This window comes from Kitasatospora sp. NPDC003701, assembly GCF_053587085.1.
On the sequence record NZ_JBSFNM010000031.1, the window covers coordinates 1 to 57,671 of the forward strand.

A 57,671-nucleotide genomic window follows, 5' to 3' on the forward strand; every position below is an offset into this window, starting at 1 on the left:
TGCCGACCGGCCGCGAGGAGGACGGGCTGGCGCTCTCCTCCCGCAACCGCTTCCTCTCCGCCGAGGACCGCGAGCACGCGCTCGCCCGGGACAGGCCGGATCGCCCGGCAGCGTGGTTCCACGACCCCGACTGCCAGGTGGGTCGGGGGCCGGCTCAGCCGGTGCCGCCGGACTCGGCGACACGACCGTCCTGGGCCCGCGGCCGGCGGGGGCGAGCGAACGGGATCGCGGACCAGCCCTGCTCCAGGACAGCGTTGTGCTCCAGGAACTCGTACCGGGGGAACAGCTGGCTCAGGTACACGGCATCGGCGTCGTAGGCCGCGCGGAGCAGGTCGGCCAGGCTGGTCCCGGTGATGGTGACCGCGTCCTCCAGTTCGGCGATGGACGTGACCATCACGGGGATCTCCGGGTGGGGCAGGGCCACCCGGTGCGCGGGGGTGTTGATCTGGTGGAACGGCTCCATCGTCACCACCATCCCGAGCATCGGGCGGTCGGTGGGGATGCCGGCGAGCTCCTGGTGGCCGCCGTCGCGCAGGAGGCGGACCGACTTGTTGATCTGCGTGAACGGCGTCTTGAACTGGTTGGCGAGGAGGGTGGTGAAGTCCGGCCCGCCGAGCCGCAGCCGCTCGCTCGGGCGGTACGACTTCACCTCCACCAGCAGGACCAGGTCGGGGAAGACGACGAAGAAGTCGATCGTCTTCCTGCTCTCCTTCTTTGAGATCTTGACCAGGATCTCGGGGTGGATCTCGGCGTCGGGCAGCAGGTCGAGCTGGCGGCCGACGTAGCGCTCGAAGAGCTTGCCGAGGTCGTTGGTGAACGCCTTACCCCACTCCGAGTTGTTGTCGCCCCCGGTGTAGTAGAGGCCGAGCGGGGTGGCCTTGCCCACTACGGCGGCCGGTACCGGGACGAGGTAGCCGCCCGGGACGCCGTTGACCAGCGGGCGGGAGCGCAGCGGGTTGTGGGTGTAGCGGCGCACGAGCGGGTCGCTGTCCGCGGGGAAGGCCGCGCGGAGCTTGTTCTTGGTCGTGACGAAGTGCCGGTTCAGCACCGCCTTGATCTGGGAGGGAGAGCGCAGGCCGTCGAACTGGTCGTAGTCCTCGGCGGGGTACCAGTCCAGAGCGAACCGGCCGCGCCGGCGCGGATTCGGGTGGTCGGTGGCGCAGGCCCAGACAAGCTGGGCGATACCGAGATAGTCCGCCAGGGAACAGCCGAGCAGCTCCTGGTCCCAGCCCGGGAGGATGACCTTCAGCGGGTCGTCCGCGTCGTCGGGGTAGGGGGTCTGTTCCAGCATGGCGATGGAGCGGCTCAGCTGCGCGTAGGGGTCCTCCTGCCACGGGCCCTGGTGGTGGGTGGTTCGCTGCAGGTACCCGGTCCAGCGCTCCATGCCTTCGAGGTCCCGGGTGACCGGGTCGTCCAGGGCCAGGTACAGGTCGAGGACCTCCAGGAGGTCGTCGCTGGTTGCGGGGGGCCGGCCGTCCCGGCCGCGGGCCAGAGAAACCCACGCCGCGTCGAGCAGAGCCCCCGGCGTGTACAGGCCGAGGCCCTTGGAACCCAGGTCACGGACGGGCGGAAGGTCGGCGCTGGTGGCCGCGATCAACTGCGTCAGCGAGTTCGGGTCGTGGCGCAGGATCCGCTCGAAGTACTGGTTCTCCGGAACGGGGTAGGGGGAGAGGGTTTGCCGCATGGCCGATGATTCTGCACCCCGCCGCCTTCGTCGCGCACCGGGTTTCGCTTCGCCGGCACGCCCGCCCGGCCGGGCTGCTACGGGCAAGCCGGCCTGGCGCTGCTGGTTCGAGGGGGCAAGCGCCGTCGGCGCTCTCGCGTCATCGCCGCTGCGGCGGCCGGGGGCCTAGGATCGGCGCGGGAGTCCGCCGGCGACGGCCGTGACGGTCTCGCTCACGGGGTCGGGGTTGGTGTCGCTGAAGCTGTGCACGGTCATGTCGTGTTCGGACGGCCCGGCCGTCGGTCCCAGGCGCCGGCCCTCCTGGCAGCTACCCCCGGCCAGGCCGTTACCAGGGGCGCGGCGCGCGCCACTGATGCCCGGCCGACCCGTGGTGGTACTCGGCCACCGCCCGCAGTAGCACCACCCGCGCCCACTCCAGCCGCTCGTCGAGGCCCTTCCCGGCATCGACCGCGTCCGGGTGGAGCCCAGCCAGGCCAGCCCGCGCGCTCCGCTCGACCAGCGCGGCCGCCAGGCCCGCCAGCTCCTCCTCCCACCGCCCGAGGTCCTCCAGAGCGTTCCGGACCACGGCATCCACGGCGTCGACGGGGCTGCGCCCCTGTCTCCGGGCCTCCGAGGCGATCTCCCGCAGCTCGTCGCAGTCCGCCGACAGGACCTTCTCCTCAAGGGCGGCGACCCGCTGCGTGCAGGCCTCGACCAGGGAGCGGGAGGCCTCGACGACGCCCTGGAGTGCGGAGTTGGGCAGCCACTCCGGCTGCCTGGCCGTAGGGACGGGCGGGGCGGTGAGCTGGTCCAGGGCGCCGCGCAGGGCAGTACCGGGACCGAGGGGGCGGCGACGGGTCATGCCCCCTCCAACGAACCGGCGGCCGCGGTCGATGCGGCCACACGCGGCGGTTGATCTGCGCATTCCTGCCCGGGCGGCGCACCGCGGCGTGGCGGTGTGGTGCGCGGCGTTCCGCCTACCGGCTGGATCTCGTCCCGGGCTGTCCGACGGGCCGGGCGCCGGGGACCGGGCGGGTGTCTGGCTGGGGGCCGGCCTGCGTCTCCCTGGCGCAGACGCTGAACTGTCCGCTGGTGACGACCGGCTCCAAGACCATCCACTGGCCCTCGCACGGCGGCCCCGTCACCACGAGGCGGTTGACCTGCCAGACTGGCGAACATGAGTTCCTCTGATCGGCGCCCGCTGTGGCAGCCATTCTCCGAGCAGGCCACCGACACCGCTGTCCGGCCGTCCAGCGGTGCGAGGCTCCTCGCGGTCGAGCGGGCACCCTTCCTGGAGCCCGCCGCCGCGGCCGCCGTGCCCCAGGTTCCCGCCTCTCGCCGTCCACTGGGCCACGGCGGCCTGGCAGCGGCGGTCGTGCTGGACGACCAGCGCTGACCTCGCCGGTTGTGGATCGGAGCCGCATCCGGCCTGGTCTGCGCGGGCTCGCGGCCGGATCACCAGAGCGTGCCCTGGTGGACTTCGGCAGGGACAGCGAACTGGTGCGCTCGGGGTGCGGGAAGTTCCGGCCGCGGCCCAGCCTGCCGTTCGGCCGTCAGCCGGTCAGCGAGTCGCTGCCCGCGCCGACCCCCGCCCCTGGTGTAGGCCCTGGCGCGGCCCCTGGTCTCCTCTGGCCACTGCAGAAGCGTCATCAGGTGGTCCACGACCAGGCTCGCCGTAGTGAACGGATCGGCCAGCAGAGGCACGGCGACATCGCTGGCGCGGGTGAGCCGCAGCGGATCCTCGCGGACCCGCACCACCGTCCAGCCGGGCCGGAGCTGCTCGATCTCCAAGGCCTTGCGCAGGTCCCGCTCGTGGGAGTTCCGGTGCCAGTAGGACCCGTCGAACTCGACGACCACCCGGCTGTCCCCCACGGTGGGGAACACCATGTCCAGCCGCCACACCCCCGTGGCCGTCCGCAGCCGGTGCTGCTGCACCCCACCGCCCAGGACGTGCTGAAGCTCGGCGAAGAGGTCGGTCTCCTGCCGTGAGATCCCGGTGCGCCGGCAGCCGGGGCAGGCCTGGTGACCGAGGAAGACCATGGCCACCATCGCCTGCCAGGGCTCGTGCTCACGGGGGCAGGTCCACCACACGATCTGGTTGGAGCCCGCCGTCACGTCGGCGGGGGTGAGCGCCTGGTTCAGGGCCGGATGCCAGTGGGCGGCGAGCTCGGGGTTCTCGGTGGCCAGGTCCCGGTAGCGGATCCGGCGCGAGCAGTGCGGACAATGAGTGGTGGCCCGCACCCGAAAGAACACCCGGGCGCGGAACTCCCCCGTGCAGTCGCCGCACTGCCACCAGACGACCCGATGGGACCCGGCGGTGATCGTCGACAGGGGCAGGCCGTCGTTGCGGGTGGGGTGCCACTCAGCGGCCAGCGCGGGGTGCGCCTGCTCCAGCAGGGGCGCCTTCGTCCGCCCTGCGCAGTGCGGGCAGCCGGTGGCGGAGATGGCCCGGTTACGGACCCTGGTCGTCCATCGGTGGCCCCGATCGCACTTCCAGGTGATCTTCAGGGCGGAGTTGGTGAAGACCTCCGCGGGGTCGATGTCCGGGTGGGCGTCCACATCGATCTGCGCGACCAGGTCGGCCAGTTCGCTCAGAGGACGAACCTCGGCCCCATCGCGGCCGCAGCGCCGACATCCGGTGCCCCGAACACGGTTGGCTATTCGCGCCTCGAATTCGTGGCCGCGAGGGCAACGCCACCACACCCTCCGGTTGGAGCCAGGGCCCACGCTGTCGGCGGTGACCGTGTTGCGGGGATGCCACTGCGTTGCCAGCTCAGGCATGTGTTCGGCCAGGGTGACTTTCCCCCGTGTCACGTATCCCGCGCAGCGGGGGCAGCCGGTGCCGGCCACCCGGCTGTGTACGGCGGCCTGCCACACGTGGCCGGCCGGGCACTGCCAGAACACCCGACGATGCGACCCCGGCCCAATGGTCGCCCTGTCGAGGTCGCCGTTCAGGGTGGGGTGCCACTGCGCAGCGATGGCAGGGTGCTCGTTGACGATGAAGCGCGTACGTCGGGTCATGATCACGAACCGTAGGCGAGCGCACTGACAGCTCGACTGGCCCTGACCTGGCCGAACGCCACGGCACCGCCGGACGTCGCCACGTCGCCGAGGTCGTCGGCCAGGACCTCGCGCTCGGCCGCTTAGTGGCCGTCGCGCTCGGCCCGGTCCGGGTGCCCGCATCCCAAGAGGTTCACCACGTCATCGTCGGGCCGCCCCGGGCAGTCGCACGACGACGCGCCCGGGCACCGCGTGTCGGTGGTGGCTCGTAGGGTCCCCGGTATGAACGTTGACGATCTTGCTTGGCAGGCCCACACCCTCCTCGGCGTTCCCCCGCACCTCGCCCGCACCCTCATCGCCCACGGACACCTGGAGGTCGTGATCCAGGCAGCCCGGGAACGGGAGGACTGGCACTGCGCCGAGGCCGCGGCCGAAGCCCTGAGCACGGACGGGCGCTTCGAACGGGCACTGGAGGTCCTGGCCCCCTTCACCGCCACCGGCTGGAACCACTCCCGCTGGGTCACCGCCGACGTCATGACCCGCCAGGGCCACGGCGACGAGGCACTCACGCTGATGCGCCCCGACACCGAGCAACGGACCGATGAGCACTACTGTGCCCGCTACGCCGAGCTGGCCGCCAACGTCGGCCGGGCCGACGACGCCGTCACGGTCCTCACCCCACACCTGGACAAGGCGTGGCTGCTGGACAAGCTCGTCGAGGCGACCAAGAGCGGGGACCGCGACGAGCAGGTGCTCCAACTGCTCTACCGCGCGCTCGAAAGCGCGACCGACTGGCCCGGACCGGCCCGCTGGGAGGTGCTGCTCCACATCGCCGCCGTACTGGAGCGGACCGGGCGCGCGAGCGAGGCCGTCGCGCTGCTGCGCGAGGAGACGGCCGCCAGCCACCACCACCCCCTCAACTTCCCCGAGTACTACGCCGCACTGCTCGCCCGCCAGGGCCTGACCGAGGAACTCGCGGCGCTCGCCGCCGACAACTACCACCTCGTCGGCGCCTACACCGCCGCGCTCACCAGGGCCGGACGGGAGCCGGAGACCGAGGCCCTGCTGCGTGAGCGCATCACTGTCCACGACCATGACCACGACCGTGTGCGGCTGATGACGCTGCTCGGTGCCCAGGGCCGGATCGACGAAGCCGTCGAGGTCGGCCTGCCCGCCTGCGAGGACCACGACCACGGCGGCGTCGTCCACCAGCTGATCGGCCTTCTGGTCGACGACGGCAGGCCCGGCCGGGCACTGGAGGTGCTGGACAACCTCACCGGCTGGTGGGTCAAGGGCCACCCCGAGGACGTCCAGCACATGCGCCTGTGGCTGCTCGGCCAGGCCGGCCGCCACACCGAGGCCATCGCACTCGCCGCCACCCTGCCCCAGGACGAACCCGGACAGTGGGACGAATCCATCGCCGCCCTCCTCCAAGACGACGGCCGCACCGAGGAAGCCGTCACCCTGCTGCGCTCGTCCCCGCACCGGTCGGCCGCCAACCGTCTGGCCGACCTGCTGGCCCGCACCGGCCGCCCCGCCGAGGCGATCGCGGCCATCCCCACCACCGCCGACCAACGCGCGGCCCACGAACAGCAGCAACGCGAGTGGAAGGAGGCGGACCCCTGGGGCATCGCCGCCGCCCTCGCCCAGATGGAACAGGACGAGCAAGGTCCGGAGAAGTCACAGTAGAGCCGGACGGTGGGCTCTCGTCGGTCCCCCAGCTCTGCCCGGGGCCAGTACGACTGGTACCGCCGCGTGATCCGGTACCGACGACCTGCCCCCGCCGGGCCCGACCGGCCTCCCACCGGCCGGGCCCGCTGAGCGTCCCCCGCCGTTCTTGAGCCCGGCCGCGAGCCCCGGTTGTAGACGTGGCGGCCGGGCTGCCGCGAGTCCCGGGGAGGGTGTGCGAGCCGATCCGTGCACGGCAAGCCGGCGGCGCCCGGAGCCGACCAGCAGAACCTGCTCTCTCTCGGGTAACGGCCCGTACCGACAAGTGGGGGACCGAACCAGCCGAGTGGAGCGCCCGGGGCATTGCCTCAGCCCTTCCCCGAGGGCAGGAAGGCGGGCTGCGACCAGTGGGAGGTGGCCCACTTCGGTCCGGCTTAGGCGGCGGCCGTTGCGATGTGCGACGTCCACCAGCAGGAGGTGCCTGAGTACGGATACTCAGGCACCGGCCCATCCTGCCCACCTACGGTGGCTGTACTGAGCGGGACGGGGAGGGGTCGGCGTGTTCGACAAGGGGTTGGCGAAGGGCTGTCTCGGGGCTGTGGTGGGTCTCATCGCCGCGGTTCTCGCCGTGTTCGTGTTCCAAACGGGCGTGTGGTGGTACATCGGGCTTGAAGATCCGGATGCGCCGAAGCCCGGGCCCGAACGCGTCCGCCTCACCGCAGCGGAGTTCCGTGAACGCAGCGAGCAGGCGCTTCGCGACACCGTCGCTGGCCTCAGCCCAGGCTTGGTGCTGAGCGACACCGGCTACACCGTCGAACAGGACCAACGGCACCCGAGCGGGGAGCCGAGCAAGCTCTCCTACGTCGACCGACAGTTCACCGCCCGCACCAGGATCCTCGACACCCACCGCAGGGAGCTGGCGAGCGGAATCGCGACCCAATGGCAGCTGCACGGCTACAAGCAACAGGGCTGGATCTGGACCCCCACCGAGCCGGAGAAGGGCCCGGACTACCACTTCAGTGCCGAATCCCCCGAGGGAATCAGGGTCTACGTCGCCCTCATGCCGAACCCCGACCAGACGCTCATCCTGACCATGTCCATCCGCAGCGACGGCGTTGAGTACGCCCCGGAGTCCGCCAGGCCCACCGCCACTCTCCAGCCGGACGTTGAGGACGCCCACTGGTCGCACTGACCCCTCACAAACCTCCCAGCCAGCTGCTGGCAGTGGTGAGGACCCCGTTCCTGGAGCCAGCCACCATCGGCGCGGTCGCGGTGCCCGTGAGCGACCGACACTTCCGGGCCCGGTTCTCCTCCGAGACCGCCGCCCTGATCCGCACCCTCCCGGAGCAGGACCGCAAGGCCCTCCACGGCGCCGTCGACGAACCTAGCCGGGCCCCCTGGTCACGGCCGCAGGCGGACTGCTACGACCTGGACGACTCCGTCCGTGAGATCACCTGCCGGGGATCATCGCGCACTACGTCATCCTGCCGGATCCGCCGGTTCCCCACCTGTGGATCCTTGTCGTAATCGTTCCCTGACCACCGGTTCGCCCACTTTGCGCCACCGGCCACACGGCCGCAGGCGGGGAGTGGCTGCGGCCCCGCACCCGCGCCCGGCCGCATTTCGCCCAGGCCCTGCGCCGCGAGCGCGCCAAGCGCCGTGGGTTGCCGGAGACGCGGCCGGTTCACCCTGCCGACGACCCGGGCGCGCTGTACTGGATCGGCCCGCAGGACGCGGCGGACGACGGGGAGGGCGAAGCCCGCAACGGCTAGCCCCGCGTCTGGTACGACCCCCGCAAGACGCTGCCCTGGCGGTACGGCCGCCCGGGTCACGGCCCCGGCCGCGGGAACAAGAGCCAGTAGAAACCACAGCATCCGCGGACCAGTCCGGCCGCGTCCCGCCGGGGATGCGGCCGGACGGACAAGGTCGGACCCTGAGCCCAAAGTTCGCCGTGCGGGGGTGCGCGTTGGGCCGGCTGATTCCTCGGGGTACACAGGCCTGCACTGGCCGTGCCCCAGTCCAACTTGACGGCAGCATCCCCACTCCGACGTGCCCGCGAAATCGAGGCATCAACCAGGCCCTCACACGGCGGCCCCGTCATCGCGAGACGGTAGACCTGGCAAACTGGCGATGAGTTCTGACCGGCGCCCGTTGTGGCAGCCCTTCTCCGACCCGGCCACCGACACCACTGTCCGGCCGTCCAGCGCTGCCCGGCTCCTCGCGGTTGAGTGGGCACCCTTCCTGCAGCCCGCCGCCGACGCGGCCGAGGCGCCCGCCTCCCGCCGCTTGCTGGGCCACGGCGGCCTGGCAGAAACGGCCGTGCTGGACGACCAGCACTGACCCCGCCGGCTCCGATCACCCCGCCGCACATGGCGGGAGCCGCTTGGGCTGCCGTCGATGGACTGCGGGCCGCCCTCCAGTCAGGCCATGGCTTCGTCGGCGACGCCGAGCACCTGAACAGCGAGCTCGCCGGCGACGAACTCCCGGCCCCTGGCGCTCCCCTTCTCCGGGCTGGGCCGCTACCAGGGCTGCGGCGTGCGCCGCTGATGCCCGGCCAGCCCCTGGTGGTACTCGGCAACCGCCCGCAGTAGCTCCACCCGCGCCCACTCCAGCCGCTCGTCGAGGCCCTTCCCGGCATCGACCACGTCCGGGTGGAGCCCAGCCAGGCCCGCCAGCTCCTCCTCCCACCGCCCGAGGTCCCCCAGAGCGTTCCGGACCACGGCCTCCACGGCGTCGACGGCGTCAGCGGGGCTGCGCCCCTGTCTCCGGGCCTCCGAGGCGATCTCCCGCAGCTCGTCGCAGTCCGCCGACAGGACCTTCTCCTCCAGGGCGGCGACCCGCTCCGTGCAGGCCTCGACCAGGGAGCGGGAGGCCTCGACGACGCCCTGGAGTGCGGAGTTGGGCAGCCACTCCGGCTGCCTGGCCGTAGGGACGGGCGGGGCGGTGAGCTGGCCCGGTCCAGGGCGCCGCGCAGGGCAGTACCGGGACCGAGGGGGCGTCGGCGGGACATGCCCCCTCCAACGAACCGGCGGCCGCGGTCGATGCGGCCGCACGCGGCGGTTGATCTGCGGATTGCTGCCCGGCCGGTACACCGCGGCCGCTTCCGCCTCCGGTGCGCCGCCGGCCGCCCCGTGCCGGACGGGCGTTCACGTCGCCACCCGCAGGATCGGCGGCCTGCGCCGGCGCTCGGGGGTGCGCCCCCCACCCGGACGCCGACGACGGCGCCGTTGCCCGGCGGTCACGGCTGACCGGGCAACGGCGCGTGGTGGTGTGGTGAGCGGTGTTCCGCCTACCGGCCGAGTCCCGTCCCGGGCTGTCCGAAGGGCCGGGCGCCGGGCACCGAGCGGGCGTCCGGCTGGGGGCCGGCCAGCGGCCGGGCACCGGGGGCCGCCGCGGCGGTGAACCGGCCCCGGACGCCGGCGGTTCGCCGGATCCCGGTGCAGCCCCCGCGGCCGGGCGCCCGGCGGGGCCCGCGGACGCGGTCGCCGTGCCGGACCGTCCCCGCCGGGACGGGCGGGCCGTCCGCCCCCGGGCGACGGCCTCCGGGCGCACCGGTGCCCGCCTGGGCGCGCCGCCCGCCGTCGACGGGCTCCCCCGGCGCCGGAGCCCCGGTGCGGGCCGCCCGCTGCGCCGGGACACCGGCCGCGTTGGCGTCGGAAGCGGTGTGGCCGGCGGCGGCCTCCAGGACCGGCTCGGCGGCGGCGCTCTGAGGCCGGCCCGCGGGCTCGTCGGCCTGGACGGTCTGCTCGACGGTCCCGTCCGCCTCCGGCGCGGCGACGGGGACGGCCGCGGCGGCGGTGCCGGCGGGGCGGCCGTGGCCCTTGATGCCGTGGGCGGGCTTGCGAGCCCCGTTCCAGGCCTCGATGGTGGCGCGGAACCAGAACGAGACACCGTAGAAGACGGCGTCCGCCGGCGGCAGGGCCGTCTTGCTGCCGTTGCAGTACGACTCCATCGTCGACTTCGTCGGCCGGCGTTCCTGAGGCACCGACATCCGGGCCTCCTCCAGCGTCAGGAGCTCGTGTCCGCGGACCCAGTCCCGCAGCTCCCGCTCGGTCAGGGCGTCCAGGGCCTCGACCGTCAGGCCGGCCACGGCGCCGTCCTCGCACTTCTGCAGGAGGACCTCGCGGACCAGGGCCCGCAGCTCCTGCGCGCCGAGCGCGTCGTAGTCCGCCGGCGCCGGGACCGGCACCGGGTCCTCGCCCTTGCCGAGGCGCGCGTTGGCGGCCGCGACGCAGGCCTGCTCCAGGTCGTAGAGCTCCTTGGCGCCGCGGCCGCCGCCGGCCACCGCGTCCAGCTCCCGGAAGACACCGGCGTTGCGCAGCGTCCCGACGGCCCTGCCGGCCTTGACGGCCAGGTCCTCGCGGTCGATGACCTTGCGTCCGAAGCTGATCACGATGGCCTCCTCTGGTAGACGATAGACACCCGTTGTGACAAGACAATGGATACCATGAAGAAGACATCGAAGGCAACCCTGGGCCCGAACCCGCCCCCGAAGCTGGGAGGCCCGGCCATCCGGGCCCCGGGCCGTTCACGCTGGTCAGGCCCCGTACGGCAGTTCGCCACGTACGGCACGCCACCCGGGCGATCCCGGACGTGTTGACTGGAGTCGTGACCTACAGCGCCAGCCCGTAAGCGCCCGCGGCGGGCGAAGGCGCAGACGGAGGCCCTGCGGGCCGGGCTGTACACCCTCGTCCGCGACGCGCAGCCCGGTCGGGGTGTGGCTGAACTACCTCGTGCCGTCGCAGGTCAACTGGTGGGACCCAAGACCCGCGAGGGCGAGCCCTGGCCGGACCCCTGGATCGTGATCGAGATCGTGGCCCGAGGCGTCTCCGGCCACAGCGGGGAGAACGCCAAGGTCCGCGTCATCCCCGCAGGCCCAGCCATATGCCATGACGCACGGGAGTGGAACCTCCATGACGCGGCGTGGTCACCGTCCGACAGCGTCACCTCGTGGCGAAGCTGGAGGCGTGAGCATCAGCAGCGCGTACCCGGTGAGCGCGGATCAGGTCTACCGGGCCCTGGTGGCGATGGGCGCCGAGCCGCTCTTCGACCCGGAGGTTCGGCCCGAGGGCCCCGAGGAGGAGGACCGTCTGCGGCTGCTCGGAGCTCTACTGGCCAAGGCGGAGCTTGAGCTGACTGCCTCGACCCGCATGGCGGACGAACAGATGCAGGACGTCGCCGAGTCCGTGCTCGGCTGGGCGGAGGCGGTGGGGCCAGACTCCGCTCTCTCCGCCAACGTGCTGTCCAACCGGTTGGAGCGAACCGGACTGCAGCTGATGGGCGTGGAGGAGGAGACGCCCCCGGGGCGGCAGGCATCCTTCAGGGCGGTAGTGGCTGCGGCCGACTTGTTCGGCGCCCACCTTCGCCACGAGCGGGGCGACCACGAAGGCGTGCGGCAAGCCCTCGGCCGGGCGGAGGAATCCATCATCGGGATCCTGCAGGGCATCCATGCCCTGCGCATCGCCATCGGCGACGCGCAGGAGGAGCCGGAGGAGTGAGTAGCTGCTTGTAATCCCGGCGGACAGCCATCTCACCCGTGTGTGGAATGACGGCGGTCGCCTCTCCTGCCACACCAGCACCGCTTGATCCGGTTGCCCGAGACGGCGCAGCGGGCTGGGGCGTGGGCCTCCACTCCCACCGAGGCCAGTCGAGCCGACTGCCGCCCCTACCACGGGACGGCCGCACAGCCGGCACGGCAACGCAAACCGACCCGAGCTGTCACACCCCGTGCATACCGTGGGCCCCGACCACCTCCGGGACAAGGAGCGCCATGACCACCGAGCACCCGCCGATCACCCTGCCGGCCCTCGACGGTACCCACCCCCTCGGCTTCCTCGCCGCACTGGGCACCCTCGCCGCCCTCGACCTCTACACCCCCCTCGACCACACCCGGCTGTCCTTCAACGGCGCAGGCCAGGCCGTGCTGAGCGGCCCCGGCCTGACCGGCGTCGAGGACGTCGTGCGCCACCTGGCCGCCGTCGTCGACGGCATCGGACCCCACCAGGTGATCCCCGGCGTCAGCGGCTACCCCATCCGACGCAACGGCCTTGCGGGCGACGACCCGAGCCGGCTCACCCGGGCCGAAGCCGTCGCCCTCCAGCGCACACTGATCACCGAGCAAGGCCACCAGGCCGCCGCCTGGGTGGACAGCATCCTCAGCATCCACTGCGACAGCCTCAAGACGCCCCGCGGCAACCCGGCCGGGGCCAAGCCAGTGAAGCGGGCCCGCCTCACCCCCTTCATCGCCCGCCAGGGCCAGCAGACCGTCCGCTCCTTCTTCGCCGCCCCTCTGGACGCCGTCCGCGCGGACCCGACCCGCCTCCTCACCGAGGCCCTCACCGGCTGGAAGCGCTACGAAGGCATCACCGGCGAAGGCCTCGACCACCAGGCCCCGGTCCCCGCCCACCTCTCCCCCGACGGCAAGCCCAACAACTGGGGCGTGCCCGGCGCCACCTGGCTCGCGACGCTCTCCATCGCCCTGACCCGCCTCGGCGCCCGGGCCGGCATCCAGGGCCCCGAGCTGACCGCCACCCTGTGGCACCGCACCGCCGCCAGCTCCACACCGGTGATGGCCTGGCCGCTGTGGTCACCCCCGCTCGACCGCCACGCCGTCGACGTCATGCTCTCCCTGCCCTACATCGGCCTGCTCGACGAACCGGCCGCCGACGGCTCCCTCCAGACACCCGCCACCGTGCTGGTCCACCTCGACACCGAGCCCCACGAGCAGGACTACGACGACGACCGCCCCCACCCGCTGCACCTCGCCAACTACGGCATCACCAGCCTCCACGCCGCCGCCCGCGAACGCGGCAAGCACAACGACGGCCCGCTGCGCCCGGTGCGCCTGACCGTCACGGACACCCCCGCACCGGCGGCGGCCCTGCTGGCCTGATCCGGGCGCACCACCCGCGTGAAGGCGGCAGCCCGGCGGACCACAGCGCGGCTGTCCCGTCCGCCGGGTCCGGCCGGCCCGACGGCCCGCGGACCCGGCGGCGAGCAGGTAACGGGCTCAAGGCTGGCGGCCTGCCTGCCGATACCGGCGAGCGTGACCTGGTACGACCCCCGCAAGGACCCGGCCTGCCTGGCCTGGCGCGACGAACAGAACGCCGCAGACCTCGCCTGCGGCCCCGCCCTGCCCATCGGCGACGTCCCCGAACTCCTGGAAGGCCGGCGGCAGCTCGAACTCGCCCTCCGGCTGCTGCAGACACCCGAGGAAGCCGGCGCCCTCGCCGGGGCCAGGGCGGCGATCCGCGCAGCACTCGGCCTCGTTCCGCAGCCCCGGCCGGACTCCGAGTGCGCCGTCGAACGCTGGAAGCGGCGCCTGTGGCCGAAGGAGCAACCCGCCGCGCTGTGCACGCGCAGGACCTGCGGACGGTGCGTGCCGCTACGCGCGGCCGAGCGGGTGGCCGACGTCCTGGGTGAACGCGACGTCCGTTCAGTCCCGCGAACTGGTGCCGGATCCGAGCCTTCGCCATGATCCGGCCGGCCCGAAACGTCGGCACGGCCCGGGCCGCGCCCTGACCCGTGCGGCACCGGGCCCGCACCCACCGCTACAGCGCCCGATCCGCGCCCGGTAGCCGCAGGCGAAGCCCGGCTGGTCGCCTCCGCCAGCAGGGAACGTCACCTCTGCGCAGACGCGCCGGCCGGACCGCTACACCAGCCCAAGGCGTCATTGCGCAAGCATTGCGCACGTCTGACCAGCAGAAACGCGACTCTTCCGCCCTGCTGCGCAACGCCCGTGAAGCCCTGCGCAAGAAGCCCTTGCGCATGATCATCTCTGCGCAAGGACGCCGTTGCGCGGACCGTCGATGCTGCGCAATCCTTCCGTCCTTCACCTGCGTCCACGCCGCCGCCGGCGAACGCGGCAAGCACAACGACGGCCCGCTGCGCCCGACCATCCCGGACATCCCCGCCCGGGCGGGGACATCGGGACGCCAGGCGGCGCGGGAGCACCCGCTCCCTCCCTTTCCGGTAGGCCGCCGGGCCCGCGCCGGGACTACTCCAGGCCGGGCCACGCCTCCAGTGCCTCACGCAGGTATCCACTGAGCCAGCGGCACTCGAACTCGTCGTCGCCCGCCCCCTCGGGGCCCCGGCGCAGCCCGGACAAGCGGTCGCCGGCGGCCGCGAGCAGGCCAGTGAGGGACGGTGACGTCCATACCTGGGGGTCGGGGATCTCCTCCTGGCCGTCCTCGGGATCCGGGGAGTCGATCGCGATCCAGCCGCAGCCGGAGGCGTGGAGCACGCCCTGGAAGGACTCCAGCCCGAAGTCCTCGTCGAAGCCGGTCTGCTGGAAGAAGTGCACCGTCACCACCGCGGCGCGCAGCTGCTCCAGGTCGACGTCGCGGGCGGGAGCGGCGAGCAGATGCTGCTGGAGGGCCGAGGCCGCGAACTGGCCGAGGTCGTCGTCGCCCTCGCCGGGCACCGCCAGGCGCCACCGCTCCATGTTCCAGCCTCCCTCTTCCGGGTGGAGGGAGTGGAAGCCCTCCTCGACCACTGCACGCCCCGCGCCCGGGTCGCCGGAAGGGGTGAGGTCGAGGCAGGGCGGCGCGTAGACGCCCTTGTCGTACAGCTCGCGGCGCAACGCGTCCTCATGCTCGGGGGACACCCGGCGCACGGCGCCCAGGACGATGCCGAGGAAGCGGTCCCGGACCGGGCCGGTGAGCTTCACCCCCTCGGGAAGGCGCAGCGGGCCGCCGTTGACGACGGAGGTCATGGTCTCGGCGAGCAGCAGCGCCACCTGCCGGTCGGTCCCGGCCGGCTCGGCCTGCGCGGTGGTCTCCATCAGCGGGTCTCCTCTGCTGCGCCGCCCGCGCCGGTCCGGGTGCGGGCGGGCTGTCACTTTCCGGAATTGGTGACGAACTGTCAGTGCTCATAGATACCGTCTGGGGCGGGGCGGCAGGTGCCGTTTCGGGAGACGGAGGGGCACGGTGGACGGGATTTCCGCACGGTTCGCACAGCTGCAGAGGGACGTCGGTCGGCACCATGCCGCCGCGGCCGCGCTGGAACCCGGCGCCGACGGCCGCCAGAGCGCGTTCGACGCCCTGCTGGCCGCCGCCGACAGCCTCCTCGCCTACGACGCGCAGGTGCCCGGCCTGCGGCAGGAGCCAGCCCGCCGCGCCACGCAGGCGTTCGTGCTGTGGACCTCCCGGGGCGCGGCTGTGGTCGCCGGCCTGACGGCCGCCGCCGTGATCCCCGGCTGGGTGTCCTGGGGCTGGCTGCTCCTCCTGATCCCCTTCTTCTGCGGGACCCTGGCCGGCGGCTGGCAGGCCGTTTCGCTGCCGAAGGGCCGCCCGCACGGGCGCTACCGGGTCAGCGCGGTGGTGCGCGCCGCCGGCGTGCTGCTGCTGAGCGCCGTAGCCACCGGCGTGCTCAGCGCCTGGTGGGTCATCGCCGTCGCCGCCTGCGAGGGCGGCGCCTACCTCACCGGCCTTCCGGACGGCCCGGGCACGAACAGGAGCAGCAAGTGACCAGCCCCTACGACCCCGGCCTGGAGCGCAAGGTCCGCGAGCTCGGCCACTCGGTGGGCAGCGTGGAGTCGGACCTGCGGAGCCTGCGCGAGGAGTTCGACGAGGACAGCTCCCGCGGCAGCGGGCGCCTGGACTCCGTGGAGCGTGACCTGCGGGAGCGGCAGGAGGAGATCGAGGGTCTGGTCGAACGGGCCGACGACCACGACGAGGACGTCGTGTTCCTGCGCCGCGCGGTCGACGACCTCGGCCAGCGGGTCGCCTGGCTGGAGCGCCGGGTGCGCACCGCGGCCGGCGGGAGCGCCGTCGACCTCGACGCCACCGACCACGAGACCGAGCAGCTGGTGAAGAGGATCGCCGCCGGCCGGGCCGCCGAAGCCCAGCTGCTGCCCGCCGCCGACCGCGCCCGCCACGTCCGCAGCCTGACCGCGCACCAGGAAGCAGGCGCCCGCCTGGAGAAGGCCCGCACCGCCGTCCTGGAGGCCGCGTCCACCCTGGCCACCGCCACCCATGGCAGCGACGCCTTCAAACGTGCCGCCGCCGCCTACGGACAGGCCGCCACGAACGCGCGTACCGCGGACACCCACGTCCGCAGCAGCCAGGTGGCCGCCGACGCCGCCCGCAGCGCCCTCGACCGCGACGACTCCCTCGACCGGACCCTCGCGGAGGCCGCGGCCGCCGGTCAGGCCGCCCACGAACACCTCGTCCGCATCGCCCGGGACCGCATCAGCACCGCCCTCGCCGGCACCGACCTCCTCCCGGTGTGGTTCGCCTCCGCCCTGGGCCCGATGCCGCCGCGCGAGGACACCGAGGCCTGGCTCGACACCGCGACCCGGGCCCTGACCTACCGGCTCGCCTACGGAGTGCGGGACGAGGTCCTGGCCCTCGGTTCCATCCCCGCCCAGGCCACCGACCGCCGCCGCTCCGACCACCAGGCCGCCGAGCGGGCTCTGCGCCGGTGACCACTCCCCCGCCGGAACCGGGCTCCGCCCGGCTCCGGCTCGACCCCGTCCTCGCCGACCGGGTGATGGACGCCCTGAATCTGGCCGGCCTGCCCCTCGCACACGGCGGCCACGGCCCCGGCGTCCACCTGCGCCCGGCCCGACCCCTCGACGACGGCGACCACTGCCGCGGCCTGATCGCCCTGCACTGGCTGCCCTCCCGGCGCCTCGCCCACGCGGCTGCCACCGAAGAGCACCAGCAGCCCGCCCACACCGCGCAGCAGCTCGTCGTCAACGCCGTCGAGCACGCCCTGACCGAACTCCTCCCCCTCCTCGGCACCGCCGCGAGCCAGGCCTTCCACCTCTGGGAGATCCGCGTCAGCGACGCAGACCCCCTCCCCCGCGACCTCGCCGACCCGCCCGGCCCCCGCCCCCACCGGCCCGCGCCCATCGCCCCCGGCATCCGGCCCGACGTCATCACCGCCGTCCACCGCAGCGCCCACCTCGCCGGCCTGCCCGTCGCGCTCCGCCCCGGCGACCCCGGCATCACCCTGCGCCCGTGCCCGCCCCTCGGCCCCGACGACGGCACCACCGGGATCGCGGACCTCGGCTGGAACCCCTCACGCCGCCTCACCTCCGCCACCGGCCCCGCTGCCCGGAACCTTCGCGCCGCCGTCGAAGAGGCCATCCGCCGCTCCCTGGCCGTCGCCCTCGGCGCCTGCGGCCTCGACGTGTGGTGGCGTCGGCCCGAAGGCCTCCCCCCGCAGCTGCGCGCCTACGGTCCCAGCGGCTACCCGCCGATCCGCCGCTGAACCCTGCTGCGTACCGCGAGCCGGGCCCGGCGCCCCCGGCCCCGGTCCCCGCGAATCCGCCCCGGCCTGAACCCCGGCCTGGAAGACTGTGCGTCACCGAACAGCCACGTTGAGACACCTTCAGGGGGCGACCACAGGTGACCGAGAGCCAGCACGACCTGACGCTGACGTACGACCCGAACAAGACCTGGGCGCACTTCGTCCTCTACACCGAACCCGAGCGCGGGATCATCGGCGCGAGCATGAACGCCACCGTCGTCATCGAGCGCAGCAGCCCCTACGTCCAGGAATGGGAGCGGCGCCTGCAGCGCTGCGTCCCCAACCCGTTGCACACCACGATGGTCGACAACGACAAGATCCCCGCGCTGTGGCACGCCTGCGTGGACGAGGACACGGCGAGCCCGGCTGCCATCGCGGGATCCGGATGCACCTGCTACCGCACGTTCACCGACCCGGAGACGGGGATGCCCGTCGTCTCCGAGCACTACCGGACCTGCTCGGGCCCCGGCCTGGCGGACATCATGGGCTGGAAGACCCAGGACGGCCCGACCGACCGCTGGACCCACCGCACCTACGCCCCGCTCGGTCTGCGCGAAGGGCAGTCCTGCGCCTCGCTGATCATCGACCGGCGCAGCGGGCTCTTCTGGCTGCGGTCCGACCGCGGCACCCTTTACCCGCTGCCCGAGCTCAACGGGCGCGGCCACAGCCTTGAAGGCGCGAGCGGGCGCGGCGCGCTGGCCGACTACATCCAGCAGCTCGCGGACTCCGACGGCCACGACACCTTCATCGCGGTGCCGCGCCGGCGCACCCCGACAGCTCCGGGGATCGAGGCGTTCCTGGGGAGCCAGGAGGCCAGGCGCACCCAAGAGCTCACCCTCGCCGACCTGAAGGATCTGGCGGCCTGAGTGCGCGGGCCGGAAATGGACGAAGGCGACCTCCGGTGAGGAGGCCGCCTTCGTCCATTTCCGGGGCCGGTACCGGTGCTCGGAGAGCGACCGGGGCCGGTCCCCGGCTACTCGCGGGGCAGGACGTTGGCCACGTTGGCCAGGTGGTCCCGGAGCTGGGAGATCAACCGGCCGGTGGCATCGGGGTCGTGCGCTGCCGCCGTGTGGAGAGCGTCGGGGAACCCTGCCATCTGCTGTGCGAATTTGTGCGCCGCCGCGACGTACTTCGAGAGCTCCCGCACCGGGTCGCTCCGGGAGTCGTCCTGCTCGGCGACGATCACCTCGACGCGCTCGCGCAGCTGCTCTGGCGTGAGCTCCTCGTCCTTCTTGCGCGGGAGCTGCTGCATCACCGCAGTGATGACCTTCCCGCTCAGGACCTGCTTGCCGGTCGCCCGGCTGATCGCCCGGTAGACGCCCGCCGCGGCGGGAGCGCCGTAGTCCTCCCGGACCGGGTTCAGGGCCTCTGCCGCGCGCTGGCTGATGACCAGCGGCTCCTCCTGGCGGTCGGTCTCCACCGTCGCTGTCGGCGCGGTGTGCGGGGCTTGGTGCGGGATGTCGTTGTCCCGCGTGCGGGACAAGTCGTTCGATTCCTGTTCGAATACTGAAGGTACCGAGACTGCTCCGTTGGCTGCGGTGGCCGGAGTCCCGGAAGTTCCGCCGCCATCCGGCGCGGTGTGCGGGGCTTGGTGCGGGATGTCGTTGTCCCGCGTGCGGGACAAGTCGTTCGATTCTTGTTCGACTCCGGTGGGATCGTCCCCGCTCCCGTCCGGAGCAGCCGGCAGCGCGGCCCCGGCCCCCAGCTCGCGTCGTGCGGGGGAGGCCAGGATGGCGGCGACCTCGGAGCCGGCCATCTGCCGGTAGGCGTTCGAGGTGGACATCCCCGTCTCGGCCTGGATGAACTCGGCGGCGGTGTCGTGGTCCGCGCGCCACAGCCGCCCGCGCAGGGCGATGTCCAACGCCCGGGCCGCGACGTACCAGGCCTGCTTGAACTGCCGGAAGCCCTGCCGGCACAGGTCCCAGCGCTCCTGCTCATCGGCGCTCAGCGGCCCCTCGGCATCCGGCGCGTCGACCGGGTCGGGCAAGTCCTCCAGCCGGAGCATCGGCTGGGGACGCCCCTGCGCGAACACCGGCTCCGCCGGCGCTCCCGCCGGAACCAGCCCCTGCTCCTGCTGCCCCTCGCCCTCACCGGCGGCCGCCGGTGCGCCTGAAGCTGCCGCCGCTGCGGCCGCTTCGGCCTGGCGGCGCGCCTCCCGCATGGCCCTGAGCTCCGCCTTGGTGGGCGCCTTGGTCCTGGTGCTCACTTGCTGATCAGCCCCCTGCGCTCCATCTCCGTCACAAGATCGTCGAACGCCGAACCGGTCGGGTCGACCGGCACGCCCTCCGCCGTGCCGGCGTACAGCTGGGTGCCGGGGATCATCGTGTCGAACACATTGAAGCCAAGAGCCTCCAGGTCGGCCCGCACCCCGGCGGGGGCGGTGGTGGTGCCCGGCTGGACCCGCACGATCAGGGCCCAGGTGGCCGGCCGCTTCTTGTCCGCCCGCTTCGGAATGACCTGGTCGATGAAGTGACCCATCGGCAGCTCCTCGATCCGCTCCACATCCCCGGAGGTGGCGGCGCACACCACGATGGCCAGGTCGGCCACGCGCAGGATGCTCCAGCCGATGCCGGCGTGGTTCTCCAGGTGGCCGCAGTCCACAGCGCCGATGCCGCCCTCGGGAATCCGGCCGGGGGCCTCCTCGTGGAATCGCTTGGAGGCCAGCTTCTCCACGGCGAAGTCGAGCCCATCCACCGGCAGGCCGTCCTCGTCCTGCAGCCGGGCCTTCCACCAGCGGTACAGCTGCTCGGACTCGTCGGCGTCGAATCCCTTCACCGGGAAGCCGCGCTTCGCGAGGGCGTGCAACAGCCACCAGATGACGGTGGTTTTGCCGGTCGACCGGGGGGAGACGGCGGCGACGATCATCGGAAACCTACTCTGTTCTGCGGGATGGAGGACTGCCGGGCGTCGGCCCGGCACAGGGCGGCTAGGTCGGCGGGAGCTCGGGTTGCGGGGCCGGATCGGACAGGGTCTCCGGGGCCTGGAGGGCCGCCTGGTTCCTGACCCACTCCTCAACGGCCTGACGGGTGCCTTCGCGCAACTGGATACCCCTGAGCGAGCAGGCGGCCCTGAACGACCGGGCGAGCGGCTCGGGCAGATACGTGCCGAACGGCTCCCAGTCGGACGGCGGAGCCGGCGGCCGTCCGCGGCCACGCCGGGGGGCGGCCGAGGCTTCGGGCGGAGGGGCGGCGTTCATGGGGGGCATTGTTGCCCATCGCACCATCAGCAAGCTAATAAGCCGAAATTCCTCTCGGCGTGTCGTGCAGATGATGGTCCACCTGTCCTACGGGCCCCGCGTACGTCTGACACCCGGTCGGCCAGCCGTCGGGGATCTCGGCCGAATCCCTTCGCCGGCTCATCCGAGGCGAGTAGCGTCGTCCGCGAGACGAAGGAGAGCACCGTGAGCATCGCAGTCCATCACTCCCCACCCCAGCCACCGCCGATGAGCACGCTGTCGGAACTCCGGGCCGCACTGTCCGGACTGGCGGCGCTCCAGGTGCCGATCGAACTGGGCACCTACGAGGCCGAGCTCGCGACCACCCCGCTCGACCAGGTCCCGGCCCTCGCCGAGCGCTACCGCAAGTACGTGCGGCGCAACACGACCGAGCAGGCCGTCGCCGCGCTGCGGATGCCCGTCTCCGACTCCTTCGCCGAACTACGCGAGAAGCAGGCGGCCGCCCGGTGAGCACTCGCATCCGATGCGAGATCTCACGTCGGGTGCGACTAGGTGGTGTGGCGGTGCCTTCCTGCCGCATGGGTTCTTCTACCGCGTCTTCCTGGACTTCCCCACCTTCTTGATCGCCTTGCGCCGTACCTTCTCCGGTACTGGCTTCACAAGCTTCACAACCTCCGCGAGGTCACCCTCCTGCATGGTCACGAAGCGAAGCCCCTTCGCCGGCTCCGCCTTCACGAGCCCGAGGTAGGTGCTGGACTGCTTGACGCGCAACTTCACCGCAAACCCACCCTGCCGACGTACCCGCTCAGCAGGCTCCTTGTTCACGCTCACAGCGCCTCTCCCCAGCACCACCAAGTGGGCCCCCGGGGCCAGCTCGTGCCCGGTGAGCGCAGGGCACCACGTCTGGTGCCCCGGAAGTGCTGTCCCGCACTGCTCACAGGCCTTCACGGGCTTACCTGACGGCGGGGCTCCGGCCGTTCGCGGGCCGTACTGGTTGAGCTTGGCAAGCGCACGTAATCTTCTGGCCATCAGGCTGCCCCACACGACCACTAGGCAGATGATTCAGGGGAGACTGTTCATATGATTTCACTCATGTGAGGACGGCGCCCGTGGACCCACACTGGCGGAGGAAGATCATCAATGCTGTGCGGCCTCCTTCGGAGACCGTGCAGCTTCTCCGGGAGGCTGTGCAACTCCTTCGCGAGAACGCCCAGCTGGAGAGGCACCCCCAAGACGCCCCGCAACCGCCAGTGAAGCTCAACGCCCGCGACCCCAAGCCGCCAGCCGAGCGAGGCCACTGGTGGGGCAACATCACCCCCCTTGGCACCTGGGGGTTCACTGACTCGATCGCGAGCATGGGCAGCGTCGCGGCCCCGTTCCTGGCTGGCTTCTCGCTGACCATCTCCGTGATCATCCTGACCTCGCTGAAGCCAGACACTGCTCGATGGCCTGACCAGGCCCTCTTGCTCTTCGTGCTGGCCGCGTTCATGCTCATCAGCGCCGTGCAAGTCACGTTCCTGGCCCGCTACTACTCCGTCACCCCCAAGGACCTGATGGACTGGTATCCCGACTGGGAACAGGAGTACCGGCGCACGCAGCTCAGTGACATCCTCAAGACTCAAGGCGAGAAGTTTCGCCATCGAGCGAACATTGCCCGCTGGCTTTACAGCGCAGGACTGCTCCTCCTGACCTCCGGCCTAACCATCCTGGCAGTGCCCCCGCACGTCGACTGTGCCTCTAATTGGCGATGGGGCGCCGTCGCGGCAGGATGCGTCATGACGGGCGTGGAATTCGGTTGGGCCGTGTGGGCACTACGCCCCAGGCGCTGAGACATCCCCAGAGCAACCGAGCCACCACGAGGCCAGAGCCCAATCTGCGCCGTCAGAAGCGACCTATGGAGCCGAACAGAAGAAAGGGAACTTGACGCCGACCTGATCTACTGGCTGGTCATCGGGCCCTGACCGACAGCCCGCCAGCCGGCCACCGCCCTGGCGGACGCCCCCTCGCCCTCAGCGACCGCGAGGTGGCGTTGAGTATCCGAATGCTCCAAGCGACGGGCCCGGAAGCCGCCTAGCCGCAATGTCCTGTGACTACCTGGTGGCTCACGTGAAACAGTGACCCCTTGAACATGAGTACGTGAGCAAGCAAGGGGGAGCCAGTGACCCGGCCGGTCCTGAAGCCAATCCACAAATGGTTGATCGGCGGCGTGGCCGTCGGGGCACTGATCATCGCGGCGATCGGCCTCGGAGGTTCCTACCTCGCCGTCCGAGACATCGCCGTCCGCAAGGGCATGGGCGACTTCGCCCGGATCTTCCCGATCGGGGTCGACGCCGGAATCCTCGTCCTCCTGACCCTCGACCTCGTCCTCGCCTGGCTGCGCATCCCGTTCCCGCTGCTGCGCCCGACCGCCTGGCTGCTCACGATCGCCACGATCGCGTTCAACGCGTCGGCGTCGTGGCCGGACCCGCTCGGCGTGGGAATGCACGCCGTCATCCCGATCCTCTTCATCATCGTTTCCGAGGCCGGCCGTCATTCTGTTGCGCGCCTGGCCCGGCTCAGCTCCGACCGGTCGATCGACCGGATCCGCTTGATTCGGTGGGTGCTGGCACCCGGTCAGACCTGGCGCCTCTGGCGCCGGATGCAGCTCTGGGAGATCCGCAGCCTCGGCGACGCGATCCACGGGGAACAGGCCCGGCTCACCTACAGGGTCCTCATCGCGACGACACACCCATCGAGGTTCAGGCGTCTTGTCGCGCGCAGGAAGCCGCAGCTCCCCCCGGCGGCGCGGCTCCCGCTGCAGCTCGCCGACCTCGGCGTGCCGGTGGAGGTCACCTACGAGGCGGGCTTGGCCGCCGTCGGCGTCGACGCCGAACCGTTGAGCCGCCTCCTCGCCCACCAGGAGCGCGCCCGCCAGCTCGGCGCCGCCGCGCGCCAGGACGACCAGGCCATTGCGCATGCGCAGCCGCTGCCGGGCGAGATTGCGCTGCGCAAGGCCCTTGCGCAGCCGAAACCCGAGCCGATTGCGCAGGATGATCATGCGCAGGAGAGTCCCGCGCAGGCGCCGGAACCGGAGGTTGAGCAGCCTGCGCCCGCGCAACCGAATCCGGTGTTTATGCAGGTCAATGGCCATGGCCCAGTGATTGCGCACGGAGAAGCCGAGCAGGCCGAGGCGCCGTTCGGCATTGCGCAGCTCTTTGTGGCGCCGGACGGGGCGATTCCGGAAGACGATCTTCTGCGCATCGGCCATGCGCACGGCGCCCCGGCGGCACCGGCTGCGCAGAGCGGCATTGCGCAGCCGGCCGAGGAGGCCGTCGACGAGGGATGGCAGCAGGCCTCCGCGCAGTCCGTGCCCGCCGCTCGGGTCTCGGCGCTCGGCTCGGCAGCCGGCCCGGTGGTCACCCAGCAGACCGATGACGCCCAGCGGATCCCGTCCGGCTGGGCTGAGGGTTTCTTCACCTTCGTCACCGAGCACCAGCGGCACCCGGAGCAGACGGAGCTCGCCGACTTCCTCCACACGAGGGGCTTCAAGAGCAACAAGGCCGGGGACGGGCCGGTGAGCGCGGACAGCGTCCGGCGCTACTACAACCAGCTGTGCGAGCGGTTCCCGACCCCGGAGGACCCGATCCAGCCCAGTCTCGACCTGCAGGACATGCGGGTGTGAGCCAGTTGCCCGGCCGAACCGGCCGGGCAGCGGCCAGGCCGGGGAGAAGCTGGCTGCGCCTGGACAGCCGGAGGGCGGCCAGTGCCCCGGTCGTGAGCGGCGCCTCGACGCGGCGGGCGGCGAGCCTCAGAGAGCGGTGCGGTAGCGCCAGGCCGGGGCCAGCCACCCGGGGCCGGCCATCCGCGGCAGTTCCGTGGCGGCGGCGACCATCACGTGCCCGGCCAGGGTGCGGAACCCGGCGCGGTTCAGCACCGAGAGGACCTGCCGGGAGCCCTGGGACGCGCGCAGGCAGGATGGGGCGGTGGCCGCGAAGCACGCGCCGGTGACGGCCGCCGCCCGCGCGAGGGCCTCGCCGAGCAGCAGGAGGTCGAGGTCCTGGACGGCCCAGTCCGTGCTGACCGAGAAGTTGTCGACCAGCAGCAGGTCCCCGAGATCCGCTCGCGGCCCCCTGCCCAGGACCTCGCGGACCCCGGGTACGAGGCGGTGCTCTCCACCTCGTCGGGTGAAGACCTGTTCGGCCACGGCTGTGAGTACCGCCTGGTCGAGCGCCGGCTCGCCGACCACGCCCACCAGGTCCTCGAAGACGTCCGGGGCGATCACCCCCCGTAGGAGCGGCACCCGGCGCATGCTCACGATCCCGACGTGAGCCAGGTCGGCGCCGAACGCCGTCCGGCTCGACAGTTGCCCCGGCCTGGGCCGTTCGTAACGTGCCAGCAGCGTCCATTCCTCGGCCGCCCGCCCGGCGAGGCGCGCCGGCCAGGTCTCGACGCTGAGGGACAGTCGCAGTCCGGCCGGGTCGGCAGGCAGCAGTCCGTTGCCGACGTGCTGCTGCTCCGTGGTTTCGGTCATGGACCGATCCTCGCGCTGCCCGGGGCAGGACGGCGGGACTTCGGCGACTTTGGCTGGTTCGCAGGGGCCGGAGCTCGTGTCATCGGCCGTCGGTAGAGTCCCGATCATGACCACCACGGGGGGAGTCCGGGTCGACCACGGGTCGATCGAGCGGGACTTGGAAGAGCGTGGCCACGACGGATGCCACATTGAGTACGTGCCCGAGCAACCGGGGCCCGGGGGAGAGACCGGGCTGCTGGCTGCGGCCCAGGAGGCGGCGAGCGCGGCCAACGGCGACGGCAGCGAGCGAGCCATGTGGGGCCAGGCCCCTGCCCTCACCCTGGCCGGCGTCGACGTCTCGCTGAAGGACTACTGGGGGCCCGACTCCCTGACCGCATGGCTCGCGGCCTTCGCCCGGTCCCTCGAACAGCAGGGCTTCGCCGGCCGGGTCGGCGCCACTCCCGCGGTGATGCCGCCCCACTGGTTCCGCTTCGGCCTGGAACCCAGGGCGACTGCCTTCATCGCCCTGGAGCACCCCCTCACCGAGCAGGCCGCTGTCGACCGCTGGTGCCGGGAAGCGGACGCCTGGGCCGGGCACAGCGGGGGAGAGGCCCACCTCGCCGCCGGAGCCGTCCTTCAACGCGACTCCGCCAGCGACGTCGCACAGCGCTTCGCGAGGTCGCTGGCCAACAGCCGTACCGCGACCCTCGTCTACCTTGACCCCGCAAATCCCCGGGCCGCCCGGGTATGGGTGCAGCAGGACGGCCTAGCCGTGTACCAGGCCTACGACCTGGACGCCCGCCGGGAGACCTTGGTCGAGCGGGCGCGGGACGCCGTCCTAGCCAACGCCGCCCGGACCCGGCTCGCCTTCGTCGACCTGACCCCGAAGTGGTCCTACGGCTGGCAGGACCGCGGCCGGCCGCTGCCGACCCTCCCCGTCCACGCCGTGTACGGCAACGATCCGCTATGGGCCCGGCGCCTACCCGACGTTCACGCCCTCCAGCTTCTCAACAGCGCCCACCTCGACCGGGTACGAGACTTGTCCAGCTGGACCGTCACCGAAGTCCACCCCGGCCGCTACCTCGTCCAGGCCCGCGACCTCGCCGCCTGGTGCGCCCTGGGCGGCCCGTCCGACGCCGTCCTTGCCCGGGCCCGCGCCGACTTCGGCCCCGCACTCGCCACATCGGACGATCTGCCCTAGCTCACCGCCCTCGCCGATGTCCTGCCCCGCCGCAGACGGGGCCCGGGCGCCTGCGGCGAGCCAGTGCCGCCAGATTGCCTCTGCGTCGCCCTGCGGGTCGGGAGCATGCTGGGAGTATGGGCAGGCGGGCCGCCAGGCGCTGGGATCAGTGTGCCGTCGAGCTGCCGGCGGGATGCCGGACGTCGCGGCGCTACTGTTCGGCGGCGTGCCGTACGCGGGCCTGGCGGGCGAAGCGAGAGCGTGAGCTGTGGTGGCGCACGAACGTCGAGTTCGCTCTGGCCGTCCGGGAGGGCCGCGGCTACCGGCGACCGAAAGTCTGGTGCCCGGTGTGCCACGGTTGGTGGGTGACCGGCGAGGCCCCGAAGCCCGTGCTGAAGAGGAAGGACGCCGTGTACTGCTCGCCCAGCGGTCGACGTGGTCTGAGCCCTGACTCGTCCTACTCGCCGACTCGCTGCCCTTCTGGCTGGTCTGATGCCACGGTCTGGGATCGACGGCCCAGGCAACCGAAGGTGAGGCAGCCCCGTCGATCTGCGTCTCAGCGGCAACGAGAAAAGAGACGAGCCCAGCGGCAACGTCTCAACTCCGATTCTAACTACCCAGCTCAGCGCCCACGCCACTGGCAAAGATCGAATGAGACAGGACACCGGCTCGGCGGCGATCGCCCGCACGGCGGCCCGATCCCGCCGCCGATCGGCGATGTGGATCGGCTCGTCCTGCACGTCGTGCGCGCGCTTCATACGATCGCCGAGGGGGTCTCCGTGCCCGTTGAGCGAACGGATTCCCTGACTGCTCATTGGGGCAGTCGTGTCCTGAGCTACCGGGGGTGCGTCACGATCTCCAGCCCGCTCTCTTCCGCCCACCGGTAGAGGCGGCCGCTCGGGAAGAAGGAGTTTCGCTGGTCGCGCACCAGGGCGCCCTCGGCAGTGGTGAACGGAGACTCCGCCTGCCCGAAGCAGTGAGCGATCTTGGTCAGCAGCTTGTGGGCGGTCTGTACAAGGTGGGTTCCCGGGACAGTGAGGCTCTCCACAACAGCGCCGGCGGAAGCGAAGGCGTGGGTCTGAGACCCGTCGAACCCGAGCGCCACAGGCTCGTCCGCAGGCGTCGGGGCGGCCGCCATCGGGGTGCCCGGCATCTCCCCCAGTGACACGACCACCCTCATCTGGATGTCGCATGCGCCGAGTGTCGCAGCGCGGTCGGCGGCGTGCCGGGCCAGCACACCAAGGGCGGTCAGCACCATGCCGCAGAGCTCGCCGGGCGACACCGTGGTCGTCGGGGGAAGCCGACCCGGGAAGGTGACGGTGCTGTTCGGGGAGGTGCGGAGCTGGTAGGCGAGCGCCCCGGTGCCGTCGGTGCCGAGAATCGCGTTGATCTCCCGTTCAGCCTCGGAGTACATCTCCGCGGAGAGGCCGGAGCTGCACGGGGTGACGTCGTCGAAGGTGTGTCCGTCCTCGGCCAACCACAGAGGCTCGGCAAGCAGCTCCCGGGTGAACGTCGCCAGCGACCGGGTATTCAAGTCCATCTCGCCCGGTACTGCCGGCATCAAGGAGAGCAGCAGTCGGGGTGACGGCTCGGGGGTGGTGGCGAAGGCTTCCCGGGCGACTTGGAGCTCAAGGGCGTCGCGGTCCGCCTTCCTGCGGTCGAGCGTGGAAATCCTCTGCATGGCGGCCTCAAGGTTCTGCGATTGGGAGAGGAAGGTCGTTCCGGAATCGGTCCGGACCGGGCACCGGATGTAGCCGTCCTTCCGCTTCCCCTTGATGCCGTGAGCGGCGTGGGGACCCTGGAGACTGCGCGGAACGACCAGTAGGAGGAACCCCTCCGACGTCTTGTCCGGGTTCGGGACGGGGTGCGTCGCGAAGTGCACGCGCGGCTCGGTGCGGGCGGCGACGACGTCCTGGTAGTCGCGTCGGTCCTTGTCCTTCAGCGGGAACGGGTTGATGCACGAGGGCACGCCGTTGACCTCGTGCATGCCCAGGACGATTACTCCGCCTCGTCCGTTGGCGAAGCTCGACACGTCCTTCGCCAGCTCGTCGCCCCAGTCCTTCCTCTCCGCCTCAGGCTTGTTCCTCTCGGCTGGAGAGACGTACTTGTAGTCGAACCCCTTGAAGTCGAGGTCGATGCCCTCGGCCGCGTTCGGGTTGTCGACGAGAGCGGCGATCTGGTGGTACCCGACGTGGTCCAGACGACCACCGAGGAGTTGCTCGATCCGGGGAAACTGTGACATGGCCGGACCCTAGAGCGTCGCCGTGGACCGTTCCACCGATTTGACCTGATCGAGTCCGGCGAGGTTCACCGCCGAACAGCGGCCAGGGGGGCAGTCGCACCCGCGTTCGCGGGGAGAGGGGGCCCTGCGGCCAGGCCAGCGGGCCAGGGCCAGGGCCAGGCCGAGTCGATCCGCGGTGGTGGAGCGGGTGCGGTCGTACACCCGGCTCCGGGCCTTCGGCCGGCCCCCGCCCCCGGCGGACAGGCTTCTCCCCGGCAGGTGCCCCAGGGAGGGGCCGACCGCGAACTCGGTCTTCCTGGTCGCACCGAACGCCACCTTCAGCACGCCCCACTGGACGAAGTCGTGCCGGGTCCCCCGGCAGTACCAGCTCTACGGCCCGCCGAGTTGAGATTTCGGTCATGAAGTCATCCGTCCCCGCAGGGCACGGTCGGCGATCCGATTCGGGGTTCCGCCCAGCGCCTGCATGTGGGCGTCCGGGCCCGATACTCCGGTTGGTATGACCCGACGTGGGCCTACAGCTGAGAGGGCAGCGCCTGGCCACAGACGACGGTCCCCGCCCGTCCCGTCCCGCTATGCACCGGGAGTCGCACCACCAGCGGAGCCCAGACCGGTACGGCGGATCAACCGAGCAGCGAGGATACCGCCAGCGTTCCGACCAGTAGTGCCGGCCCGAGTGCCACCTGCGCTTTGCGTCCTGCGCCGGAGCCGACCGCCACCACCAGCGCGTGCACGGCACCCAGTACCAGTCCCGCGCCGATCCCCCAGAACACAGCTGACCAACTGTGCCAGCCCAGAACAGCGGCCAGGGACGGGGATAGCTTTGCGTCCCCCAGCCCCATGCCCAGCAGAGCCAAGACGACGAACACCACCCCCACGACGACCGCGGACAGCACCATTCTCCCGAAGGCATCCCACAGGCCACCCGTCGCAGCACTGAGAAATAGCAGCACAGCCACGCCCAGCCCCGCCGCCGCTGTGAGGTGGTCCGGGAGCCGCTTCACCGCGATGTCCACTAGCAACAGCGCCGCGCCCACCACCACCAGCCACATCTGCGCGGCCAGCAGCCATCCCGAAGCGCCCGCGCCCGCGACTGCGGCGGCCCCGGCCCCTGTGACCGCTTCCGGAAGTCCGACGGGCGGGCCGATCCGCAGGGCCTCCTCCCGGTTGTCACCTCCGGCCTCGGAGACGGCCGGGCCGTGCGGGCAACGTGGCTGGACAAGAACCCTCCGAACAGTGCCGGCCAGTCCCTGGATCACCAGATGCCCGCAGTGCGGGCACGAGGTTCGCCAGCCCTCGGGGACGGAGTAGACGAAGACAACTGGCCGGACCGCCAGGGCGCCGACGGCGCATCCTGCAGCGGCAACCAGACCGACGGTGACGGGAGCCAGGGACACAGGAACTCCTCAGTGCAGTGCTGCTCTGGGGGAACGCGACAGGAAGAAGGGGGCTCAGCCGGTGATCCGGCCGGCCCCCAGGGTTGGTGCACCGGAGTGCTGCATGCCCGTGGGGTCCGTGAATCCGTGGGTACTAGATCCTGCGGAATCGCCGGAGCCCAGGCCCGAGGAGCACTGCTGGGACGATCACGACCATCTCCGGCTACGGGCCTGGGCTTGCCACAAGCCCTGCGAAGGAAGTGCAGGCTGCGGGGCTCGGTGCTCATCAGAACCCGGATTGGTCCGGACAGTGCTCGTGATCAAGCGGAGCTGCTCACGGATTCGCGGATGGTACAGCGCCGTTGGTGGTCTCCCGGACAGCGGTGAGACGTCGGATCAGAGTGTGGGTCTCGGCCTGAAGACCAGCGAGCCGCCAGTCGGCTTCCATCTTGTGGACCCGGGCGATCACGTCCCGAACCGCCGAAGGGTTCCCAGCCCGATGCTCGGTCCGCATCCACGCCCGGTACAGCTTCTCCGCCGTCGGCTCGACACTGAGACCGGCACTGATCGCCGCGCGGGCGGCGTCGACATCCAGGACCTCGTCACCGGTACGCAGCTCCGCGATCCGCTCGGCTGTGTCGACGATCCGGCTGATCATTGTTTGGCCCAGCGGAGCCGCCCAGGAGTGGTCGGCTGCGCCGGCGAACGGTTTGCCCCGCACCAGGCTCATCGCGGCTTCCAAATCGAGGACACCGGCAGCCCCCTTCGGGATCCCGCGCTCGGCGAGGTGCATGAAGTTGGCCCAGTCGGAGGTGATCTCCGGGCTGAGCGAGAACATCGCCACGCCACGAGGCTTCAGCCGCACGTGAGGCTCGCCCTTGGCGTCCAGTCCTAGCCGGGACCGCAGCCGGGACACCTCCTCATTCACCATCTTCGGGGCCCAGGGCGTCACTGCGTTCATGGCGGTTCCGATGCTGCTCTGGTCCCGTTCGTTGCGGAACATGAGGTAAGCGGCCAGCAGGACCAGCTTTGGCGGGACAACGGAGTTACCGATGCCGACGATCTGTAGCGGCCCGAGGACCTGGACCTCGGGGGAGCTCATCTGCTCGTCATCGGGTACCGGTTCGCGGACGACGTGGATCCGTGCCTGGGCGGGCGCCGCTGTCTGCTCCGTTGTCGGCCCGTCGTTGGACGACGGGGCATCACCGACGGGCGCGATGGCTGCCTCCTGGCCAGCATCCCGCTCCGCCGGCTCCGCCCCGGCAGGGCCGTCCTGGCCCTCTTCCCGGTACTCGACCACGGACAGATGATTGGGTGCTGGCGTAGGTACGCCCCCCGTGTAGACCTGGTCCGGGTCCGGCAGTTGCGCCCACGCACCTTCAGCCGGGCGGGCAGGCTCGGTCGTCAGAGCGATGGCCGCGGTGAGTTGCCGATAGGCCTCATCGGTGACCCGCTGCAGGGCGACCTGCATGCCAAGCGGCTCCAGCAACTGCGGCTCGGCCACGGAGGCGTCCAGGATCTGGGCATTGGGGAAGAAGTCCGCGGCGCCTTCGGCCGGGAGGACTGCGGCGATCCGATGGCCCCGTGCCTTCGCGGCCAGGTCGGCGAAGGCGTACAGCTCCTCGTGGCTCGCCGTGGTGGAGGAGATCACCATCCAGGGCAGGGGCTGTTCGCCGCCTTCGTTCACGGCTTGGTGGGCCTCGATCAGCACCCGGGCCAGATCGGCGGTGGCGTCCGTCAGGCTCGGGGTGTACATCACCCGGCACGCCGGCAGGAGCTGCTGCAGCTCCAACCCGAAGCCACAGGTCCGGACCTCGACGTGGCCACCCCATGCCGACGTGCCCGCCTCCATCGCGATCCCGCGGGCGACCTCGCGGACCTGCTGCTCAGAGCCCTTCAGCAGAAGTACACCAGCCTGCGGGAGGTTGACCAGGACGTGGGTGCCGTCAGTGGTAGCACCGATCGTGGACAGACCTGGATAGGGCGCCGGGATGTCCTGGACTTGCTCGTCGCCCAGCAGATCGGCCCGGGAGCCACGCACGCCCCACCAGCCGTCGGGACGGTCGGTGAACGGCGACAGCGCCTCCTGGGAAGGATCGTCGACCAGAATCTCGACGCGGTCGGCGGACACCTTTGCGCCGTGGACGACGGGCAGGGAAGTCGGGTTCCGCGCGGCGAGGGTGCGCAGCGCGAGGTCCAGGAGTTCGACACTGGCGGGGGAGGACGTGCGGTCGAGCATCTGCTCAGCGGGGCTGGTGGAGTCCGGAAGCGCGATCGTCTCGCCGGTACGGCGGGCGTTCTGCTGTTCGCGCCGCCTCCAGGCGATGACATTGAGCAGGCCCGCGCCGAGCAAGGCGCCGATGCCGCTGGCGACCTCCACGGATACAGCGGCGCGGGAGTGCTCGGGCGACGTCTGGCTTGTCTCGGCCGGCATTGCAGGGACGCCTGCGGGGGCGGGAGCAGGGGTGCTGAGTTGTGGTGCCGGGATGCTCGGTTGTGCTGAGGGAGTACGAGTGGCCGGATCGGATGTGGGCGGCTCATCGGGGACCGGTGGAGTGGCGGAGGGGACGTTCTGGGACTCTTCCACCGCGGCGGATGCCTCGGGAGATGGTGATGCCGTCGGCGACTGCTCAGGCTCGGACGCCGGGACGGTGGGCCCCGCACTGCCTGTCGGCGCGGGGATGACGATCTGCCATCCAGCCGCGATGTGATCGGCGTTCTGCAAGTGCCCCCCGTCGGGCTGCTCGACAGAGCTGGTGGCCTCCACCAGCTCGGGGTAGAGATCGGCGTCGCCGAGCTCGCGTTGCGCGATCGCTGAGAGGGTGTCTCCCTGCTGCACGTTGACGGTACGAAGGCCACCGGATGTGCCAGATGGCCCGGGCGGGGCAGTCCGGTCGACGGCCTCGCCGGGCAGTCGCAGCGTCCAGCCCGGCTGGAGCATCCCCCGCTCGTCGACCTGGGGGTTGAGCGCGGCGATCTCGTGCCAGCGGGTGCCGTCGCCGAGGTGGTGTTCGGCCAGGTCCCACAGGGTGTCGCCAGCGACGACCTGGTGGACCGGGCCGGTCCACGCGTCCGGTGCGGTCGCCGGGGACGCGGACGGCTGGCCGGTGGCGTGCTGGGGTGCGGTCGCCGTGAGCGGTGCGGCCGAAGCGGTGGGGGCCGCGGCGAAGGCCGCCGAGGTCGGCAGCAGCAGCGCGACGCCGGCCACCAGGGACGCCGCGAGTCGCTGGGTGGTGCCGAGGGCCCGCACCCGCGGGGCGCGGCGGTGGCGCAGCAGTGCGCCGACCTCGACCAGGGTGGAGGCGACGAAGGAGAGCCAGCCCAGCCATCCGAGGATGGTGAGGGCGCCGATGAACAGACCGCCGCTGTCGGGGGAGGTCAGTGCGATGCTGACGTCGTCCCAGGACGGCACCTGGTGGGGGAGGGTCCCGGTGTGCCACAGCAGGTAGGGGACGGCGCCGAGCAGTGCGAGGAGCACGGCCAGCGAGAGGAGGCCGCGCAGGGCGGCGGCTAGGCGGGAGACGGTTCGGCGGGGCAAGGGGGTCAGCCTCCCTGGACGATCAGTGTGGCGCTGCCGCGGCCGGTGACGGTGGAGCTGCCCGGCCACAGCAGAGGGTGGTAGGTCTCGCTGACGGAGACGATGATCGATCCGTCGCTTCCCCAGCTCACTGTGCCAGTGGCGCCAGCCGACTTGAGGTAGGCGGTGGCCGCGTTCTGGGCGGCGGCGCGGTCGACGGTGATGCCGTCCCCGGAGATGGCCCGGCCGGCGTTGACGGACTGGGCGCCGGCCCGGGCGGCTTCCTGTGCGGCGGACTCGGCGTGGTTGAGCGCGCTCAGCTTTCCGGCGCCGTCGACGACCAGTGCGACGAGAAGCATGATGACGACGGCGCAGATGGCCACGAACAGGGAGATCGCGCCGTCGTCACCGCGCGGGCGAGTCGGGCGGCGCGGGAGACGGAGGGTCATGCGGCCGGCCTTCCGCGGTAGGCGTCGATCGGAGAGGAGAACTCCCCGCGGACGGTCTGGCTGCCGGGCAGGCCTGGCAGGGCGAGGTCGGACAGTGCCACGGTGCAGCTGACGCTCACGCGCACGGTGGATGGCGTGCCGAGCGGGGCGCGGAAGCCGGCGTCGGGGACGTCGACCTTCAGCTGGTCGCAATGCAGGCCCTGGTCCTGGAAGGTCTGCTGGGCGACGCGGGTGCCGGCCGCCTTCGCGGCGGCGCCGTCGCGTTCCAGGGAGGCCGCCCGTGCGGCGTTGCGTGCGGCCGCTTCCACGGTGTTGTCGGCGATGTGGATGCGGCCGGCGGCGATGACCAGGAGCAGCATCGCGATCAGGACGGGTGCCAGGATCGCGAGTTCCAGGCTGACGCTGCCCCGGTCCCCTCGGTGACTGGACGGGCGGCTGAGGATGTGGATCACGGTGCGGTCACCCGCTCGCGGGCGCCGGAGGCGTGCTGGCGGATGGGCAGGCTCAGTCCTGGGATCCAGGTGTCGATGCGGCCGCTGACCTCGATGCGTACCGTGGCACCGTCGCTTCCGGTGACGACGCGATCGACTATGCCGCCGCCGGCCCGGTCGAGGAAGTCGCCGGCCGCGGTGGTGCCCTGGGCGATGCCGGCGCCCTGGACGCGGGCGCGGTCCACGCCGCGCTGGGCGGCGGACAGGGCGACCGAGCGGGCGTGGTACCAGAGCCCGGTCTGGATGATCATGAAGATGGCGAGCATGACGGCGGGGAAGATGATCGCGAGTTCCAGGGAGACCGCGCCGCGGTCCCCGCGGCCGCGCTCCCGCGGGCGGCGGGCTCGGGGATCCGGGCGTGGTGTGGACAAGAGGTGCTCCTGCAGTCGCTGGGCGGTGGGACGGCTACTTGATCTGGCCTTCCTTCTCGGTGAGCTTGGTGGTGAGGAAGGTGCCCAGGCCGATGGCGAGCAGGACGAGGACGCCGACGAGGATCGCCGCCTCGATGGACATCCCGCCCTTGTCCTTCTCGTTGCGCAGCCGGATCGCGGTGTGGCGGATGTGGAGGGCGAACGCCTGGACGACGGGGTCGGCGCAGGAGGTGAGGGTGCGGATCGTGCGGTTCGTCAGGGCGCGCATGGCGAGGCCTCTCTGGTCGGTCGGGGTTCGGACGGTCAGGCGGCCATGATCCGCGCGATGGCGGGGTAGCCGATGTAGAGGGACATGAGCAGGACCAGCGCCGTCACCGGGATGATCATCTTCTCGGAGGCGACGTTCGCCGCGGTCTGGGCGTCGGTGAGCAGCGCTCCGCGCAGCCCGGACGCCTGTGCCTGCAGGGTGGTGTAGACGGAGGCGCCCTCCTCGCCGGCGACCCTGATGATGTCGGCCGGGGCGCTGAGCTCCGGCACGCCGAGTTCGTCGCTGAGCTGGCGCAGCGCCTCCCACGGCGGAACGCCGGAGAGTTCCGCGCTGGCGAGGGCGGCGCGCAGCTGCGAGAACACCCAGCCCTCGCCGATGGCCGCCGCCTTGTGCAGGGCCTCGCTGGGGCCGGCGTCGGCCGCCCGTTCCAGGCAGACCAGTTCGAGGAAGGAAGCGACACCGTGGCGGAACCCCTGGCGGGCGGCGGCCGCCTCCTCCCGGACGTTCAGATCCGGGACGAGCCACGCGAGCGCCGCCAGCCCGATGCTGAGCAGCGCGGGCACGGTGAATGACAGGTGACCGCCGGCCAGGGTGATGACGGCGGGTACCAGGGCGGGGAACAGCAGTCCGAGGAGCGCGAAGCCGATCTTCTGGCCGACGTGCTGGGCCGGGGTGCGGCCGAGCAGGGCGAGATCGCGGCGCGGCAGCCGGATCACTCCCTCGCCGAACTGGCCGATTAGCCGGGCCCCGAGCCGGTCGAGGACCGAGCCGGCGGAAACGACCGCTGCTGGTCCGGCGTGCTCCAGCCGCCGGGCGTCCATGCGGCGCAGCAGGTCGGTGAGGTCGGGGCGGGTGCGGGTCGCGCCGGCGATGGCGATGGTGGCGCCCAGGCCGACGACGGCCCCGGCGATGATCGCGGGCGCGGCGGGGATCATGAGGGCTCCTGGGTTGTGGTCGAGCCCGTGGTGAGGAAGCGCGGTGCGGGCTTGGACATGGCCATTCGGCGCATCCAGATCAGCGTGCCGACGAAGCCGGCCGCCAGGATGAGCAGGAACAGGTGCCCGAACGGCGTGCTGTAGGGCTCCACGTAGCTGCCGGAGATCACGGAGACGCCGAAGACGCCCAGGCAGAACAGCGAAACCCAGCGCAGGTTGGCGCGGGGCTTCTCCCGGTCGGCTTCGATCTTGCGGCGCATCAGGACCTCCTCGGCGAGCTGGCCGGCGAGGATCTTCAACGCGGTGCTGAGGCCTGCTCCGCGGTCCTGGACGTGGCCGATCATCAGGGCCGCGACGGAGTCCGCCGACGCGTCGTCCATCTCGTCCGCGAACGCCCGGTAGGCGTCCTGGGGACGCCAGCTCGACGCCAGCCGGGAGGCGAGCCGCGAGATCTCGGGCGCGATGCGCCGCGGAACGCTGCGCAGGCTGCTGGCGACGGCCTGCTCCAGGCTGATCCCGGCGGTGTGGATGTCGCTCAGGCGCCGCACCCACTCCTCCAGCGCCTCCAGGCGCTCGATTTGACCCTTGCTGCCCCGTCCGGGCTGCAGGATCCAGGGCATGCCGAGCACGGCCGCCGCCGTTAGCAGGCCGCCCAGCAGCCACGAGGAGACCAGCCACACCAGCAGGCCGACGGCGCCGGCGGCGCCCATGAGCAGGCGCCCGCGCCCGCGCAGCCCGGCGGGCACGGCCTGCATCCGGCGCCGCAGCGCCCCCGGCGGCCGGGCGACGACAGGCCCGGTGGTGCCGACGGCACCGGCCACGGCCAGCAGCACACCGAGAACCGCGACTGTGCCGCTCACGGCGGCGAGCAGCGCGATGGGGGAGAGGTTCACAGCCGGGTCACCGTCCTCAGCGGCTGCTCCCAGCTGCCCCAGGGCTGCTGGAAGATGCGCCGGTCCAGGCCGGCGCGCTCCAGGTCCTCGATGCACTGGGGGAGCATGATCGGTACCGCGCGTGGTTCGCGGTGTGTCCCTTCCTCGCGGGGGCCGAAGATGGTCTGGCGGGAGGGGCGGCCTCCTTCGCCGACGCCGGTGATCTCCATGACCTCGGCGACGAAGCGGTGCCGGCTGCCGCCGACGGCGGTTTCGTCGACGAGCCGGACGTAGATCACGAAGTCGACGGCGTTGGCGATGATCCGGTAGGCGAGGGAGTCGGTCATGCTGCTGCCGGCTTCCATGGCGAGCATGACGAGGCGTTCGATCGTCAGGGCGGCGGAGCGGGCGTGGACGGTGCACATGGAGCCGCCCTCGCCCTCGTTCATCGCGTGCAGCATCGGTAGGATCTCCGCGCCTCGTACCTCGCCGACCATCACCCGGCGCAGGGACATGCGCAGGCTCTGCGCGAAGAGTTCGGTGAGGGTGATCTCGCCGACCGCGCGTCCGGCGGCGTCACGTTCGCCGTTGCCCTCCCTGCCTTCCAGGGCGACGACGCTCGGACCGTTCGCGTCGGTGTGCAGCCACAGCTCGTACTCGCCCTCGATGGTGCCGATCCGTTCGCCGGGCGGGATCTGGCGGGCCATGGCCCGCAGCAGGCTGGTCTTTCCCACGCCTTGGCTGCCGGCGATGATGACGTTCTTGCGGGCCTTGACCAGCGCCTGCAGGAACTGCTCCAGGCAGGTGTCGATGGTGCCCCAGCCGCGTAGGTCGGCCAGGCTCTGGGAGCGGGTGCGGTGGCGGCGGATGACGATCTGCGGGCGTGGGGTGACGTAGGCGGTGGCGGCGAGTCGGGAGCCGTCCCCGAGGCGGGTGTTGAGCATCGGGCTGGCCGGGGTGAGCGCCCGCTCGCCCTGCCCCTGGGCGCGCACGAGCTGGTTGACCAGTTCGATCAGCTCCGCGTCGCTGTCCGCGACGGCGGGGACCCGCCTGCGGGGCCGGTCGCGGTAGTCGACCTCGACCTCGTCACCGTTGATCAGGATGTTCTCGACGTCGGGGTCGTTCAGGAGAGGCTGGAGCCGGCCGGCCTGGAACAGCGCCTCGAACACGGCGGTACGGACCGCCTGCTCGTCCTGCTGGCTCAGGGGGCCGGAGGTGGCGGCGTAGTCGGTGGCCCAGAGGCTGACCTCGGTGGTGACCAGGGACTGGCCGAGCTGCATGCGGTCGTCCTGCGACATGCCGGGCCGGTCGGTGGTGGACTGGAACAGGCGCTGGGCCACCCGGCCGCGCAGCCCCGCGATCTCGTCGTAGGGCACGGGCAGGCTGCCCTGCCCGCCGACGACGACCGGCCCGGGCACCACAGGAGTGCTCGCGGCTGGAGCCGGCGTGGCCGGCGCGGCGGGGACGCTCCAGCCGGGGCCGCTCTGGCCGGCCAGCAGGGCGTCACGGAACCGGTCCCGCCGAGTGGACTCGGCGGCCCCGGGTGCGGCGAGGGTGTCAGACACGGGACGCCTCCATGGTGGGCCGCGGGGCGATCTGCACGCGGCGTCGCGTCGCGGCGACGGTGATCTGCTCGTGGGCCGAGCGGCTGGCGCGGATCAGCGGCGCGAGGGCGAAGCGGCCACGGACCCGGCCGCCGGAACTCAGTGCCCCGGCCGTCGCGGGATCGTCCGGCAGCGTCGCGACCACCGGCACGCCGAGCGCGGCGGCGACCTCGCTCGCCTTGTGGCCGACGTCCTCGATCAGCACCAGGCCCAGCGCGCCGGCTCCCGTGCCCTGCCGGTCGAGGTCCTCGCGCAGGACGCGCACCACCGGCGCCGCGGCCGCCACCGCCGGGGCGTTCGCCCGCACCACCAGAAGCACCAGGTCCGCCAGGCGCAGCAGCGGCGCGGGGGAGTAGAGGGAGCTGAGCCGGTGTGAGGACTCCACCACCGCCCGGCCGGCGTCCACGAGGATGTCGTAGCCGTCCTCCTCCATCACCCGCAGCAGCCGGTGCAGCGGTTCCCAGGTGCCGGCCAGGGCCGGGGCCTGCGCCGGATCGACGAGGCCGGGCAGCAGCAGCCGGTGGCCCTCGGGGTCCAGTGCGACCAGGTGCTGCTCGAAGACCTCCGGCAGGGTGCCGTCACGCTCGGCGGTGGCCAGCCGGTGCAGGCCCACGGCCGCCGTCGTCGTTCCTTGCAGGAAACCGGCCCGCACCGTGCCACCGGACGGATCACATTCGGCGAGCACGGTCCGCTTCGGGCTGGCCAGTGCCAGCGCCAGGGCGGTCGTCGTCACCCCGGAGCTCTTGGCCGACAGCAACGCGACGATCATCAGGGCCTCGCCTTCACGACCAAGGCGATACGGCCGGTGGCCGCCCATGACGCCACGACAGGGCTGTCGACCGGCGTGACGGCCAGGTCGACCACCCGCGCACCGTTCGGGTCCGGATCCCCGACCTGCACCACGACGGCGGCGATCGTCGAAGGCCGCACCGCCGGCGACGCCTTGTCGTCCTGCGGCGCGGGAGTGGAGACCACGAGGACCTCGTCACCGGCCTGGAGCGCCTGTGCCGGGAGCTGTCCAGGTTTGGCGAGCACGCCGACCAGGTCCTTGCCGGCCCGCAGCGGCTGGCCCGAGCGCACCGACGCGTCCGTCACCAGGGACCCGGCGGGCAGGTCGCCTGCGGCGGTCTTGCCCAGGATGTCGTGGCTGCGGCCGACCGGCACCGGGTGCAGCGCCGGGTCGGCGACCATCGTGGCGCTGCGCAGGTCGTCGACCGTGATGACCTTGCCGGCCGGGATGTCGCGGGCCACCGCGATCACCTGGGACCGCTCGCCGGCCTGGTTGACGAGGAAGGCGGAGGCGAGACCGCCGACGGCGGCCAGCGCGACGCCGACGGCCACCAACGCGGGCCGGCGGCTGCGGCGCGGGCCGGTGTCGGCCACGGGCAGTGGCGAGGCCGCATCGCCCTTCGTGGTGTCGGCGGCCGGGGCCCGGCGCGGCCTGCTGAGCGTGGGAGTACGTGCCATCAGAGGAAGTCCTTCAGGAGCGTTCGGAGGCTGCGGGCCGGCCGCAGCGGCGTCGAAGGGGACGTCAGTGGGTGTTGAGGGCCTGGGCCTCGGCGATGGCCACGGAGGTCCCCGCCGTGCGATCGGTCGCGATCCGGCCCGCCGCCCCGGTGTTGGAGGACCAGTCCACGACCCACTTGCTCGTCGCGCCGATCGCGTACTGGCCGGCCTTGTTGTAGGTGTGGCCGCACTCGGGTGCGGTGGTCCCGTAAGACGGCTGGTAGGCCTTGCCGGCGGTGGTACAGGTGACCGTGGCGCCGTCGCCGGTCGTCCAGATGATGCGCTCCACGTGCGCGGTGGCGGTCACGGTGACACCGCCGGCGGCCGCCGTCCCGGTCTTCGGGCCCCAGGTGGTGTCGCTCGGGACGTTCCACAGCCACACCGGCAGACCGACGAGGCTGCTGGAGCCGGGCTTCGGCGCGATGCCGATGTTCGCACCGGTCAGCCGCATCGCCTCCACCGCCTGCTGGGCGAGCTGCGCCGGGTCGATCACCACCCCGCCGCCCTGGCCGGGCGGAGGTGTGGCGCTGTAGGTGGTACCACCCATCAGCTCGGCGCCCTTGGCCAGGCACGTGCGGTTGTACAGGGCGCCCTGTCCGGGCTGCCAGTCGGCCGGGATCCCGTTCGCCAGCTTCCAGCGGTAGCTGTCCGCGGGGGGCTGCGGGTCCATCAGCTGCCAGTAGCAGCGGTCGGTGGGGTTGAACCAGCCGTACCGGTCGACGAAGCAGGGGACCTCGTTGTCGTCGATGACGCAGACAGCTTTCCCGCCACCGCCGCCACCGCCACCACTTCCCGTGCCGCCGGTGCCCGTTCCGCCACTGCCGCCGGTACCGCCCCCGCCTGGCTTTGTCCCGCCGTCGCCCGCATTGATGTCGCAGTTCACCACGAAGGGCGGGCACTCGACACCGCCGTCGGCCCAGGCGGTTGGCCCCAGCAGCACAGCGGTGGGGAGCAGCACGGCGACGGCGCCGGCCGCGCGCGCTGCTCTCAGCACGACTGCTCCCGGTCGTAGGCCGCGTCCGTGACCAGCCATCGGCCGTCGATGTACTGGACGACGGCGTTCATGACCTGTCGGTACCGCCCGTCGGTGGTGGACTGCTTGCCGGTCGTCTTGTTCACCGGCAGGAAATTCGAGCTGTCGACGCAGTCGCGGATGGTGGCCCGCCGCGGCGCGCTCGCCAGGTCGACGGCCTGGACCTGGGGCGTGAGCAGAGGCTGTCCCCTCACGACAAGATCGTTCTTCGCGTAGTAGGCCACCGCGACCTTGAAGCCGGCCAGCGCCTTGTCGGTCATGTAGGTCTCAAGGTCGTCGGCCCCGTCCAGGGAGCCGGCTGCGAACGCCTTGACCGTCACGGTCCACATGCCGCGGTAGGCAACCAGCGCCCCTTCCTTGGCGTCTGCGGTCGGATCCGGAGCGCTTGACGTGGGCACTGCTGACGTTGCCGTCGGCATAGCCGACAGGGGCGGCGTGGAGGCAGGCGCGGCCGACGTGTCGGCAGTCGAGGAGCAGGCGGCCGTGCCTCCCAGCAGCAACGACAGTGCCGCGAGGCTGGATGCTGCTCGGCGCAACCTGCGGAGTCGAGAGGGGAGGCGCGCGGGTACGTCGGGGTTCTGCGCCGATTCTTCAGCCGTTCCAAGACTCACGTTCTCTGCCCAACTTCGCGTCGATCCGGCGTGAGCCGGCCTGAATTCGAATTTGACCCAGATATGACAGATCAATGGGTCGACGGGCGACCCGGGCCGTGCCAGGGGAAGCCGTATCAGTTCTCCCAACTGCGGCTGCCCGTGCACTGCATTGCCTGTGTCACGTGCCTAACACGCCTGATCCGCCCCCCGTTACTCAGCCTCGTGGTGGCGATAGACGACGACAGGGCCAGTGCGGTGTGCACGTATGACCGAATCGCCCCGACCGCATTCGCCCCAGAGCTTCAGTGTGATCACAATACGCAACTTTTGAGTCGCTGTCTGCATGATTTCGGTCATCGCGCGCGTGCTGTTGGCATAGGCTCGCGACAAATTGGTGCAAACGTAGTGAACATATCTAATGGCATGTCAGCTGACGAATCGGACCGATCGAACCACGGCCTGGGGCACCCCCTGCTGTGTCCGATTCACCGATTCGGACGCAGCCGTCAGCCATGCCGGGTGAGCATGGTGGCAGTCGCCCCACCAGCCCACCGGACATTCGGCCTCTCAGCTACTCGGTCCGGTTCACCGGCTTGGGTGCAGTCGGCGGTCGGCCCGGCCCCTGTCGCCTCGGGGTCTGAGGCTTTGTCAAGGCGACCGGGGCGCCGCCGGGTGAGAGCGGCCCGCCCTGCTGCACCGCCTGGCCGCCGCTGCCGAAGGAGTTCAGGAAGGCGAGCACCACCGCGTCCTGCTCCCGCGCGCGGCGCAGCCGCTCCTCCGTCGGCTCGGCCCGCACTGCCTAGTTCGCCGAGGCCGTCATCCGGCCGACGAGCTTGGGGCTGTAGTACGCCTTGAAGACCTCCTTGACTTGGGGGCCCTCGACGCGCAGCGGCCCGACCGGAGCACCGTTGGCGGTGACCTGCACGTAGTGCTGGAAGCGGCTCAGCTCGGCGACCGCAGCCGGGTCGACCGCGCCGTGCCACTCGTCGGTGACCACCCGGATCGCGGCCATGGCGCCGGCGGTCGTGCTCACCACGGAGGCGTTCTGCAGCAGTGACTCCCGCGTGGTGGGCTGTACCCGGTTCAGGTGCTGCACCATGACATGGAGCCTGACCTTGAACTTCCGGAGCTGCTCGGTGATGCTCGCGAAGGTCGGACCGCCGGCCGGGTCTAGCGAGATGAGTTCGTCGGCGAAGACGTGGAAGGGCCGGCGGGCGTCCTCGGCGGTGTCACGGCGCGAGAGGCCGTCCCGCAGCAGGTCCTGCATGATCATGGAGATCAGCAGGCGGTCGCTGGGTCCGGTGCCCTCCAGGCATCCGGCTCCTCCGCTATTCGGCCCGGTTCACCGGCTTGGGTGCGGCTGGCGGGCGTCCCGGCCCCCGTCGACGCGGGGTCTGAGGCTTCGTCAGGGCCACCGCTGTCCCGCCGCCGGGCGTCGGCGTTCCGCCCTGCTGGACCGCCTGGCCGCCGTTGCCGAGGGAGTTCAGGAAGGCGAGCACCACCGCATCCTGCCCCTGGGCCCGCAGCAGGCGCTCCCCGACCGGCTGGGCCTGTACGGCCCGGTTCGCCGTTGCGGTCATTCGTCCGACCAGCTGGGGGCTGTAGTAGTCCTTGAAGACCTCCTTGACCTGCGGTCCCTCCACGCGCAGCGGGCCGATCGGGGCTCCGTTGGCGGTGACCTGGACGTAGTGCTCGAAGCGGCGCAGCTCGGCGACGGCGGCCGGGTCGACCATGCCGTGCCACTCGTCGGTGACCGTCTTGATCGCGGCCATGGCGCCTGCCGTGGTGCTCACCACCGAGCTGTTCTGCATCAGCGATTCCCGGGTGGTCGGCTGGACCCGGCCCAGGTGCTGGACCATGACGTGCAGGCGGACCTTGAACTTGCGCAGCTGCTCGGTGATGCTCGCGAAGGTCGGCCCGCCGGCCGGGTCGAGGCTGATGAGCTCGTCGGCGAAGACGTGGAAGGGTCGCCGGTCGTCCTCGGCGGTGTCCCGGCGTGACAGGCCGTCACGCAGGAGGTCCTGCATGATCATCGAGATGAGGAGGCGGTCGCTCGGCCCGGTGCCCTCCAGGCACAGCCACACGATCTTGCCGTCGTCCATCGCCTCGCGGATGTCGTAGGCGCCGGTGGGGTTGCCGAGGAAGGCGCGGGTGACCGGGTTCGCGGCCAGGCGGTCCAGCGGGTTGGTCACCGGGGCGAGGACGTCCGCCGGGTAGGTGGCGAAGGTGGTCTCCCACCAGCGGCGCTGCTCGGCGGAGAGCATGTCCAGGATCGGGCGCTGCACCTCCTGGTCGGTGAGCAGGGTGCGTACCTGCAGGAGCGTGGCCTGCGCGTCGGGGCGGCCGGCGTGGCAGGCGGCGAGGTTGTAGGCGACCAGGGCCTCGATGGCCTTGGTGAGGATGGTGGCGGCCCGCGGGTGGGTGGCTTCGCTCCAGGACAGGGCCGTGGCGAGGGCGTCGACCGCGGCGGTGACGGTCCTCGCCGGGTTCTGGTCCCGGTCCATGCCGATCATGTTCCAGCTGGGGATGACCGCGCCCGGGTCCTCCGCCCGGGCCAGGTCGATCCGGCAGACCAGGGAGGACAGGGCCGGGTGCGCCAGGTAGGGGGCGACGGAGCGCCAGGTGTCGCCGTGCGGGTCGACGAACAGCACGCCTTCGCCGGCCAGGGCCACGGCCAGCGCCTGGACGAGGGCCCACTCGGTCTTGCCGTAGTTCGCCTTGCCCACCTTGATGCTGAAGAGGAACTCCGCGAGCAGGCCGGCGATCAGGCGCCGGCGGCCGTCGGGGTACTTCAGGTAGCCGTGCGGCACCAGGGACTCGCCGGGCACGTAGTCGGGCAGCTCGGAGGCGAGCACGGGGAGCACGCTGTGCACGGTCGGGGGCTTGAGCAGCCCCTGGAGCTCGGAGATATGCACCCAGTTCGGCTTGCGGGGGGCCACCTGCCCGGTGCTCCAGCGCTTGTCGAAGGCGTCGCGGCGGTGGCGGCTGTCCGCGCTCCAGGTCAGCGAGAGGAACCGGCCGGCGTCCTGGGCGAGCCGGCTGCCGTCGCCGAACACGTCCATGGCGGCGGTCAGCTGACCGAGCAGCTGCCGGGCACGGCCCTCCATGGTGGAGGTGCAGCGCACCAGCACCTGGATCCGCACCAGTCCCCGGGAGCTGGCGAGCCGGCCGAGCGCCTTGTCGGTGTTGAGGGGCTGCGGGCGTGGAGGGGGGATCAGCGGAGGCCTGCGGGCCGACGACGGCTCGAACAGGCTGGCCAGCTGGAAGCGCCAGGAGTCCTGGACGTCCTGGGCGTCGGTGGCGGCGTGCCCGGCGGCCTTACGGGCCCGGGTCCGCTCCTTGTCCCGCGCCTCGTGGAGGATCTGCCACTGGCGCAGCTTCACCTGCCAGCCCGGGATGGGCTGCAGGTCGAGGACGACTTCCGCGACCTCGCCCAGCTCGGTACGGATGTCCGCGACGGCGTCGATGACCGGCTGGAGCGGATCGGGCTCCAGCGGCACCTCGCGCAGCGCCGCCGACGCCCGGCCCCTGAGCACGAACTCGGCCCGCACGGCGTGCAGGCGCTTGGCCTTCTCCTCTTCCTCGCCTTCCGCGGCCTTCATCCGCCGCTCCTTGCGCGGCTTCTTCCTCTCCTCCTTCCGCGCCTCCGCCTCCGCCCGCACCTGCTCGGCCCACGAGTCCTCGGCGAGTGCCGCCTTCTCCACCGTGACCTCCCGGTAGCGGCTGTCGCGCAGCAGGGTCGCGGCGTCGCAGTGCGCCTCCAGCGAGTACTCCAGCGGGGTGCTGCCGTCCGCCCTCAGCCGTACCCGCACCCGCTTGGCCGCCTTCGGCGCCCACCACGGGCCCTTACCCGCGGCCCGCAGTACGACGGCGGCCTGGCGCCAGATGTCCTCCGGGCTCGGATCGAAGCGGCGTGTGGGCGTGAGGATGAAGCGCTGCCGGTCGGCCAAGGTCTTCATGAGCAGTCGGTAGCGGACGACGAAGGCCGTGATCGCCACCGGCGTGACCACCAGGAGCACAAGGTCGCCGTTGTCGGACAGCCAGCCGGCCGTCGCGGACGCCCACGACCACGCCGCCCAGGAGACGTCGACGAGCGTCTGAGGAAGGCCGGATGCGGTGTTCGTGCTCATCGTCGGGGCTCCCAGGTGCCGTTGACGAGGGTGAAGGTGACGAGGGCGGGTCGGTGGTCGCCGTACTCTCCGGTGGGGGAGGTCCCCGCCCACAGCAGGTCGACCGCGGCGTGCTCGGGGTCGCCCTTGGCGGTGTGGGCGATCGTCGCCTGCACCCGGAACCCGGTGTAGAAGTACGGCCGCCCGCCAACCCCTTGGACCGCGGGGAAGTAGTCGGGCCATCTCTGGCGGCCCTCGCCGGTCGCCTCCGCCGTCCACACGTCGCGGGCCAGCGCGCTGAGCTGCTGGGCGGTCTCGGCCGGGAGGTCGCTGGCGCGCTGCGCGTTCAGGGCGGCCTGGATCGCGGCGTCGCCCTGCGGGCCGTCGCCCGCCGCCGCGACGCCCGAGGGCACCTGCGCGGCCGGAGTGGTGGCGGCCGCCGGTTCGGGTGAGGGGGCCTCGCTGGTGGGGGGAACTGTCACGGTGGCGGCGGAAGCGGTGGCGGTGGGACTGGGGTTGGAGTTGGGGGCGGGAGGTGCCTGGGCCGCCGTCGGTGTGGTGGCGGGGGAGTGGGCGGTGCTGTGGGGGCTGCTTCCCGGGACGATCAGGGCGAGTCCGGCTGCGAGCAGGACGGCGGCACCGGCGGCGGGGACGGCAATCGAGCGCTTTGTACGCATTTGTGATGGTTTCTCTCATTTCAGGACGCGGGCGCCGCCCGCGTAGTCGTAATTCCAGACCGCAGCCTGTTTGACCGAATCACCCGGTTTTGGGGCATTCAGCATCTGTCCGCCGCCGATGTAGAGGCCGACGTGGTAGATGCCCTGCACGGAGTTGCCGAAGAAGACCATGTCGCCGGGCTGCAGGGCGCTGACGCCGGCGGAGGCCGGGATGCGCTGGCCGACGCCCGCCTGGGCGGATGCGACACGGGGGAGCTGGACGCCGACCTTCGAGAAGGCATAGACCATCAAGCCGGAGCAGTCGAAGCCGTTCACCAGCCGGCCGTCCTGGCGGCCCTGCGAACAGCAGACCCCCGTGGTCGGGCCGCTGGCGTCGCCGCCGCCCCACGAGTAGGGCACTCCGGTCTGGCTTCGCGCCGCCTCGATCACGGTCCGCACCTGGTCCGAGACATCGCCGATCGGCGCCTGGTCACCCAGCGCGGCGTACTGGTCCCGCCACCGCAGCACCTCGTCCACGTAGGCGTTCGAGGCGTTGTAGCTGTAGACCGCCTTCCTCAGCTGGGCGTTGTCGGTCAGGTCCCGGCCGTCGCCGCACAGGTACAGGGCGGCGGCCAGGGTCTCGTCGTCCGCGTTGTTCGGGTTCGCCCCGCCCTCGGGGCGTACCCGGGCGGCGTACCCGGCGAAAGTGGACGGAAGGAACTGCATCGGGCCGACGGCGGCGTCGAACTGGCTGTTGCCGTCCCACTTCCCGCCGTCGGAATCCGGGATCGCCGTCGTGTTGCCGCCGGCGCCCGAGCCGTTGAGGATCGGGCCGATGATCGACGGGGTGATGAGCCCGGCGGGGTCGATCTGGTGACCGGAGGCGTGGTTCGACTCGACCTTGGCGATGCCGGCCAGCAACTGCCAGGACATCCCCTTGCACGCCGGGGCCATCTGCGGCACGGCCCCGGCAGCCCGCACGTAGGCCTGCACCATCCGGCCCGGGATGTCGCTGATCATCCCCACCGGAGCGGTGCTGCCCGGGTCCGCCCCGTCGATCATGCTGATGACGGGCAGGAACATCAGCCCGAGCACCATCAGCACCCCCAGGCAGCCAAGCCGCCGGATATGCCGGAACGCCTTCACAGGTCCAGCCCCGGCTCAGGGTCCAACGGCCAGGGGTTGATCCAGTATTCGGCGAGCTCCTCGGGGTCAAGGTAGTCCGCCGGGTCCATCATCCGGGGGTTGACTCGCCGTAGGACGGAGGGGTCCATCGCGGGGTCCGCTGCGCTCGTCGGTTCCGGTTCCGGCCTGGGCTCCGGGGGCGGTGCCGGAGCGGGTCCGGACGGCACCGTACGAGTGGGGAAGATCTCGCCCGTGGTGTGGTCGACCAGCATCCCTGACTCGTCCTCGACCAGGGAGACCGACGCGGCCGGAGGCGCGACCTCCGGCCCCAGCGCCCCCCAAATGTCTGACGGCCCGCTGTCCGCGGGGCCGGAGTGCACGACCACGCGGTCCCCGGCACCGGAGCCGTCGCCGCCCAGCGCGGCTGCGCTCGGCTCGACCTCGTAGAACGGGTACTCGCCGCCGCGGTCCCGCGCGTGCTCCCAGACCTGTCCGTAGTCGGCGGGGTCGTAGTGGTCCGCTCGGGCGCTCGGCTCGCGGAACGGGTCGCCGACGGCCAGGTCGTAGCCCAGGGAAGCCCTGTCGCGAGCCGACTCGTACATGCTGCGCACGCCGTTGACCAGCGGGGCCACGTGGGTGTCCGCCATGACGGCGGCCTGCAGGTACTGGTGCCGGGCCGCGCCCTTGACGGTGTTGTACGCGCCCTGGGCGGTCCGCGCCGTCGTGCTGAACCCCTCCTTTTCGTCCTGCCACCAGGCCTTGCGCACGTTGGAGTAGTGCCGCCACTGCTGACCGGCGTGGCCCCGCAGGATGCCGCCGGCCCGGTTGAGCCGGGTGAGCGTTGCCGGAGCGCCGGCGGTGACGTCCCACCCGAACTTGCCGGCCTTCCCCGCGAGCAGGGCCATCCGCCCGGCCCGCGTGTTCAGCAGCCGGTTGTGCACCGCGTGCCCGAGCGGCGTGAGGCCGCCCCTGGGCATCAGCACCTGCCGGCCGCCGGCCGTGACGCTCTGAGCAGACCCTCCGCCGGGACCGCCGGGACGGCCCGGGCGCCCGGGCCCGCCCGCTCCGCCGGGACCGTGGGGGCCGCCGTGCGGCGGCTGGATTGCCCCGCCCAAGGGCCCGACCTGACCGACCGGCTTGAGCCGGCGGGCCAGCTTGTGCGGCGGCAGCGGATTGCCGACCGCCAGCTGGTGGGCCGCCCGCACCGGCAGGGCGAGTGCGGCCATGCCGCGGCGCACCTCCCCGTAGGCGCCGGCCGCCATCGCGGCGGCGTTCATCTTGCCCAGCCCCGGATCGGCCAGCGCGGCCAGGCCCTCACCGATCCGGGCCCGGCGCAGCAGCGACGAGTTGCCGGCCGCCGAACTGCCGAACCCGCCGCCGAAACCGAGCCCGCCGCGCAGGCCGCCGTAGCTGCCACCTGCTCCCGCGCCCTGTTGGCCGAGCGCCTGCGACATGGCCAGGCCGAGGCCGGAGTTCTCACCCATGAAGAGCGAGCCGCCGATCCTCGCGAACCTCATGCGGTTCGCGAACCGGTCGCCCAGCTGGCTGGCGGCAGCGAACACCCGCTTGTGGAAGACGAGGATGACCACCGCGAAGGCGTCCATGATCAGCAGGCGTTGGATCATGACCGTGTTATGGCTGTTGGTCAGGATGCTGTTGGCCCCGAGGGCGAACATCGGGATCATCACGGAGACAGCCAACTCCGTGACCACACTTGTCAGGAACACCCCCAGCCACTTCCACAAAGCGGCCCTGTTCCCGCCCGGCAGCATCGCCCAGATCCCGGCGGCGCCCGTGAGCGACGCGGCGACGACGTCGGCGAACTGGCAGCCGATGTGAACCAGGGCCATGCCGAGGATCACGATCGCGATAAGCAGCACCGCCAGCAGCACCAACGCGACGCCGCCCACCCGGTCCCAGTCGCTGTTCACCGCGAAGTTGTAGGCGTTCTTGCCCTCGTCGCCGTGCTTCTTCAGCTCGCTCTTCAGCTCGTCCCAGGACGAGGTGTCTTTGCAGATCGCGTTACTGCCCGGCATCCAGGAGATCCCGCAGTCGCTGCTGTCCTTGCCCTTGATCTGGCCGTGAATCCACCGGTAGTGGACGTCCGCCAGCGCCTTCTCGTTGGCGTTGCTGGAGCTGGGATCCGGGATGATCCCGTACTGCAACAACTCGTAGGGCTGCACGACGAGACTCTTCGTCAGCATCATGCGCATCGGGCAGGAAGGGTCCTTCTTGTCCTTGTCAGAGGTGCAGCCCGGATCGGGCCCCCCCACCCCGGCCGCGAGCTCGCCCGCCTGGTGCGCCGCCTGCTGCGCCTGGACGACCGGGCCCTGCTCGCCGAGCACCGCGCGCGGGGTCAGCGCCGGCATCAGCACGATCGTGGACAGCAGCAGGGTGATCAGTATCTCGCCGGCGCCGCGTCCCACCTTGCCGCGCATGATCAGCAGGCAGCCGAAGGCCACACCGGCGGCCATGAACACCCCGTACATGCCCAGGTCGTTGCCGAGGATCTGGAAGAACTCGTAGTGCAGGCCCTGGGCCGTCTCTATCAGCGTGCTGACGATCGGGAAGTTCCAGATCCACTGAATGACCCAGCACATGAGGCCCACCAGCAGCCGCACCAGCGCGAAGCCGGCGCCCAGCAGCAGGTTGCACACGTGGCTGCGGATGTCCGTGGTGCCGCCGTTGTCGGACTTGAGGTCGTAATTGTCGAGCGGCACGCCCTCGCTGCTCTGCACGTTGAGGGGTGCGAGCACGCCGCCGCGCTCGCCGTCCGCGGCGAACGCGGACTGCGTGCCAGCGACCATGAACAGGTAGGTGATCCCGAGGGTCATCAGCACGGTGCGCCGGCCGGGCCAGTACAGGGCGGCGAGGTCGCGAAGGCGCCGCCAGGCCACGCCCGCCCGGCGGGCACGTGAGGCGAACCGGCCGGCCGTACGGGCCAAAGGCTTGGGGATGAGGCGGCCAGTCATCGAAGCGCCAACTTCCTGGTCTGGTCCGCGCCGCGCACCGCGGCCGGGCGCTTGCTGACGGGGGTGGTGAAGATCGCGTCGTACTTGGGCAGGTTCGGGATCAGGACCTGGATCAGGCCGATCCGGCCGCGGGTGTCGCGCAGGAGCATCTCGCCGGCACGGTTGGCATGGCCGTGCGGGGACAGGTCGCCGGTGACCAGCTGGATGAGCGTCTCGTCGTCGCCGGGCAGGCCCAGGAACTCCAGCCCCCGCCGGGCCATGGCATCGTCTGTGGTGCGCGCGAGCACCCGCTGCACGATCAGGCCGCGGATCGTCTCGTCGCCCAGGTCCAGGGCGTCGTGCCCGCCCGCGCACCAGCCGGCGTTGTGCTTGCGCCCGTCGTGCGCAAGCTCGTTGATCAGCGCGGACCCTTCGGCGCTGGAGGTCAGCCAGTACACCTCGTCGAAGATCACAGCTGCGAAGCGGTGCAGGTCCGAGAACGAGATGTGCCGGGAGATCGCGGCGATCAGGTAGAGCACCGCCCGCCCGATCAGCGCCTCCAGCGGCTGCGTGCGCAGCACCTCCGGCCGCCCGAGGGCCTCCTTCGGAGGCAGCGTCAATCCGTTGGTCGTGAAGACGACCAGGTCGGCGGTCAGGTCGGACATGCTCAGCGCCGGGAGCGTCTGGTCGAAGACCATGCGGGCCAGGCGGGCGTCGGCCACCGTGCTGAGCAGGTCTAGGACGTCCGCCGCCGCCTCGCCGCGGTTGCCGCCCTCGGTGGAGATCGACCGGAGCTCCTCCAGCACCAGGCCCATGTGCGGGTTCCGCGCTGCGGCGGCCGCCTTCACGGCCCGGCTCAGCGCCGCGCCGCCGGCCGACATCGCCTCCATCTGCGTCTGCAGCAGCAGGTAGCTGAGCGCGGCCGCCTCGCCCTGCGCCGTCGGCAGCACCCGCAGCGGATCGATGCTGATCGTCGCATCGGCGGCGTCGATCACCTGGTGGCGTCCCGGAGCGGCGGTGCGCGCGAAGTGCGCGTACTCCCGGTGGTTGGTGCGGTCGATGACGATCGCCCGGTGCCCGCGGTCGATCAGATCGGCCGTGACCTTCTTCAGCAGCACCGACTTCCCCGACCCCAGGTCACCGAGGACCGCCAGGCTCGCCGCGATGTTGGAGGCCGGAGCGGAGGCCAGGTCCAGGTGCACCGGACGGACCGTGCCGCAGTCCAGCGACCGGCCGATCATCGGGCCCGTGTCGTCACCGACCTCGCCGACCGTCAGCGGACCGGTCATCGCCCAGTCCTCGGACAACTGGAACTGGGTGCACTCGCGGGTCCGCAGCGCCGGGCCGGCGCCCGGAAGCCCGAACTGGAACATCCTCACCTGCCCGCCGCGCGGCCGGATCGCCCGGTAGTCCGCACCGCCCAGACGGCCCTTCAGGTCGCGGGCCCGGTCATCGCACAGCTGCGTGGTCGACCCCCACACCGTGAACACGGTGCGGGACTGAACCTCCAGCTCGACCGAGGTACGCCCGAGCCGGGCCTCCTGCTCGCCCAGGATCTCGGCCGCGCCGTGCAGCGAGTCCGGGGTGCCGGTCGGATGGGCCGCCCACTGGTCGGCCTGATCCGACAGCTCAGCCTTCTTCTTCGCAATCGCCCGCTTGGCCTTCGCGCTGTCCACCAGCGTCAGGTCGACGACCGCGTCCACCGGGTAGGGCAGCAGCTCCAGCTGAGCCAGGATGTCGGCCGAACCCTCCACGACGGCCTCGGGAATCTCCTCCAGCGCCAGGTGCGCCTGGTAACCGGTCCCGTCCTCTGTCTCCACCTGCAGCCACACCTTCGACAGCGCGCCGCCGTCGAAGCGCGAGGCGAACCAGCTGCGCCAGCCGCCCGACTCCTTGCGGCGGGCCGCGGGCTCCTGCCCGGCCTCCAGCAGCCGGACCTGGCCCAGGCTCGCGTAGCCGGGGCTGCGCAGCCGGGCGCCGACGACCTTGCCCTCGAAGCGGCGGCCGTGCTCGGCCTCGGCCAGGAGCGGCTCGACCTGGCCGCGGTGCACGGCGTGCTGGTGGATCCAGACGATCTCGGCCGACCGGGCCGGGCGCACCTGCAGCCCGCCGCCGAAGTCCGACTCGACCTGCCGGGCCACTCCCCTATATAGCTGCACCTCGCTGACGGGCACCGGCGCGACGGGCAGGCCGGCCTGCTCCCCGAGGGTCGCCCACACGGAGCCGCCGGCCTGGGTCAGCTGGGCGGCCCGGCCGGGCACCTGCAGCGGCAGCGCCAGCCACAGGGTCCGGCGGTGCATTTCCGAGTCGTCGAGCATGAACGCGGCGGCGGACGCGCTCTCCCGGGTCCCGGGGTTGGCGTCCGGGTCTATGCCGGCGACGACCCGCTCGAAGACCTCGCGGGCCTCGACCCGCGCGCACAGGCTGTACAGCCGGGCGTTGCCCGACAGGGACCGCACCAGGGAGGTGACCCGGCGCAGGACCTCCTGGCGCTCCAGATCGGAGGCGTAGCGCGAGCCGATCGGCTCCACGCGCCAGAAGCCCCAGACGGTGCCGGTGGTCGACCACATCAGGTGGCCGGACAAGTGGCGGAAAGCTGCGACCCTCACGAGGGGTCTCCCTTCTGGGCGGAGTGGATGGCCGCGGCTGCGGCGAGCATTTGCTGAAGCGGGGTGAGAGCCGGCGTGGAGGCCGCGGTCCGGACCGGCGGCGGGTCCGGGGCCGGCCCGGGCGGGCGCGGCTCGAAGATGCTGAGGCCGGGCGCCGGCTCCTCGGCCGGTTCCCCGCCGTGCGCCCCGGCCGGTGCGGCGGCCGGGGCGCCTGCCTCCTCGGGGAGGTCCTGGCGCCCGTCGACGCTTTCGAAGGTGAACGCGGCTCCGGCCAGGACGACGGGACGGATCGGCCGCACCGCCCGCCCGCCGATCTGTCCGGCCCGGGGGGCCACCGCCAGTGACAGGGCGTCGGCCAGCACCAGGAACGGCGACCGGCCGGCGATCCGTGAGTGCCGCGCGGCCCAGATCGCCGCCGCCCACGCCGCCAGCGGCAGCGGGCCGAGCACCGGCGCCCACCACGAAGCGGTCTTGACCAGCACGAACGCCCCGACACCGGCCACCACAAGCTGCGGCGGCGTGTACGGCCCCATGGGCAGTCGCCAGTCGCCGATCTTGCCCAGCACCCAGGGATGCCGGCGGGCCTTCGTGTAGGAGCGGCCGATCCGGGGACGCGCGGCGCTGCTCACGCCCGGACCAGCTGTCCGGTGAACACCCCGCCGGGCACCTCACGGGGAAGCTCGCCCGATGCCTGGTAGGGAGCGGGGACGGCGGGCTTGGTCTCCTGGACCTCGTCCCGGAAGATGTCGGAGAACGAGAGCCGGTTGGCGAACAGGCTCCAGCAGATGACCAGGCCGATCACACCGCCGATCGCCGCCTTGATCGACATCTTCCGCACCGCGTGGACGATCACGATCGCGGTCATGCCGATCATGAGGCCGCTGGCCACCCACCCGACGAGGGTCGTCGCCCACGAATTGCCGAAGTTCTGCAGGGGTCCGGCGAGCTGGGTCACGGCCGCGCTCCGTTCGAGGAGGAGGGAGAGGGCGACGGCGGGCTCACCGCGCCGGAGGGAGAGGAGGAACCCGGCGCGACGGGGACGGCGACCGGCGCGAGCGCCGAGACCTCCCAGCGGCCGGCACGCGCGGTCAGGCGCAAGGGGTAGACCAGCGGCCAGTCACCCGAGGCGTCCGTCGCCTGAACGACGGCCTGGGCCACCAGGACCGAGCCGTCGGCCGGCGAGGCCGGGACGGCGGTGGTGGTGGCGAGCGCCTTGAGGGCGACCTGGGTGTAGGTCGAGCCGGGAGCCGGGATCGCCGCGCCGGGCGCCAGGTAGCGGGAGCTGTCCCCCACGCCGGTCAGGTACGCGCTGAGGTAGCCGGTGATTGTCTCCCGCAGCGGCCCGTCACCGACCTGGGAGCCGTAGTCCGGCACCGCAGGGTCCGGACCGGAGAGCGAAGAGGGAGCGGCCACCTGGGCGGGGGCCGCCGAGATCACGAGGGAGTCCGGCGCGCCGCCGGAGCCGGCGGTCCGGTTCATCGCCACCAGGACCGCGAAGTAGCGGACCTCCGTCGTCCCGGCCTGGGCGCCCCGGCCCTGCGCAGAACCCTGCGCAACGTTCTGCGCGGCGCTCTGCGCAGGATTCGGCGTCGGCTGGCCGCTCTGCGCATCGGCCGGCGGGACCACGACGGTGGCCGCCACCGTCACCTGCCAGGTGCGCCCGCCCATCGGCTGGCTGCGCACGGCGATCGTCTTCTGGACGGTCAGGCGCGCAGTGGTCTTCGGCCGCGGCAGCTCGACGCCGGGGGCCATTGCGCGCAGCGCAGTCGAGGCGGCGGTGTCGGCGGAGCTGCGCAGCCACAGGTCTACGAAGCTCTCGGCGTAGCCGGTCGGCGGTGTGATCGCCGAGGGGATGACGGGCGCAGAGGCCGGCGCCGCCGAGGTGGTCTGGACGCCGATGACGGCGACGGCCAGGGCGAGCGGCCCGGCGGCGATCGCGGCGAGGATGCCGCCGCGAAGAAGGCCGGTCCGTGCGCGGGCCCGGCGCAGCTCACCCCCGTCGGCGATCGGGGCGGGATCCGGCGCTCGGTCGCGCCGGTTGAAGAGAGGACTCACGAAGGTCTCCTGGGAGGTCGTCAGCGGATCAGCTGGCGACCGAGGAAACCCCGCGACCGTTGGTGAAACCCTTGGTGGGGAACAGCCCCTGGGTAACGCCTCCACAACGGCCTCCACCAATGCTTTGACCTGGTGGTTTGTCGGCCTGCGCGGATTGTTTGGTGGACCGCCCGGATACCTTGGTGGCCGGGCGGGGGCCGTCGGCGGATACCTTGGTGGCCCTCCGGCCCGGCCGCCGGGAAACCTTGGTGGCCCTCTCCCTGCACCGGCCGATTCCTTGGTGGAGGCCCCTCGGGTGCCCGCCAACCTTGGTGACGGCCCCTCGGGCGGGCCCCGAACCTTGGTACGGGGGTGAACCCCCGGTGCGCCAACCTTGGTGGCCCGCCCCGCAGCGGCGGGGAAACCTTGGTGGCCGCCCCGGGGCCGGCGGACCCGGGGCCGGCCGCCGCCACGGGGTCCCCGCCGGTACCCCTCCCGCGCAGAGGTGCCCTTGCGCAGCCCGTCCCCGACGGCCGTTCCCCAGGAGCGGTGCGGCACCGATGGGCCGCGCGCCGCGCCCGCGGACGGCCCGGCGCCCGGCCTCACCCCGGGCGGCGGAGCGGACTCCTGCGCAAGATCATCTGACGGGATGCGCGGAACACCGCGCCGCGAATGCGTACAGGCGTTCGCCCTGCGCATGCGCAATCACCCCACTGCGCATGCGCAACGCCCCGGCCTGCGCATGCGCAACGCCGACCCGCCCTGCGCAACGGCGCCCGCCGCCGGCACAAGCGCCGGGCCGGCCACCAAGACATCCCGGATCCCCTGGTGCGCGGAGTTGTACAGCCGTTACCGGACGGGCCCTCAGCACCAAGCTCCGCACCAACAGTCGCGGGGTTACCTCGGGCATCGAACCCGTACGAACCGAGGAGCCGTCCGCGATGCCGCCCCTTCCGATCCTGCTGTCCGCCCTCGGCGTCCCGACCGCCGCCGCGGTGCTGACCGCGGTGGCTTTCGTCCACCGCCGGCGGACGCGGACCGCCCCGGCCGCCCTGTCTCCGGCGCTCCCGGCCCGGCCGCCGTGCCATCCCCTTCCCCCGCGCTGGTACCGCAGCGAGTACGAGGCCGTGCTCGTCGTTCTCAGCGAAGGGCGCCTGCACATCGCCCGCTTCTGGGCGAACGGCCTCATCGAGGACTGCCTCCTGGCGTTCGGCGAGCACCACCCCTACACCCGCCAGGCCTCCGAGCTCCTCGTGGCCGTCGTCCAGGCCGCGATCGCGGACATCGACCGCAACATGCTGACGGCCGCCGACGACCCCTTCAACACGGTCGTCCACCAGCCGAACGGCACCGCCCCCGCCAGCACCTCCGGCGCCGACAGCGGAATGGGGCAGCGGTGACCGACTTCCTCGTCCAGCTGTCCACCGGAGCGGACGGCGCCCTCGACTGCAACGGCCTGGACTACATCGAGTTCGACGTCCGCATCGCCCGCGACCCCTCCTGCCCCGCCACGAGCAAGGCCGCCTACATGGCCCTGGCCGCGTTCGCCGACATGGAGCACCACATCACGCTCACCGCCGAATCCGTGGCCGGCTGGTCCCCCGAACGCCGCCACGCCCTGCTGCCCTACCGCAAGACCGTCGCCGCCTGCATGGGCCGCACCGCCAACACCTTCGACCGCGCCGTCGCCGACCTGGTCGGCCGCGAGGTCCTCATCGTTCAGCCCCAGCAGAACCCCGACCACCCCGGCGCCGACGCCAACCTCTACCGGCTCACCGACCGCGAACGCTGGGCCCGCCAGGTCCTCGAACGCGCCGCCAACCCGCCCCAGACCCACCCCCTGCTCGGCGCCGACGGCCGGCCCGTACCCCGCGTCCTGCGCACCCCCGGCATCGACTTCATCAAACTCGACGCCCGCATCGCGACCTGCGGCTGCCGCACCCCGAACTACAAAGCCGTCTACGCCGCCATCGCCTCCTTCGTGAACCTGACCAGCCGGGCCATCACCGAACGCCCGCCCACCATCCGCGAACTCATGGCCTGCACCGGCCTCGGGCGCACCGCCGTCACCGACGCCCTCGCCCAGCTGCGCGCCGACGGCGTCCTCCTGATGAAGGAGCAGTACGCCCCCAAGCTGGAAGGCGGCGGGCGCCTGCCCTCCAGCTACGCCCTCCTCGACGGCCGGCTGTGGCGCGCCCGCGCCGCCGTCCGCGAGGAGCGGGAGATCGCCCAGTTCACCGGGGGGTCTACCCACCAGCCGGACAGGGGGGGTCTACCCACCACGCGGACGGGGGTCTACCCACCAGCCGGACAGGGGTCTACCCACCACGCGGACACCATTAATAGAAGTAGTGAGAACCGTGACGGCGAGCCCCTTCCGGACGCCCGTAGGGCTGCTACAGGTGGTAAGGCGCGCGAGCCGCGCGCGGCCCGCACCCCCAAGCCCGCCGCCCGATGCGGCTCCGCCGCCGACCGGACCAAGAAGCCCCGCACCAAGACCAT

51 protein-coding genes and 1 pseudogene (1 of these 52 running past the window's edge) are annotated in these 57,671 nt (G+C 72.0%); 17 read left to right on the forward strand and 35 right to left on the reverse strand.

Features of this window, described 5'->3' with window-relative positions; genetic code table 11:
• Positions 1-154: 154 nt before the first annotated feature.
• Both ACWDRR_RS25795 and ACWDRR_RS25800 read right to left on the reverse strand, forming a co-directional pair.
• Positions 155-1,684: a nuclease-related domain-containing protein gene (locus ACWDRR_RS25795; protein ID WP_449774594.1), complete on the reverse strand. Its 1,530-nt coding sequence runs from the start codon at positions 1,682-1,684 to the stop codon at positions 155-157.
• A 325-nt stretch (positions 1,685-2,009) separates the two neighbouring features.
• Entirely contained in the window at positions 2,010-2,525 is a 516-nt protein-coding gene (locus ACWDRR_RS25800) for a hypothetical protein (protein WP_449774595.1), read from the reverse strand.
• Positions 2,526-2,840: 315 nt separating this feature from the next.
• Between ACWDRR_RS25800 and ACWDRR_RS25805 the strand changes: the two genes are divergently transcribed.
• Complete coding sequence (locus ACWDRR_RS25805; protein ID WP_449774596.1) at positions 2,841-3,059, forward strand: hypothetical protein; 219 nt, start codon at positions 2,841-2,843, stop codon at positions 3,057-3,059.
• A gap of 59 nt (positions 3,060-3,118) precedes the next feature.
• Here ACWDRR_RS25805 and ACWDRR_RS25810 read toward each other — a convergent pair whose 3' ends face one another.
• Complete coding sequence (locus ACWDRR_RS25810; RefSeq protein ID WP_449774692.1) at positions 3,119-4,222, reverse strand: zinc-ribbon domain-containing protein; 1,104 nt, start codon at positions 4,220-4,222, stop codon at positions 3,119-3,121.
• A 72-nt stretch (positions 4,223-4,294) separates the two neighbouring features.
• Positions 4,295-4,846, reverse strand: a pseudogene (locus tag ACWDRR_RS25815) (zinc-ribbon domain-containing protein); the annotation flags it as partial.
• Positions 4,847-4,945: 99 nt separating this feature from the next.
• Here ACWDRR_RS25815 and ACWDRR_RS25820 point away from each other — a divergent pair.
• From ACWDRR_RS25820 to ACWDRR_RS25830, 3 genes are all read left to right on the forward strand, one after another.
• Complete coding sequence (locus ACWDRR_RS25820; RefSeq protein ID WP_449774597.1) at positions 4,946-6,352, forward strand: tetratricopeptide repeat protein; 1,407 nt, start codon at positions 4,946-4,948, stop codon at positions 6,350-6,352.
• Positions 6,353-6,890: 538 nt separating this feature from the next.
• Positions 6,891-7,523, forward strand: a complete 633-nt coding sequence (locus tag ACWDRR_RS25825; protein ID WP_449774598.1) for a hypothetical protein — start codon at positions 6,891-6,893, stop codon at positions 7,521-7,523.
• A gap of 938 nt (positions 7,524-8,461) precedes the next feature.
• On the forward strand, positions 8,462-8,671 hold the full coding sequence (locus ACWDRR_RS25830; RefSeq protein WP_449774599.1) for a hypothetical protein: 210 nt from the start codon (positions 8,462-8,464) through the stop codon (positions 8,669-8,671).
• A 179-nt stretch (positions 8,672-8,850) separates the two neighbouring features.
• Here ACWDRR_RS25830 and ACWDRR_RS25835 read toward each other — a convergent pair whose 3' ends face one another.
• On the reverse strand, positions 8,851-9,384 hold the full coding sequence (locus ACWDRR_RS25835) for a hypothetical protein (protein ID WP_449774600.1): 534 nt from the start codon (positions 9,382-9,384) through the stop codon (positions 8,851-8,853).
• A 236-nt stretch (positions 9,385-9,620) separates the two neighbouring features.
• Positions 9,621-10,724 carry a hypothetical protein gene (locus tag ACWDRR_RS25840; protein ID WP_449774601.1) on the reverse strand — a complete coding sequence of 368 codons (1,104 nt, stop codon included), beginning with the start codon at positions 10,722-10,724 and terminating at the stop codon, positions 9,621-9,623.
• Positions 10,725-11,298: 574 nt separating this feature from the next.
• On the opposite strand from ACWDRR_RS25840, the gene ACWDRR_RS25845 reads away from it, so the two are divergent.
• From ACWDRR_RS25845 to ACWDRR_RS25855, 3 genes are all read left to right on the forward strand, one after another.
• Positions 11,299-11,829, forward strand: a complete 531-nt coding sequence (locus ACWDRR_RS25845; protein WP_449774602.1) for a hypothetical protein — start codon at positions 11,299-11,301, stop codon at positions 11,827-11,829.
• A gap of 272 nt (positions 11,830-12,101) precedes the next feature.
• A complete protein-coding gene (locus ACWDRR_RS25850) occupies positions 12,102-13,223 on the forward strand; it encodes a type I-G CRISPR-associated protein, Cas3-extension family (RefSeq protein ID WP_449774603.1) in 1,122 nt (373 codons plus the stop codon).
• Positions 13,224-13,376: 153 nt separating this feature from the next.
• A complete protein-coding gene (locus tag ACWDRR_RS25855; protein ID WP_449774604.1) occupies positions 13,377-13,808 on the forward strand; it encodes a hypothetical protein in 432 nt (143 codons plus the stop codon).
• A gap of 519 nt (positions 13,809-14,327) precedes the next feature.
• Here the strand turns inward: ACWDRR_RS25855 and ACWDRR_RS25860 are convergent.
• Entirely contained in the window at positions 14,328-15,113 is a 786-nt protein-coding gene (locus ACWDRR_RS25860; RefSeq protein WP_449774605.1) for a hypothetical protein, read from the reverse strand.
• 145 nt (positions 15,114-15,258) lie between these two features.
• On the opposite strand from ACWDRR_RS25860, the gene ACWDRR_RS25865 reads away from it, so the two are divergent.
• The 4 genes from ACWDRR_RS25865 to ACWDRR_RS25880 all read left to right on the forward strand — a co-directional run bounded on the left by ACWDRR_RS25865 (position 15,259) and on the right by ACWDRR_RS25880 (position 18,453).
• On the forward strand, positions 15,259-15,798 hold the full coding sequence (locus ACWDRR_RS25865; RefSeq protein WP_449774606.1) for a hypothetical protein: 540 nt from the start codon (positions 15,259-15,261) through the stop codon (positions 15,796-15,798).
• Complete coding sequence (locus ACWDRR_RS25870; RefSeq protein WP_449774607.1) at positions 15,795-16,757, forward strand: hypothetical protein; 963 nt, start codon at positions 15,795-15,797, stop codon at positions 16,755-16,757. The genes ACWDRR_RS25865 and ACWDRR_RS25870 overlap by 4 nt, the downstream gene beginning before the upstream one ends.
• Positions 16,754-17,548 carry a hypothetical protein gene (locus ACWDRR_RS25875; protein WP_449774608.1) on the forward strand — a complete coding sequence of 265 codons (795 nt, stop codon included), beginning with the start codon at positions 16,754-16,756 and terminating at the stop codon, positions 17,546-17,548. The genes ACWDRR_RS25870 and ACWDRR_RS25875 overlap by 4 nt, the downstream gene beginning before the upstream one ends.
• A 137-nt stretch (positions 17,549-17,685) precedes the next feature.
• On the forward strand, positions 17,686-18,453 hold the full coding sequence (locus tag ACWDRR_RS25880) for a hypothetical protein (protein ID WP_449774609.1): 768 nt from the start codon (positions 17,686-17,688) through the stop codon (positions 18,451-18,453).
• Positions 18,454-18,560: 107 nt separating this feature from the next.
• On the opposite strand, the gene ACWDRR_RS25885 is transcribed toward ACWDRR_RS25880, so the two are convergent.
• From ACWDRR_RS25885 to ACWDRR_RS25895, 3 genes are all read right to left on the reverse strand, one after another.
• The gene (locus ACWDRR_RS25885; RefSeq protein WP_449774610.1) at positions 18,561-19,793 is read right to left on the reverse strand and encodes a hypothetical protein; all 1,233 of its coding nucleotides are present in this window, start codon (positions 19,791-19,793) and stop codon (positions 18,561-18,563) included.
• A complete protein-coding gene (locus ACWDRR_RS25890) occupies positions 19,790-20,452 on the reverse strand; it encodes a hypothetical protein (RefSeq protein WP_449774611.1) in 663 nt (220 codons plus the stop codon). Before ACWDRR_RS25890 ends, ACWDRR_RS25885 begins: the two co-directional genes overlap by 4 nt.
• Before the next feature lie 61 nt (positions 20,453-20,513).
• Entirely contained in the window at positions 20,514-20,783 is a 270-nt protein-coding gene (locus ACWDRR_RS25895) for a hypothetical protein (RefSeq protein WP_449774612.1), read from the reverse strand.
• A gap of 246 nt (positions 20,784-21,029) precedes the next feature.
• Here ACWDRR_RS25895 and ACWDRR_RS25900 point away from each other — a divergent pair, with 246 nt between their 5' ends.
• Entirely contained in the window at positions 21,030-21,272 is a 243-nt protein-coding gene (locus tag ACWDRR_RS25900; protein ID WP_449774613.1) for a hypothetical protein, read from the forward strand.
• A 78-nt stretch (positions 21,273-21,350) separates the two neighbouring features.
• Here ACWDRR_RS25900 and ACWDRR_RS25905 read toward each other — a convergent pair whose 3' ends face one another.
• Entirely contained in the window at positions 21,351-21,593 is a 243-nt protein-coding gene (locus tag ACWDRR_RS25905; protein ID WP_449774614.1) for a hypothetical protein, read from the reverse strand.
• Between the two features lie 419 nt (positions 21,594-22,012).
• Between ACWDRR_RS25905 and ACWDRR_RS25910 the strand changes: the two genes are divergently transcribed.
• Entirely contained in the window at positions 22,013-22,591 is a 579-nt protein-coding gene (locus tag ACWDRR_RS25910; protein ID WP_449774615.1) for a hypothetical protein, read from the forward strand.
• A gap of 329 nt (positions 22,592-22,920) precedes the next feature.
• Entirely contained in the window at positions 22,921-24,423 is a 1,503-nt protein-coding gene (locus ACWDRR_RS25915) for a DUF2637 domain-containing protein (RefSeq protein WP_449774616.1), read from the forward strand.
• A gap of 126 nt (positions 24,424-24,549) precedes the next feature.
• On the opposite strand, the gene ACWDRR_RS25920 is transcribed toward ACWDRR_RS25915, so the two are convergent.
• Entirely contained in the window at positions 24,550-25,272 is a 723-nt protein-coding gene (locus tag ACWDRR_RS25920) for a hypothetical protein (RefSeq protein WP_449774617.1), read from the reverse strand.
• A 106-nt stretch (positions 25,273-25,378) separates the two neighbouring features.
• Here ACWDRR_RS25920 and ACWDRR_RS25925 point away from each other — a divergent pair, with 106 nt between their 5' ends.
• Complete coding sequence (locus tag ACWDRR_RS25925) at positions 25,379-26,452, forward strand: hypothetical protein (protein ID WP_449774618.1); 1,074 nt, start codon at positions 25,379-25,381, stop codon at positions 26,450-26,452.
• A gap of 814 nt (positions 26,453-27,266) precedes the next feature.
• Here the strand turns inward: ACWDRR_RS25925 and ACWDRR_RS25930 are convergent.
• The 23 genes from ACWDRR_RS25930 to ACWDRR_RS26040 all read right to left on the reverse strand — a co-directional run bounded on the left by ACWDRR_RS25930 (position 27,267) and on the right by ACWDRR_RS26040 (position 55,190).
• On the reverse strand, positions 27,267-28,673 hold the full coding sequence (locus tag ACWDRR_RS25930) for an AlbA family DNA-binding domain-containing protein (protein WP_449774619.1): 1,407 nt from the start codon (positions 28,671-28,673) through the stop codon (positions 27,267-27,269).
• A gap of 620 nt (positions 28,674-29,293) precedes the next feature.
• Entirely contained in the window at positions 29,294-30,067 is a 774-nt protein-coding gene (locus ACWDRR_RS25935) for a prepilin peptidase (protein WP_449774620.1), read from the reverse strand.
• A gap of 313 nt (positions 30,068-30,380) precedes the next feature.
• Positions 30,381-33,524, reverse strand: a complete 3,144-nt coding sequence (locus tag ACWDRR_RS25940) for a LysM peptidoglycan-binding domain-containing protein (RefSeq protein ID WP_449774621.1) — start codon at positions 33,522-33,524, stop codon at positions 30,381-30,383.
• A 65-nt stretch (positions 33,525-33,589) separates the two neighbouring features.
• Positions 33,590-34,012 (reverse strand): pilus assembly protein TadG-related protein, encoded by a 423-nt coding sequence (locus tag ACWDRR_RS25945; RefSeq protein WP_449774622.1) that lies wholly within the window; start codon positions 34,010-34,012, stop codon positions 33,590-33,592.
• Positions 34,009-34,464: a TadE family protein gene (locus ACWDRR_RS25950; protein WP_449774623.1), complete on the reverse strand. Its 456-nt coding sequence runs from the start codon at positions 34,462-34,464 to the stop codon at positions 34,009-34,011. The genes ACWDRR_RS25945 and ACWDRR_RS25950 overlap by 4 nt, the downstream gene beginning before the upstream one ends.
• Complete coding sequence (locus ACWDRR_RS25955; RefSeq protein WP_449774624.1) at positions 34,461-34,874, reverse strand: TadE family protein; 414 nt, start codon at positions 34,872-34,874, stop codon at positions 34,461-34,463. The genes ACWDRR_RS25950 and ACWDRR_RS25955 overlap by 4 nt, the downstream gene beginning before the upstream one ends.
• Before the next feature lie 34 nt (positions 34,875-34,908).
• Positions 34,909-35,142, reverse strand: coding sequence for a hypothetical protein (locus tag ACWDRR_RS25960; protein WP_449774625.1), 234 nt, complete (start codon positions 35,140-35,142; stop codon positions 34,909-34,911).
• Between the two features lie 35 nt (positions 35,143-35,177).
• On the reverse strand, positions 35,178-36,077 hold the full coding sequence (locus ACWDRR_RS25965) for a type II secretion system F family protein (protein WP_449774626.1): 900 nt from the start codon (positions 36,075-36,077) through the stop codon (positions 35,178-35,180).
• Positions 36,074-36,970 carry a type II secretion system F family protein gene (locus tag ACWDRR_RS25970; RefSeq protein WP_449774627.1) on the reverse strand — a complete coding sequence of 299 codons (897 nt, stop codon included), beginning with the start codon at positions 36,968-36,970 and terminating at the stop codon, positions 36,074-36,076. Before ACWDRR_RS25970 ends, ACWDRR_RS25965 begins: the two co-directional genes overlap by 4 nt.
• Positions 36,967-38,514 (reverse strand): CpaF family protein, encoded by a 1,548-nt coding sequence (locus ACWDRR_RS25975; protein WP_449774628.1) that lies wholly within the window; start codon positions 38,512-38,514, stop codon positions 36,967-36,969. The genes ACWDRR_RS25970 and ACWDRR_RS25975 overlap by 4 nt, the downstream gene beginning before the upstream one ends.
• Positions 38,507-39,322 (reverse strand): hypothetical protein, encoded by an 816-nt coding sequence (locus ACWDRR_RS25980; protein WP_449774629.1) that lies wholly within the window; start codon positions 39,320-39,322, stop codon positions 38,507-38,509. Before ACWDRR_RS25980 ends, ACWDRR_RS25975 begins: the two co-directional genes overlap by 8 nt.
• A complete protein-coding gene (locus ACWDRR_RS25985; protein WP_449774630.1) occupies positions 39,322-40,020 on the reverse strand; it encodes an SAF domain-containing protein in 699 nt (232 codons plus the stop codon). Before ACWDRR_RS25985 ends, ACWDRR_RS25980 begins: the two co-directional genes overlap by 1 nt.
• A gap of 64 nt (positions 40,021-40,084) precedes the next feature.
• Entirely contained in the window at positions 40,085-41,053 is a 969-nt protein-coding gene (locus ACWDRR_RS25990) for an ATP-binding protein (protein ID WP_449774631.1), read from the reverse strand.
• Positions 41,047-41,421: a hypothetical protein gene (locus ACWDRR_RS25995; protein WP_449774632.1), complete on the reverse strand. Its 375-nt coding sequence runs from the start codon at positions 41,419-41,421 to the stop codon at positions 41,047-41,049. Before ACWDRR_RS25995 ends, ACWDRR_RS25990 begins: the two co-directional genes overlap by 7 nt.
• Positions 41,422-42,484: 1,063 nt before the next feature.
• Complete coding sequence (locus ACWDRR_RS26000) at positions 42,485-42,958, reverse strand: hypothetical protein (protein WP_449774633.1); 474 nt, start codon at positions 42,956-42,958, stop codon at positions 42,485-42,487.
• A 55-nt stretch (positions 42,959-43,013) separates the two neighbouring features.
• Positions 43,014-45,815 carry an ATP/GTP-binding protein gene (locus ACWDRR_RS26005; protein WP_449774634.1) on the reverse strand — a complete coding sequence of 934 codons (2,802 nt, stop codon included), beginning with the start codon at positions 45,813-45,815 and terminating at the stop codon, positions 43,014-43,016.
• A complete protein-coding gene (locus ACWDRR_RS26010) occupies positions 45,812-46,471 on the reverse strand; it encodes a hypothetical protein (protein ID WP_449774635.1) in 660 nt (219 codons plus the stop codon). The genes ACWDRR_RS26005 and ACWDRR_RS26010 overlap by 4 nt, the downstream gene beginning before the upstream one ends.
• 15 nt (positions 46,472-46,486) lie before the next feature.
• On the reverse strand, positions 46,487-47,548 hold the full coding sequence (locus ACWDRR_RS26015) for a C40 family peptidase (protein WP_449774636.1): 1,062 nt from the start codon (positions 47,546-47,548) through the stop codon (positions 46,487-46,489).
• Between the two features lie 44 nt (positions 47,549-47,592).
• A complete protein-coding gene (locus ACWDRR_RS26020) occupies positions 47,593-50,547 on the reverse strand; it encodes a hypothetical protein (protein ID WP_449774637.1) in 2,955 nt (984 codons plus the stop codon).
• Positions 50,544-53,135 carry an ATP-binding protein gene (locus tag ACWDRR_RS26025; protein ID WP_449774638.1) on the reverse strand — a complete coding sequence of 864 codons (2,592 nt, stop codon included), beginning with the start codon at positions 53,133-53,135 and terminating at the stop codon, positions 50,544-50,546. The genes ACWDRR_RS26020 and ACWDRR_RS26025 overlap by 4 nt, the downstream gene beginning before the upstream one ends.
• The gene (locus tag ACWDRR_RS26030) at positions 53,132-53,764 is read right to left on the reverse strand and encodes a hypothetical protein (RefSeq protein ID WP_449774639.1); all 633 of its coding nucleotides are present in this window, start codon (positions 53,762-53,764) and stop codon (positions 53,132-53,134) included. The genes ACWDRR_RS26025 and ACWDRR_RS26030 overlap by 4 nt, the downstream gene beginning before the upstream one ends.
• Positions 53,761-54,090, reverse strand: coding sequence for a hypothetical protein (locus ACWDRR_RS26035; RefSeq protein ID WP_449774640.1), 330 nt, complete (start codon positions 54,088-54,090; stop codon positions 53,761-53,763). The genes ACWDRR_RS26030 and ACWDRR_RS26035 overlap by 4 nt, the downstream gene beginning before the upstream one ends.
• Entirely contained in the window at positions 54,087-55,190 is a 1,104-nt protein-coding gene (locus ACWDRR_RS26040; RefSeq protein ID WP_449774641.1) for a hypothetical protein, read from the reverse strand. Before ACWDRR_RS26040 ends, ACWDRR_RS26035 begins: the two co-directional genes overlap by 4 nt.
• A gap of 920 nt (positions 55,191-56,110) precedes the next feature.
• Here ACWDRR_RS26040 and ACWDRR_RS26045 point away from each other — a divergent pair.
• Both ACWDRR_RS26045 and ACWDRR_RS26050 read left to right on the forward strand, forming a co-directional pair.
• The gene (locus tag ACWDRR_RS26045; protein WP_449774642.1) at positions 56,111-56,569 is read left to right on the forward strand and encodes a hypothetical protein; all 459 of its coding nucleotides are present in this window, start codon (positions 56,111-56,113) and stop codon (positions 56,567-56,569) included.
• Positions 56,566-57,671 carry the 5' portion of a hypothetical protein gene (locus ACWDRR_RS26050; protein ID WP_449774643.1) on the forward strand. 604 nt of this gene lie beyond the right edge of the window, so only the first 1,106 of its 1,710 coding nucleotides appear in the window; the start codon lies at positions 56,566-56,568; its stop codon lies beyond the right edge, outside the window. The genes ACWDRR_RS26045 and ACWDRR_RS26050 overlap by 4 nt, the downstream gene beginning before the upstream one ends.

Bases quoted from the DNA above. Each gene is read 5' to 3' on its own strand.
- ACWDRR_RS25795 (WP_449774594.1), bottom strand. From the start codon at position 1,684: ATGCGGCAAACCCTCTCCCCCTACCCCGTTCCGGAGAACCAGTACTTC.
- ACWDRR_RS25800 (WP_449774595.1), bottom strand. From the start codon at position 2,525: ATGACCCGTCGCCGCCCCCTCGGTCCCGGTACTGCCCTGCGCGGCGCC.
- ACWDRR_RS25805 (WP_449774596.1), top strand. From the start codon at position 2,841: ATGAGTTCCTCTGATCGGCGCCCGCTGTGGCAGCCATTCTCCGAGCAG.
- ACWDRR_RS25820 (WP_449774597.1), top strand. From the start codon at position 4,946: ATGAACGTTGACGATCTTGCTTGGCAGGCCCACACCCTCCTCGGCGTT.
- ACWDRR_RS25830 (WP_449774599.1), top strand. From the start codon at position 8,462: ATGAGTTCTGACCGGCGCCCGTTGTGGCAGCCCTTCTCCGACCCGGCC.
- ACWDRR_RS25850 (WP_449774603.1), top strand. From the start codon at position 12,102: ATGACCACCGAGCACCCGCCGATCACCCTGCCGGCCCTCGACGGTACC.
- ACWDRR_RS25860 (WP_449774605.1), bottom strand. From the start codon at position 15,113: ATGGAGACCACCGCGCAGGCCGAGCCGGCCGGGACCGACCGGCAGGTG.
- ACWDRR_RS25890 (WP_449774611.1), bottom strand. From the start codon at position 20,452: ATGATCGTCGCCGCCGTCTCCCCCCGGTCGACCGGCAAAACCACCGTC.
- ACWDRR_RS25895 (WP_449774612.1), bottom strand. From the start codon at position 20,783: ATGAACGCCGCCCCTCCGCCCGAAGCCTCGGCCGCCCCCCGGCGTGGC.
- ACWDRR_RS25900 (WP_449774613.1), top strand. From the start codon at position 21,030: ATGAGCACGCTGTCGGAACTCCGGGCCGCACTGTCCGGACTGGCGGCG.
- ACWDRR_RS25920 (WP_449774617.1), bottom strand. From the start codon at position 25,272: ATGACCGAAACCACGGAGCAGCAGCACGTCGGCAACGGACTGCTGCCT.
- ACWDRR_RS25925 (WP_449774618.1), top strand. From the start codon at position 25,379: ATGACCACCACGGGGGGAGTCCGGGTCGACCACGGGTCGATCGAGCGG.
- ACWDRR_RS25930 (WP_449774619.1), bottom strand. From the start codon at position 28,673: ATGTCACAGTTTCCCCGGATCGAGCAACTCCTCGGTGGTCGTCTGGAC.
- ACWDRR_RS25945 (WP_449774622.1), bottom strand. From the start codon at position 34,012: ATGACCCTCCGTCTCCCGCGCCGCCCGACTCGCCCGCGCGGTGACGAC.
- ACWDRR_RS25960 (WP_449774625.1), bottom strand. From the start codon at position 35,142: ATGCGCGCCCTGACGAACCGCACGATCCGCACCCTCACCTCCTGCGCC.
- ACWDRR_RS25965 (WP_449774626.1), bottom strand. From the start codon at position 36,077: ATGATCCCCGCCGCGCCCGCGATCATCGCCGGGGCCGTCGTCGGCCTG.
- ACWDRR_RS25980 (WP_449774629.1), bottom strand. From the start codon at position 39,322: ATGATCGTCGCGTTGCTGTCGGCCAAGAGCTCCGGGGTGACGACGACC.
- ACWDRR_RS25985 (WP_449774630.1), bottom strand. From the start codon at position 40,020: ATGGCACGTACTCCCACGCTCAGCAGGCCGCGCCGGGCCCCGGCCGCC.
- ACWDRR_RS25995 (WP_449774632.1), bottom strand. From the start codon at position 41,421: ATGTGGACCGTGACGGTCAAGGCGTTCGCAGCCGGCTCCCTGGACGGG.
- ACWDRR_RS26000 (WP_449774633.1), bottom strand. From the start codon at position 42,958: ATGATCATGCAGGACCTGCTGCGGGACGGCCTCTCGCGCCGTGACACC.
- ACWDRR_RS26005 (WP_449774634.1), bottom strand. From the start codon at position 45,815: ATGAGCACGAACACCGCATCCGGCCTTCCTCAGACGCTCGTCGACGTC.
- ACWDRR_RS26010 (WP_449774635.1), bottom strand. From the start codon at position 46,471: ATGCGTACAAAGCGCTCGATTGCCGTCCCCGCCGCCGGTGCCGCCGTC.
- ACWDRR_RS26015 (WP_449774636.1), bottom strand. From the start codon at position 47,548: ATGGTGCTCGGGCTGATGTTCCTGCCCGTCATCAGCATGATCGACGGG.
- ACWDRR_RS26020 (WP_449774637.1), bottom strand. From the start codon at position 50,547: ATGACTGGCCGCCTCATCCCCAAGCCTTTGGCCCGTACGGCCGGCCGG.
- ACWDRR_RS26045 (WP_449774642.1), top strand. From the start codon at position 56,111: ATGCCGCCCCTTCCGATCCTGCTGTCCGCCCTCGGCGTCCCGACCGCC.